Raw genomic sequence first — 54,483 nt, 5'->3', positions numbered from 1 at the left:
GGACGCTACGGGTTCACCGTGGACCACGTCCGCACCGGCGCGGCCGGACTCGCCGACGCCGATGCCGCCGCCGCGCCGGACCTGGTGCTGCTCGATCTCGGCCTGCCCGACATGGACGGCCTGGACGTCTGCCGCAGCCTGCGCGCCCGCTCCGCCGTCCCCATCATCATGATCACCGCGCGGGGCGAGGAGGCCGACCGCATCGTGGGCCTCGAACTCGGCGCCGACGACTACCTCGCCAAGCCCTTCGGCGTACGGGAGTTGATCGCCCGCATCCGCGCCGTCACCCGCCGCGCGGGAGCCCCGGCCTATGCGCCGACCGGGACCGTGGACCTGCCGGAAGCACACCAACCGGCCTCCGGGGCCCAGGAGTTGGGGCCGCTGGCCGTCAACCGCCGCACCCGTGAGATCCACCTCGCGGGTCAGCACATCGCCCTGACGCCCAGAGAGTTCGACCTGCTCGCCTTCCTCGCCGACGATCCCGGGACGGTCCACTCCCGGCAGCAGATCATGGACGCCGTGTGGGACCCGCACTTCTTCGGCCCCACCAAGACCCTCGACGCCCACGTCGCCGCCCTGCGCCGCAAGCTCGGCGACCCGGGCTGGATCACCACCGCCCGCGGGGTCGGCTTCCGGCTGACCGTCCCCGGTGACCACAGCGCCTCCGAGGGGCCCGGATGACCCGGCGGCTGCTGCTGAGCTACCTCGTCCTGGCCCTGCTCGTGCTGGCCGGCCTGGAGATCCCGCTCGGTTACGTCTACGCCCGCGGCGAGACCACCCGCGCCTCGCAGAACGTCGAGCGCGACGCCGCCATGCTCGCCGAGGTCACCGAGGAGGACATCGAGAAGGGCCGGCTCGACGAACTGCCCGGCGTGGTCCGCGAGCACGCCGCCCGCACCGGCGGCCGTGTCGTCGTCACCGACAGGCAGGGCATCGTCCTCGCCGACTCCGACCCGGCCGGCCGCACCGGCATCAGCCTCGCCGGCCGGCCGGACATCGCCCGCGCCCTGACCAACCGGTCCACCGTCACCACCACGACCGACAGCGCCGGCGCTGACGTCCTGTCGGCCACCATGCCGGGCTCCTCGGGCACCACCGTCCGCGGCACCCTGCGCCTGACCTACCCGATGGACCAGGTCACCGCCCGCGTCCACCGCATCTGGGGCGCCCTCGCGCTCGCCGGCGCCTGCGTGCTGGCGGCCGTCGCGCTGGTCGCGTTCAGCATGGCCCGCTGGATCACCCGCCCCCTGCGCACCCTGGAGGCGGCGACCACCCAGCTCGCGGACGGCCACCTCGCCCACCCGCCCGACGCCACCACCGGCCCGCCCGAACTGCGCAGCCTGGCCGCCTCCTTCACCCGCACCGCCACCCGGCTGCAACAACTCCTCAAGGGCCAGCAGGCGTTCGCCTCCGAAGCCTCCCACCAGCTGAAGACCCCGCTGACCGCGCTGCGGCTGCGCCTGGAGAACTTCGAGCCCTACCTGGACCCGCGCGCCCACGGCAGCCTGGAAGAAGCCGTCGGGGAGGTGCAACGCCTCGGCCGCATGGTGCAGGGGCTGCTCGCCCTGGCCCGTCTGGAGAACACCGCCACCACCCCCGAACCCGTCGACCTGGACGCCGCGCTCGCCGACCGGGTCGCGATGTGGGAGCCGCTGGCCGCCGAGCAGTACGTCGCCATCGACGTCACCGGTCCGCCCGCCGGACGGGTGTGGGCGATCCCCGGGGCGCTGGAACAGATCATCGACAACCTGGTCGCCAACGCCCTGCGCGTCTCGCCGCCCAGCACCACCATCACCCTCCACCGTGGCCCGGGCGGCGAGCTCCACGTCGTCGACCAGGGGCCCGGTATGAGCGAGACCGACCGGGAGCGGGCCTTCGACCGCTTCTGGCGCGCCTCCGACTCCCACCACGACGGCACCGGACTGGGCCTGCCCATCGTCCGCCACCTCGTCGACGCCTCCGGCGGCGCCATCACCCTCCACCCCGCCCCCGGCACCGGCCTCGACGCCCGCATCCGGCTACAGACGGCGGGCAGGCGCTGACTTCACGAAAGGCGCGGGGGGTGTCAGTCCGTGATGACGGCGTCGCCGTGGATCCACTCGGGGCTGTGGGCCGCCTTGTACATGAAGTCGGCGACGTCCGCGCGGCTGATCGACGGGTTGCCCTTCATCGGGAGACGGTCGCCGACGAGGTAGGCGCCCTTGGCGGGGCCCTTCGTGAGCACGGTCGGGTAGACCAGCGTCCAGTCCAGGCCGCTGGAGCGGATCGCCCGCTCGGAGAGTTCCTTGTTCGCGTAGATGTTCCGCAGGAAGGTCCAGGGCCGAGACGACGACGTCCTGCCCGACCATGGCCGACGTGACCTAAGCGGACATGTGTCCGCCTCGGTGAAGACCGTACCGGGCAGCTATCCGGTTAGCGAGGGCTGACCAGCGTGGCCCCGTGGGGGAGGAGGCCGGCGGTCGGCCGGGATCACCTGTCCCGGGTGATCCCGGCCGACGCGGATCGGGCTTTGCTGATGGTCAAGACCGTCACAGCACCGTCGGAAGGAGCCACGAGATGGCTGAGTACATGGCAGGAGCAGGCGGCGTCGGCGCCCTCGCGCAGGCGGACGCCCCGGTGTTCGAAACAATCGTCCAGATGACGCTCGACACGTTCGAGCGCTCTGGCCTGGACCCGGAGTCGTACTTGTTGGTGCGCATCGCCGCACTGGTCGCCATGGACGCCGCCCCCGCTTCCTACCTGCTCAACATCAGCACCGCAGACGATCTCGGCGTACCGCTGGAGAAGATCCAGGGCACGCTGGTGGCGGTGGCCCCGGTGGTCGGAAGCGCCCGCGTCGTGTCCGCTGCGCGCAGCATCGGCGAGGCTTTCGGACTGCAACTGAGCCACGAGGAGTAGCCCTCGGGGAAACCCGGTCGCGGCACCCCACCGGGCGGCGCGACCGGGCCCACGGCCACACCGGGACCCCGACGGGGGACACCGGGGGGACAGCGACGGGAGAAAACAATGGGTGGCAATCTGAACCTCGCCTACGACTACCCGGTCCTCGGGGCCTTCTGGACCGTCATGTGGATCTTCCTGTGGATCCTCTGGTTCACCCTGCTCTTCCGGGTCGTCGCGGACATCTTCCGCGACGACAGCCTGAGCGGATGGGGCAAGACCGGTTGGCTCGTCTTCGCGATCGTGCTCCCCTTCCTCGGAGTCTTCGTCTACGTCATCGCCCGGGGCAAGGACATGGGCAAGCGCGAACAGCGGCACGCCCAGGCACGGAAGCAGGCCACGGACGCCTACATTCGCGAGACCGCTGGACGCCCCAGTGAGGTGGACGAACTCGCCAAGCTCTCCGAAGTCCGCGCCAGGGGCGACATCTCGGACGAGGAATTCCGCCAGGCCAAGGAGAAGATCCTCCACTGACGGCGTCGCCCTTACCCTGCACGCACCCGAAGTTGGGGCGGCCTTGGCGGTAGCCACTGCGGTAGTAGCCATGAGTCACCCGGTCTCTCAGTGCAAGCACCGCAAACCCCAGGAACTGGTCGACCACCGCCGCGAACAGCGCTTCCTTGTTCGGGTACAGGCGGTGGAGATACGGCTGAGAGATGCCGACCCAGTCTGCGATCTCGTGCGTCGTCGTACCGTAGAAACCCTTTTGCGCGAAGCAGTCGACCGCGCCGGCCATGATGGTCCGACGTCGTTCGTCGCTCTTCGTGCTGGTGCCGGGGGCGGGCATGGGCGTGCGCTGTTCTGCAGGACTCGCGTTCGACCGGCCGGACTCACGCCTGGATCCGTTTCAGCAGCCAGGAGGTGACAGCGCGGGCGGCGCCGGAGACGTTGATCCTGCGTATCCCATCAGCTGCTTGGTGATGGGCATCGTCCTGCCCTCGGGCTCTGCCGGCACGTGGCTGCCGGACCCACCGCAGGGGAGGGGCACCGTCCGCGACTTGTGTGACCGGCGCGGGCGATGCCCCTCCCCTTGCCGCCCGGTCAGCTGCGGCGGTGTCCGAAGGGCTGGGCGGTGCTGGCCGCCTGGGCGTTCTCGGCGGTGGCGTCCGGGTTGCCGTGCTGTGCCACGTCGGCGGTCCGCGCCGCGCCGGTGCTGGTCTGCTGCTTGGGGCGGCGCAGCAGGACGACCGCGCAAGCCGCGGCTATCAGGGCCAGGATGGCTGCCACGATGAGGCACAGGCGCATGCCGTCGAGGAGGGAGTCGCCCAAGGCGCCGTAGACCTGGTTGGCCGTGGAGCCGAAGTTCATTCCGGCGACCGCGCCCAGGCCGCCCTCCTTCGCCATGGCGACGATGGTGTGGGCCTGGGTTCCGGTCACGCCGGCGTCGGCGAGATGGCCGGGCAGGCTGTCCACGGCGCGGGTGGACAGCAGGGCGCCGAGGACGGCCGGGCCGAGCGCGCCGCCGACCTGGCGGAAGGCGTTGTTGGCGGCCGAGGCCATACCCGCCAGATGGTGCGGCACGGCGGCGACGGCGGTGGCCGTCATCGGCGTGGTGACCAGGCCGAGGCCGACGCCCAGCACGATCAGCCGCCAGGCGATCGAACCGTAGGAGGTGTCGGTGTCGAGGTTGGTCATGGCCAGCAGCGACCCGGCGATCAGGAGCAGACCGACGCTGATCATCCAGCGGGTCGGGACACGGTGCATGAGCCGTCCGGCCGGGGCTCCGGCCACGATCGCGGCGACCGGGACCAGCAGCAGCCGCGCGCCCGCCTCCAGGGTGCCGAGCTGCTGCACCATGCCGAAGTACAGGCTGAGGACGAAGAAGAAGCCGATCAGCCCGAGGAAGGTGATCAGGGCGACCAGGGCGGTGGCGGTGAAGGCCGCGCTGCGGAAGACCGCCAGGTCCAGCATCGGGCTGTCGCTGCGCTTCTCCGACACGACGAACGCGATCAGCGCGAGGACGCCCAGCACCAGGGCGGCGATCACCTTGGTGGCGGTGAAGGAGTCGGCGCCGCCCTCGATCACGCCGTAGACCAGGGCGGTGACGGCGACGGCGGCGGTGATCTGGCCGGGCCAGTCGAGCTTGCGACCGTGCGGGGCGCGCGAGTCGGTCAGCAGCGGGGCGGCGACGGCCATCGCGACCAGCGAGAGGGGGACGGACAGCAGGTAGATCCAGCGCCAGGAGAAGTGGTCGAGGATCACGCCGGCGATGACCGGGCCGACGGCCAGGGCCGCGAGCATGGCCATGGCCCACATGCCGATGAACTTGCCGCGCTCGCGGAAGTCGGGCACCGCGTGGCTGATCAGCGCCAGCGTGGTGGGCAGCAGCGCGGCCGAGCCCAGACCGGCCAGGGCCTGCCCGGCCCACAGGGTCTGGATGTTGTGTGCACACAGGGCGACTGCCGCCCCGGCGGCACAGCAGAACAGGCCCGCCTGGAAGACCTTCTTGCGGCCGTGGACGTCACCGAAGACGCCCGCGGTCATGATGAACGCGGCCATGGGCAGGACGAACGCGTCCTGGACCCAGGAGAGTTGGGCGGTCGAGGTGCTCAGTGCCCGCTGGATCGCGGGCAGACTGACGGCGACCGTGGTGATCGGCAGATAGGCGACGAACACGCCGAGGCAGGCCATGACGATGGTGGCCGCCCGCCGGTCGGTCGACCTGATCGCCGTTGTGGTGGCGTTCACGGAAATTCCGCTTTCTCCCGTGCGGCGTGGTGTGCCGCGGTCGGTTGGGTGGGGCAGACGTTGGTGCACGGGGGCTGCCGTGCCGGAGGCGGGCAGCCCTGACCCGCGGATGTTGCCGGTGGCGTCCCGCAGGCGCCGGTGGGTGGGGTTCTCCGCGGCTTACGCGGCCGGTCCGGACCCTGCCCGGTACGCGGCCAGGTGGGCGTGGAGCTCGGCGCGCGAACGGACGCGTTTGAAGGGGGCCTTGGCGACGGTGGCCCGGATGCGCTTGACCGGGTCGCCGGGATTACCCCAGACGACGTCGACCTGCGTGCCGATCTCGGCTTCGGCGACGTTCAGCACGGCCAGGGAGAGCATCTTGCGGAAGTAGTAGCTGTAGCCGCGCGAGGTGGCCGTGCCGACGAGGACACTGTCGCACTCCACTCGATCCATCCACAGGTGGCCGCGCAGGTCGCGGGGCATGTCCATGAAGGTGGGGTGCGGGCCGTCGCCGTACAGCACGCCGGGACCGCGGAAGCGGGTCTGCGGCAGGAACGACCAGTCACCGATGTAGCAGGTCTGCTTCCACGACAGGCTCTCGTCGAGCCAATCGGTGTGCTCCGGCTGCCCGAAGAGTTTGGCGAGGATGTCGAACGGGGGTGTCGAGCGGAAGGCGTCGACGGTGAAGTGCACGGGGACGGATGCCTCTCTGATGATCAGGCGCTGCTCGTGTGTCGTGGTGCGGTCGGCTCGTCGGCACAGCGCCGCTTCATGGCCCGGAGCACCCGGGGGATGCGAGGAGGACACTCCGGCCGGGCCGGTCAGGGAGCGGCAGCGACACCCCGCCGGACAGCCGACCGGCAGACGCCCGTAAGCACAGCCGCCGGCACCGGAGCCACGTCACCGACAACGCGCTGGATGCGGGAGGCACCGGTGCGCGACGCCGCCTGGTGGGGTCGTCCCACACCCGCCGTGGTCAGGTGCATCAGCAGGACGAACGTGCCGAGGCAGACCACCGCCGGTGCCAACCGCGTGCTCATGGGAGTCACGTCCTTTCCTTACGGACACGCCCCAGCATCCGCCTCGCCGCCTCCGACCATGAACTTTGCAGCCCGAGATGAACAAAAGCCTCCACCATGGTCCCGCTCGATGGCAGACTCCCCCTGTGAACGACGATGTGGACAGGAAAATCCTCCACGCACTCCAATGCGCACCCCGCGCCCCGTTCCGGCGCATCGGCGAGGTGACGGGCGTGTCGGAGCAGACCGCCGCCCGCCGCTACCACGCCCTGCGCCGCAGCGGGGTGATGCGGGTGATCGGCCAGGTCAACCCTGCGGTGTACGGGCAGGCCCATTGGGTGGCCCGCATCCGTTCCCGCCCCGACCGGGTCGGCCCCCTGGCGGACTCCCTGGCCAAGCGGCCGGACATCGCCTACGCCAACCTCGCCTCCGGCGGCTCGGAGATCATCTGCATGATCCGCTCCCCCGTCGAGGCCCACCGCGACGACGTCCTGCTGCGCCAGCTGCCCCGCGCGGCCTCCGTCCTTGACGTCAGCATCGACCTGCTTCTGCACCCCTTCGGCGAGACCGGCACCAGTGAATGGACCGGTTACGGCGCCGGCCTCACCCCCGACCAGGTACGGCAGCTCACCGGTGACCGGCCCCCCACCCCCGCGGGGCCGCCGCGGCCCCCTACGGTCGAGGACACCCCGCTGCTGGACGCCCTCGCCGAGGACGGCCGCGCCACCCACACCCGCCTCGCCGAGCTCACCGGCTGGTCCAACGCGCGCGTCGCCCGTCGCCTGGAAGCCCTGGAGACGTCCGGCACGCTCTTCTACGACGTGGAACTATTGCCCGAGCGCCTGGGCCACACCCTCAACGCCACCCTCTGGCTGCGCGTCGCCCCCGCCCGCCTCAAACAGGCCGGCGAGGAACTCGCCCGGCACGCCGAGGTCGCCTTCGCCGGCGCCATCAGCGGCCGGCACAACCTGATGGTCAGCGTCATCTGCCGCGACGCCGAGGACTTCTACCGCTACCTCACCACCCGCGTCGCTGCCATAGACGGCATCGACGCCTACGAGGTCAGCATCCGCGTCCGCCGCCTGAAACAGGCCGCCTCACTCATCTACCACGGCCGCCTCGTACATCCGGCGCCCGTGTAGGAGCCGACTGTTCCCGCTCACCGGGCACGGCCACGCCGGACCAACGGCCGCTCACCGGCGTTCGGCGGAACTGCGGGCAGTATCGAGGTCGAAGGGCCGGCAAGGGTGAGGCAGGACCAGGGAGGGCCAGTGCGTGAAGCTTCCCCTTGATCGTGGACACCTGGAGACTGGGATCTTGAGGTTCCAGAGGAAGTAGCACCAGGTGGGAAGCAAGTACACAAAGCGGTACACCGAGGAGTTCAAGCGGGACGCGATGGCCGACCACCACCGCGCCGAACTCGTCGTCGATGCACTCGACATGGCCCACGGCCGGGGCTGACTAGAGCCCGGCTGCGTGATCCACAGCGATCGCGGCAACGAATATACGTCGACCCAGTTCCGGGAACGGATAGGGAAGTTGGGACTGCGGCAGAGCTGCGGACGCACCGGATCATGCTTCGACAACGCCGCCGCGGAAAGCTTCTGGGCCCTGTTCAAAGCAGAGATCGGCACCCGCACCTGACCCGACCGGGCCACCGCCCGCGCGGAGGTGCGCTCTCCGAACACCTCGGGCACTCGGACCCGGGCTTCACGCTGCGGACGTACACGCACCTGCTGCCGTCCAGCGAGACCCGCACCCGCAAGGCGATCGACGACGCCCTCACGGAAGCGGAAGACGACGCTGACCCGCCCGACACCCAGGGCACATCAGTGCCCCCAGGGAAACCAATGTGCCCTGGCCGCCTGACGGCCTCTCTCCGGCACTGAAAAGGGCGAGGCCCGAAGACCCCGCCCGCCACCAGTGAAACCCCAGGTCAGGGCCACACCAAGCAATAGGGCTGATGCCCCGCCTCATGCAGCCGGTGGCTGAAGTCCTGCCATTCGTGCAGCAGTTGGTAGACGTTGAACGCGTCGCGGGGGCCGCCGCGGTCCGGGACCGTCGACCAGATGAACGCTGCCGCGCCCACCGCTTCCTCGCCGATGTCGCGCAGGGGGTCCACGACCGTCATGGGGAGCTTCACGACGGCGTAGTCGGGGTGGAGGACGACCAGTTCCAGCGGGGGCACCTTGTGGAGGGGGACGCCTTCGATGCCGGTGAGGACCATCGCGGCCATCGTCTCCGGCTTGATCTTGGTGAACATGCCGTTCATGCCGAGCTCGTCGCCGCCGAGCTCCTCGGGGCGCATCGAGATCGGGACGCGGGCCGCCGTCGCGCCGTCCGGCGCGCCGAAGTACTTGTACGTCACCCCCACCCGACCACCATTCCTGCTCTCCGCCTGGAGACGATCGACCCGCTGGTCGACTCGACGGTCGAATCGGCCGTCGAATCGGCCGTCGACCCGCTCGGGCTCATTCGGTACACCCTGGTTCATACCTTGGTTCATGCCTTGGTTCAGGCCCTGGTTCTGGCGTGCTTCGTCGGCTTCCTCCGCGTCGCGCCGGTGCCTTCCCCGATGGGCACGTCGAGGACCCAGGTCGTCAGTCCCCTCGCCCAGCCCGCCACCGCGATGCATATCTCCACCCGACTGCTTTTCTAGGACGCGTGGCCCCCGCCGCGCAACCCGATCATCGTGTCAGTGACCTCCCCCACGGCCGCACGCCGAAACGTGCGTTGAAACACCTGTCCGCAGGATCTTCGCAGCCCCTCGACACCTGGTCGTTGTGAGCTACGTCTATCAGGCTCAGTCCGTTTCAGTTTCGCAGATGACGAAGCGGTCGGGCGGGCGGGCGGCGGCCCCGGCCGAGGGCGAGCACCGCTGGCCTACCCTGGGAGGTCACTGGCAACCGGAGTCCAGCAAGTCGGAGAAGGTCGGAGAAGTCGCAGGTCATGAGCGAACTGCCCTATTCATACGATGCGCCCGTCTCGCAGGCGCTTTTCGACCGTGCGTCGGCCGTCACGCCGGGCGGCGTGAACTCCCCGGTGCGTGCCTTCCGCGCCGTGGGCGGAACGCCCCGGTTCATGGTGTCCGGCACCGGCCCGTATCTGACGGACGCCGACGGGCGCGAGTACGTCGACCTCGTCTGCTCCTGGGGGCCCATGATCCTCGGGCACTCGCACCCCGAGGTCATCGCGGCCGTGCAGGACGCCGTCTCCCGCGGCACCTCCTTCGGCACGCCCGGTGAGGGCGAGGTGGCGCTCGCCGAGGAGATGGTGGCCCGCATCGAGCCCCTGGAGCAGGTGCGGCTGGTCTCCAGCGGCACCGAGGCCACCATGTCGGCCATCCGACTCGCCCGCGGCTTCACCCGCCGCACCAAGGTGATCAAGTTCGCCGGGTGTTACCACGGTCACGTCGACTCGCTGCTCGCCGCGGCCGGCAGCGGCGTGGCCACCTTCGCGCTGCCCGACACCCCGGGGGTCACCGGCGCCCAGGCCGGCGACACCATCGTCCTGCCGTACAACGACCTGGAGGCCGTGCAGGAGGCCTTCCACCGGCATCCCGGCGAGATCGCGTGCGTGATCACCGAGGCCTCGCCCGGGAACATGGGGGTCGTGCCGCCGCTGCCCGGCTTCAACCAGGGACTCAAGGACGCCTGCGCCAACAACGGCGCGCTGTTCATCTCCGACGAGGTCATGACCGGCTTCCGGACCAGCCGGGCGGGCTGGTTCGGGATCGACGGGGTGCGGCCCGACCTGATGACCTTCGGGAAGGTCATGGGTGGCGGCTTCCCCGCAGCCGCGTTCGGCGGTCGCGCCGACGTCATGGCGCACCTCGCTCCCGCCGGGCCCGTCTACCAGGCCGGCACGCTCTCCGGGAACCCGGTCGCCACCGCCGCGGGGCTCGCCCAACTGCGGCTCCTCGACGACGACGCCTACACCAGGATCAACGCCGTGTCCGGGCAGATCCAGGCGCTCGTCTCCGAGGCGCTCACCAAGGAGGGCGTCGCGCACACGCTGCAGAGCGCCTCCAGCATGTTCTCCGTCTTCTTCACGGACCGGCCCGTCCGTGACTACGAGGACGCCAAGGCGCAGGAGTCGTTCCGCTTCACCGCGTTCTTCCACTCGCTGCTGGCGAACGGCGTCTACCTGCCGCCGTCGTCCTTCGAGTCCTGGTTCGTGTCCACGGCCCACGACGACGCGGCCGTCCAGAGAATCGCCGACGCCCTCCCGGCGGCGGCCCGAGCGGCTGCGGAGGCCACCGCGTGAGCACCCACGGCAACAGCGGCAAGGACCTCACCGTCGTCCATCTCATGCGGCACGGCGAGGTCGCCAACCCCGACGGTGTGCTCTACGGCCGTCTCGACGGCTACCACCTCTCCGAGTTGGGCCGGCAGATGGCCGACCGGGTCGCCGAGCACCTCGCCCCGCGTGATGTGACGTACGTCGTCGCCTCGCCGCTGGAGCGGGCGCAGGAGACGGCCACGCCGATCGCGAAGGCGCACGGTCTGGATCTGGCCACCGACGCGCGGCTCATCGAGGCCGACAACGTCTTCCAGGGCAAGACGTTCGGGGTGGGGGACGGGGCGCTGCGCCGGCCCGAGAACTGGAAGCACCTCGTCAACCCGTTCAAGCCGTCCTGGGGCGAGCCGTACGTCGACCAGGTGGTGCGGATGATGGGCGCTCTGGACGCGGCGAAGGACGCGGCCCGCGGGTACGAAGCCGTGCTCGTCAGCCACCAGTTGCCGATCTGGATCGTGCGGTCCTACGTCGAGCGGCGGCGGCTGTGGCACGACCCGCGCAAGCGGCAGTGCACGCTCGCCTCGCTGACGAGCTTCACGTACCAGGGCGACAGGATCGTGTCCGTCGGCTACAGCGAGCCCGCCATCGACCTCGTGCCGGCCCATCTCCGGGCCGGCGCCAAGCCGGTGAAGGGGAAGGACAAGGCCTTCGGCGCGTAGCCGCCGCCCGCGCGCACCCGTCGAATCCGCTTCTCCTGCCCACGTCGAAGCCGTTACCCCCTGCCCACGCCGAAACCGCTGGCTGAATCAGTTCCCCTGTTACCGAATCCGGAACTATGGGGGGAACCCCCTCGTTCGTCATGTCCTCTGATTAAGTGACCACTGACGAGGACCTGACGAACGAGGACGCCATGCGCACGATCACCCGAAGGGGAGCACTCGGACTCGGTGCCGGGGCCGCCGCCGTCGCCGGACTGTCCGGCTGCGGCAGCCTCACCGGTTCCGGCGACCCGAAGCCCGCGGGGTCGGGCAAGGACGGTTCCAACGGCAGCCCTTCCGGCAGTCCGAAGCCCTCGGCCCGCCCCATCGGCGACGGCTCGACCTCCTTCACCGGCAAGCAGCCCCACCAGCCGGCCAAGCCGGTCCCGCTGGAGCCCGGCCAGGAGCCGCCGCAGTTCGTCGTCTTCTCCTGGGACGGCGCCGGCGAGGTCGGCAACGGACTCTTCCCGCGCTTCCTCGACCTCGCCAAGGAGCACGGCGCGAGCATGACCTTCTTCCTCTCCGGGCTGTATCTGCTGCCCGAGTCGAAGAAGCGCCTCTACGACCCGCCGAACAACCCGCGCGGCGCCTCCGACATCGGCTACCTCACCGACGACCACGTCAAGGCGACGCTCACCAACGTGCGCCGGGCCTGGCTCGAAGGCCACGAGATAGGCACCCACTTCAACGGGCACTTCTGCTCCGGCCACGGCACCGTCGGCAACTGGACGGCCAAGCAGTGGCGCAGCGAGATAGACCAGGCCAAGTCGTTCGTGAAGAACTGGCGGACCAACACCGGCTGGACGGACCTGCCCGCGCTGCCCTTCGACTACGACAAGGAACTCGTCGGCGGCCGCACCCCCTGCCTCCTCGGCCAGGACAACCTGCTGCCGACCGCCAAGGAACTCGGCTGGCGCTACGACGCCTCCTCGCCGGGCGGCCGTCAGGTGTGGCCGAAGAAGCGGGGCGGCCTGTGGGACCTGCCGCTGCAGCAGGTGCCCTTCCCGGGCCACAGCTTCGAGGTCCTGTCGATGGACTACAACATGCTCGCCAACCAGTCGAAAAACTCGACCAAGGCGCCCAGCTACAACTACCCGGGCTGGCGCAAGCAGTCCGCGCAGGCCTACATCCAGGGCTTCCAGCGGGCGTACGAGTCCAACCGCGCTCCGTTCTTCATCGGCAACCACTTCGAGAAGTGGAACGGCGGCATCTACATGGACTCCGTCGAGGAGGCCTTCAAGCACATCGCGCGGGAGAAGGAGAAGGGCGCGGACGTACGGCTGGTCTCCTTCCGGCAGTTCGTGGACTGGATCGACGTCCAGAAGCCCGAGGTCCTCGAGAAGCTGCGCACCCTCGACGTCGGCCAGCAGCCGGCCGGCGGCTGGAAGACGTTCCTCGCGGCGGCCCCGAAGACTCCCACCACCCCGAAGAGCCCGAAGACGTCGGCCGGGGCGTCCGCGACGGGGTCCGCATCCGCCGCCTGATATGCGGTTTTCTCCCCGCAAGGGGGGCGCGCAAGATCCCCGGAACGGGCATGCGAAACTTTTCACATGAGTGCCGCCAGCCGCGCCCCCCTGTCTGTCGTCGTCGCCGTAGCCGCGGCGTCACTGCTGTCCGCGTGCACCTCAGGAGGCGCAGCCGGCGGAGGCGGTGACACCAACTTCGTGATGGGCAAGGACGGCATCTCCACCGTGGAGAAGGGGAAACGGGTCGCCGCGCCCGACCTGTCCGGCAAGACCATCGACGGCAAGCAGCTGGACGTGGCCGCTTACAAGGGCAAGGTCGTCGTCCTCAACGTGTGGGGCTCCTGGTGCTCCCCGTGCCGTGCCGAGGCGCCCGGCTTCCAGAAGGTCTACCAGGACCTCCAGGCCGACGGCGTGCAGTTCGTCGGCCTCAACACCCGGGACACCAAGGCCCGCAACGCCGTCGCCTTCGACGAGCAGTACGGCATCGCCTACCCCAGCCTGTACGACCCGACGGGCAAGCTGATGCTCCGCTTCAAGAAGGGCACCCTCAACCCGCAGGCCATCCCCTCCACGCTGGTCATCGACCGGGAGGGGAAGATCGCCGCCCGCTCGCTGGCCGCGCTCAGCGAGGACAAGCTGCGCAAGATGATCTCCCCGGTCGTCGCGGAGAAGTGACGTGAGCGCAGTCAGCACGCTCGCCGCGACGGGCTACAACGACACGGTGCTCAACGGCGCCCTGCTCGTCGCCCTGCCCATCGCCCTGCTGGGCGGTCTCGTCTCCTTCTTCTCGCCCTGTGTCCTGCCGCTCGTCCCCGGCTATCTGTCGTACGTCACCGGCGTCGCCGGCACCGACCTGGCCGAGGCCCGCCGCGGCCGGATGGTCGCCGGCGCCTCCCTCTTCGTCCTCGGCTTCACCGCCGTGTTCGTCTCCAGCGGCGCCCTGTTCGGCTACTTCGGCCAGAACCTCCAGGACAGCCAGGGCGTCCTGTCCAAGGTGCTGGGCGTGCTCATGATCATCATGGGCGTCTTCTTCATGGGGCTGATGCCCTGGATGACCCAGCGGGAGTTCCGCTTCCACAAGCGGCCCGTCGCCGGACTGGCCGGCGCCCCGCTGCTCGGCGCGCTGTTCGGCATCGGCTGGACCCCGTGCATCGGCCCCACCCTCGCCTCCGTGATCGCCCTCTCCTCCCAGCAGGGAAGCGCGGGCCGCGGTGCCATACTGACCGTCGCCTACTGCCTCGGCCTCGGTGTGCCGTTCGTGCTCGCCGCGGTCGCCTTCCGCAAGGCGCTCGGCGCCTTCGGCTGGGTCAAGCGTCACTACGTCTGGGTGATGCGGATCGGCGGCACGATGATGATCGTGACCGGTCTGCTGCTGCTGACCGGTGCGTGGGACCGCCTCGTGCAGGACATCCAGTCCTGGTCCGCCGGCTTCACTGTGGGGATCTGATTCATGAGCAAGACCACGACACCCGGCAAAAGCCCGACAACCGGCGCGAGCCCGACCGGCACGACCTCGACGACCGGTGAGACCTCGACGACCGGCACGGCCTCGGCGACCGGTGAGGCGACCCCCGTCGCCCCCGACGACCAGGACCTCGGCGCCGCCGGCTCCCAGCTGTCCACCGCGCCCGTGGACTCCCTGGCCAGTGGCCCCGGCCTGGGGCTCGTCGGCTGGGCCCGCTGGTTCTGGCGTCAGCTCACCTCCATGCGGGTCGCGCTGCTGCTCCTGCTGCTGCTGGCGCTCGGCGCGATCCCCGGCTCGCTGATCCCGCAGTCCGGCACCGACGAGACGAAGGTCGCCGACTTCCGCCAGGCGCACCGGACGCTCGCGCCGGTCTACGACAGGCTCGGCCTCTTCCACGTCTACAGCTCGGTGTGGTTCTCCGCGGTCTACATCCTGCTGTTCGTCTCCCTCATCGGCTGCATCGTGCCCCGCACCTGGCAGTTCGTGGGCCAGCTGCGCGGCCGTCCGCCGGGCGCACCCAAGCGGCTGACCCGGCTGCCCGCCTACACCACCTGGCGTACCGAGGCCGAGCCGGAGCAGGTCCGCGAGGCCGCGCTCGCCCTGCTGAAGAAGCGCCGCTTCCGCGCCCACCTCGCCGGAGACGCCGTCGCCGCCGAGAAGGGCTATCTCCGGGAGGTCGGCAACCTCGCCTTCCACGTCGCGCTGATCGTGATGCTGGTCGCCTTCGCCTGGGGCCAGCTGTACAAGTCCGAGGGCAACAAGCTGGTCGTCGAGGGCGACGGCGGTTTCTCCAACACCCTCACCCAGTACGACGACTTCAAGTCCGGCACCCTCTTCAACACCGACGACCTCACGCCGTTCAGCTTCAGCCTGGACAAGTTCACCGGCACGTACGAGACGAGCGGCCCCAACAAGGGGACCCCGCGCACCTACCAGGCCGCCCTCACCTACAGCGTGGGCGCGTACGGGAAGGGCAAGAAGGACCTCGTCAAGGTCAACCACCCGCTGGAGATCGGCGACTCCAAGGTCTACCTCACCGCCCACGGCTACGCCCCCGTCGTCACCGTCCGGGACGGCAAGGGCGACGTCGTCTACAGCGACGCCGTACCGCTGCTGCCGCTGGACTCCAACGTCACCTCCTCCGGGGTGGTCAAGGTCTACGACGGCTACAAGAACGCCAAGGGCGTCTCCGAGCAGCTCGCCTTCCAGGCGTTCTTCCTGCCGTCGTACGTCAAGGGCATGGAGACGGCCTCCAGCTTCCCCGCGCTGCTCAACCCCGTGCTGAACCTCGTCCCGTACCACGGGGACCTCGGCGTCAACTCGGGCATCCCGCAGAGCGTGTACCAGCTCGAGAAGACCCATATGAAGGACTTCAAGGACGCCAAGGGCGCACAGGTGCGGGAGAACCTGCAGCCCGGCGAGACCCTGACCCTCCCGGGCGGCGCCGGCTCGATCACCTACGAGGGCACCAAGCAGTGGGCGAACTTCCAGATCACCCAGCAGCCGGGGAGCGGCTGGGCGCTGGGCGGCGCGCTCGCCGCGATCTTCGGCCTGGCCGCCTCCCTGTTCATCCAGCGCCGCCGGGTGTGGGTGCGTGCGGTGAAGGACGCCGACGGTGTCACGGTCGTCGAGATGGCCGGCCTCGGCCGCAGCGAGTCCGCCAAGGTGCCCGAGGAACTCGGCGACCTCGCCGGAACCCTGTACGACCAGGCTCCCGGAGCCCCGGAACCTGACCCCACCGATTCCCCCGAACCCGAAGTCGTACCTGCCGAAGGGCCTGCGAAGTGACTCTCGCCGCCGCAACCGATCTGGCCGCCGCCTCCAACGAGAATCTCGCGAACATCAGCAACACGCTGATCTACTCCTCGATGGCCGTCTACACGCTGGCCTTCTTCGCATACATCGCCGAATGGCTCCTCGGCGGCCGCAGCAAGGTCGGCCGCACCGCCGCCGCGCTGACCGCCGAGGCGCAGGCCGCGGCGAAGGGCCCGGCCGTCACCGTCAAGAAGAACGGCGGCACGGCCGTCCTGGAGCGTCCGCAGGTCGTGGTGCGCTCCGCGGCCGGCGCGCGCGACGTGCCCGACGGGCCGGGCGCGCACGGCGGTGACGAGCAGGGCGACATGTACGGCCGGATCGCCGTCTCCCTCACGGTGCTCGCCTTCCTGGTCGAGCTGGCCGGCGTCGTGGCCCGCGCGGCCTCGGTGGAACGCGCGCCGTGGGGCAACATGTACGAGTTCAACATCACCTTCTCCACCGTGGCCGTCGGCGTGTACCTCGGGCTGCTGGCGCTGAAGAAGAACGTGCGCTGGCTCGGCCTGTTCCTGATCACCACGGTCCTGCTGGACCTGGGCCTCGCGGTCACCGTCCTCTACACGGCGAGCGACCAGCTCGTCCCGGCCCTGCACTCGTACTGGCTGTACATCCACGTCTCCACCGCCATCTTCTGCGGCGCGGTGTTCTACGTCGGCGCGGTCGCCACGATCCTGTACCTGTTCAAGGACTCCTACGAGAACAAGCTCGCGACCGGCGGCAAGCCCGGCAAGTTCGCGAACTCGGTCCTGGACCGCCTCCCGGCGTCGGCCTCGCTCGACAAGTTCGCCTACCGCGTGAACGCCGCCGTCTTCCCCCTCTGGACGTTCACGATCATCGCGGGCGCGATCTGGGCCGGCGACGCCTGGGGCCGCTACTGGGGCTGGGACCCCAAGGAGACCTGGTCGTTCATCACCTGGGTCGCCTACGCCTGCTACCTGCACGCCCGCGCCACCGCCGGCTGGAAGGGCCGCAAGGCCGCCTACCTGGCGATGATCGCCTTCGGCTGCTGGCTGTTCAACTACTACGGCGTCAACATCTTCGTCTCCGGCAAGCACTCGTACGCGGGCGTCTGAGCCGTAGGCCGCTCACGGCAGAGGCCGGTTTCTGTGACCTGGGTCACGGGAACCGGCCTTCGTCGTACGGACAGGTAAGGGGACGTGGATACGACTCCGAGCACGATCAGAACGCTGAGGAAACGCATCCGCGCGGGGGACCACGACGCCTTCGGTGAGCTCTTCGACGCCTACGCACGCTCCGTCTACAACCACGCCTTCCGGCTCACGGGGGAGTGGACGGTCGCCGAGGACGTCGTCTCGCTGACCTTCCTGGACGCCTGGCGGCTGCGCGAGAAGCTCGACGAGGACGGCGGTTCGCTGCGCCCGTGGCTGCTGGGCATCGCCACCAACGTCACGCGCAACACCCGCCGCGCGGCCCGAAGACACGCGGCGGCCGTCGCCCGGCTCCCGCGCGGCGAGGCGCTGGACGACTTCGCCGACGAGGTCGCCGGGCGCCTGGACGACGCGGACCGGCTCGCCCTGGTGCGCGCCGCCTTCGCGAAGCTGCGGCGGGCCGAGCGGGAGGTGCTGGCACTGTGCGTGTGGGGCGGGCTGGACTACGCGGCGGCGGCCGAGGCGCTGGGGGTGCCGGTCGGGACGGTGCGGTCGCGGTTGTCGAGGGCGCGGACGAAACTCGCTAAATATACGGAACTCCCGCAAACCTACGGACAGATGAGAGGTGACCGCATCACCGCGGTCGGCCCCCTGAGGGAGGGAAACCGATGAACCAGCTTCCAGAACTGCCTGAGAAAGACCTCCCGCCGGGCCGTCACCAACTCCTCAAGGAGCATCTGATGACCGAGATCCGGCAAGAAGAACAGGCCCCCGTCCGCAAGCCCGTCCGCAAGCGGAACCCGTGGCTGCGCCCCGCGCTCACGGCGGCGGCCGTGGCGACCGTCGCCGCCGTCACCTTCACGCTGCTGCCGTCGTCCGGCGATTCCGGCTCCGGACCGCGCGTCACCACGGCAGCCGCCGTGCTGGAGGACGCGGCGCTGGTCGCCGGCCACCAGAACGGGTACGGCAAGATCCGTGACGACCAGTTCACGTACGTCGAGACCAAGGTGACCTCCACCAGGATCGGGAAGGACGGGAAGCCAGTCGTCAAACCCCTGCATCGCAGGGAGGTCTGGGTGTCTGTGGACGGCCGCAGCGAAGGCGTGATCCGGGACGCGACCTTCTCGGGTGATGTGAGCTACCCCCGCTACGAGCCGGAGAACTACACCCGGCAGGGGTACGCCGGATACGCCTACCTCGAGTCCCTGCCCACCGACCCGGACGCGATGCACGACTGGCTGGCCGCTCACTCTGTGCTCGGGATCGAATTGATCGACGGCGCGCGGCCCATCGTTTTCAACAGGGACCAGATGCTGTTCTTGACGGTGGGCGACATGATGACGGACGGCATCGTGCCACCCGCCCAGGCCGCCGCGCTCTACCGGGTCGCCGCCCGCATCCCCGGGGTGACCGTGCGGGAGGACGCCGTGGACGTCCTCGGACGGCACGGGGTGGCGGTCGTTTACGAAGACGCGAAGCTGCCGTTGCGGGTGGAATGGATCTTCGACAAGAAGACGCACCAGATGCTCGGACAGCGGACGACCTTCACCCGGGACTACGGGAAGTTCAAGAAGGGGACCGTGTTCAGCGACTCCGCGACGGTGCGCCGAGCGGTCGTCGACAAGGTGGGGCAGCGGCCGTAACCGTGCGAAACCGGTTCCCGGGGGTCAGGCTGGTGTCATGAGCGGTTCCGTCGAACAGGGCACCAGCCAGACCCACGGGAACACGCACATCCTGCACTTCCTGGTGCGGCTCCCGGGGGTCATGGGGGCGGTCTGGCCGGCGTTGTCCACGCCGGAGGGGCTCGGCGGCTGGTGGACGGCCGTCGACGTCCTCGAACCCCGGCTCGGCGGCACGGTCGCCCTGCGCGGTCTGGGCGCGGGGCAGGTCACCGCGTGGGACGTGGACCGGGTCGCCGAGTACACGGTGGCGGCCGGCGGCCGGATCCGCTTCCATCTGGAGCGGGACGGGGACGAGGGCACGGTCCTGCGCTTCACCCACGAGTTCCAGGCTGAAGGTGAGGGTAAAGACGGGGGCGAGGGGGAGAGCGAGTGGGAGTGGCGGGCTCGATTCGAACGCCTGATCGAGCAGCTCGGCGGGGGTCAGGGCACGTAGCGGCTCAGGACGGCGGCAGGCATTCCCCCGCCGGCGGCTTCCCCTCCGGCCAGGCGATGCGCACGAAGCGCGAGCCGCCGTCGGCGTGGAGTTCCACGATCGGCACGGCCTTGTCGTACGGGTTGCCGTGCACGTCCAGACAGATCCAGCCGCTCGCCCCGTTCACCCGCAGCGAGCCCTTGACCTGCGGCCACTGCAGTCCGACGTCGGCGAGGGGCGGCACGGCGGCGCCGTCGGGGGTGGCCTCGCGGATGCCGTGGACGGCCAGCGTGATCGCGTCGTAGGCGATGATCAGCTGGCCGTCGTCCAGGGCGGCCGGGCCGATCGGGCCGATGGGCTCGCGGACGGCGCGGGCGAGGAGGTCGGTGAGGACCTTCGCGTCCCCCGCCGAGCCGCCCCGCCCCGGCGGGGACTGCGTCCAGGCGTCCGGGTGGGCCAGAGCGGTGTAGCGGACGGACAGGTTGTGGGTGAGCGCCGTGCGGTCCAGCTTCTTGTCGCCGGACAGATACGAGCCCTCGTCGCCGGTCAGCACCGTGAACCTGCGGTTCTGGCAGCCTCGGGTGCCGAGCGCGTTGATGAACTGGCGCAACTGCGTGTGGCGGCCGGCGAACAGGATCGTGTCGGTCTCCGGCGAGGTGTCGCACACCAGGTGGGTGATCTGCCGGAAGGTGTTCGCCGTCGTCCCCTCCTGGGTGCGGTCGGCTGGCGGGGTGAACGGCTGCGGCTCGTAGGGCGAGCCCTTGAGCAGCGCGGTGAACGACGTCTGGAGCGTCCGGGTGTACGGGTCGCCCGGCTTGTCGTACACCAGCAGCGCCCGGCCCGCGTTGACCTTGGCGAACGAGGCCAGGGCGCGCGCCTCGTCGGTGTTGGTGGGGGCGACCCGGGCCAGCCCCGGCAGCGGGTCCTTGCCGCGCCGGCCGTTGGCGAGGTCGTCGGCGGTGATGGACGCGCCGACCACCGGGATGCCCCGCTTGGTCAGTTCCTCCACGGCCTTCTTGTTGTTGTCGGTGCTCTGGCCGACCCCGGCGACCGCGCGCAGCCGGTCGGCGCTCTTCGTCATCCGCTCCAGCTGGTCGACCATCGTCTCCCAGTGGTCGCTGGTGGCCCCCGGGTTGGCGAGCACCAGCCGGATCGACGGGGCCTGCCCGTTGGAGGTGTGGTTGGCCTGCCACTGTGCCAAGTACGCGCCCTGTACCTCGTGTTGGATGTCGCTGAGCGTGGAGGGAGTGGACGCGGTGTACGGGAGCATCAGCGCGATGGTGACATAACTGCCCGCCTTGAGCCGGTCGTTCTCCCGGTCGATGGCCTGCACCGTGTCCCGCAGCTGGGCATGCCCGAAGTCGTACGGTCCCGTGGCCACGCCCACGCACTCGTCGCTGTCGGCCGGACGGGCCACGCCGGGCCCGCAGGCACGGTTCTCCTTGGTGACCGCCCGCACGGCGAAGACCACCCCGACCACCAGGGCCGCCGTGACCAGCAGCGCCAGATAGCGGTAGAGACGGATCTCCCAGACCTCCCGCAGCCACCGCACCAGCGGACTTCTGTCGCCGTTCCTGCCTCCGTCGGCCATCACGCCACCCCGTCCCCGTCGTCGCCGTCGTCGTCCCCGTCGTCCGGCCCGTTGCCGTCCCCGCTCCCGCTCCCGTCGTCGTCTGCGTCGCCGTCCTCGGCCGGTGTGCGCAGGGGGCGGCCGGCGAGGGCGTCCCGGGGCCAGGCCTGGGAGGCCGCGAAGAGCAGCGCGCCCCCGGCGGGCCGTAGGTCGGACAGTTGCAGCAGCTCGAACTCCAGCCGCCCGCACACCTTCGGATCCGGCAGCACCAGCGGGTCGGTGACCTGCCACATCGCGTGCAGCAGCCGCCGTATCCGCAGGTGGAGGGAGGCGTTGACGCCCTCCGGGGGCTGCTGGGCGGCGTCCGTGCGCCCCAGCGCGATCGCGGACCTGCGGTCCTCGTGGCCGTCGTCGCGGCCCTCGGCGTCGTGCGCGTGGAAGTAGGGCGCGGACGCCAGGAAGCGGAGGGTGTCCAGCCAGGTGCGGGTGCGCAGGGTGGTGAAGGTGTCACGCAGGTGTGCCACCGCGCCGGCCGTGTCGCCGAGGGAGAGCTCGTGGTAGAGGCGGAAGGCGTCGACGCCGGGATGCGGGGTCCGGAAACCGAGGCCGGTCGCGAAGTGGGCGATCAGCGTCTCGTGCACCTCGCGCCACTTGGCGTGGTCGGAGTGCCGGTGGTGCAGGCGCAGCAGCAGCAACGTCCGCACGAAGGGGTCGCCGACGAAGTGTCCCGGCGAGGCCGCGAGCCCCTCCTCGGTGAGCCGCGCCCGCAGCGACCGTACGCCCGACGAGCCGAAGTCGTCCGGGAGCTGGGCGTGCGCGAGGGCTACGGCGGAGTCGTGGCCGTGGGCGGCGGCGAGGACCGTCAGCTCGTCGAGCCGGTCCTCGGGGACCAGCCGGCCGAGCAGTTCGGCGTAGGCGGGACGGCCGTCGTCGGGCTGCCCCTCCTCCAGCTTGACCTTCGCGATGAGCAGCCGCCCCAACGAGGCCGCCTTGTCCGGATGTTGGCGGGCGGCGGTCGCCAGCAGGACGATGCCGAGCGGGTTGCCGCCAGTCAACCGGTGGATGGCGTGGGGGAGTTGGGGCGGAATCTCGACGTCGTCGCAGACCGCGCCGACCATGTGCAGGGTGTCGTCGGGGGAGAGCGGCGGCAGCGGCACCAGCAGCGCCCGCGAGGAGGGCGAGCTGCCCGGCTCCCAGTCCGTGACCCGGGCGACGTCCAAAAGCTCGCGGCGGATGGCGTCCCCCAGCGCGGGATGGTTGGCGCCGCGCACGGTCGCCGCCCACACCACCTGATCGGCGACGCCGTCGGCCCGGTCCCGCAGGACGGCGTCCAGCAGCCCCGGACCGGGCCCGCTACGCGCGTTGTCCAACAGCACGAGCGGCCGCCCGAGCCGCCTGAGGTGCGAGCCGATCCCGGAGTACGACTCGGCCAGGTCGGCGAGCAGCGCCCGCACCAGCCACCGCTCGGCGTGCTCGCGCGAGGTGCCCCCGGCGCGGAAGTTCCCGGCGAGCAGCAGCAGCCCGCGCTTGGCGTTGCCGCCCGCGTTCGGATACGAGCGGTACCAGGTGGCCGGCCGCTGCTCCTTGCGCTGCGTGACCCCCTCGGAGAGCGCCTCCAGGGTGGCTTCGATGGTGGCCGCGACGTACGGGTCCTCGCTGCTCGCCGCCGCGATCACCTTCGAGGCGACCTTGGCGGCCCAGCGCCCGGCCAGACTGAACCGCGTCGCCCGCTCGTTCAGCAGCAGGATCCGCACCAGCTCACGCCGGATGCGGTCGGAGTCGGTCCGCCCGCTCCAGTCACTGGCCCGGACGGCCACCAGCCCCGCCGTGAGCCGCGGAAAGGTGAGCTGCCCCGCCGCTTTCACCGGTTCGGTCAACTGCTCGGCGACCACCAGCAACGCCTGCCACACCGGCGACCAGGACTCGGGGCTCTCCTCGTGCGGAGGCCGCGCGAACTGCTCGTCCTCACAGTCGATCAACGCGACCGGAGTACGCCGACGGGCCTCACCCCGGCGGTTGTGCTCGGTGTACGCGTCCCACAACTCCCCGAGCACCGCGCTCTTGCCGACCCCGCGCCCGCCGGCCAGCACCAGCAGCGGCGGCCCGCCGGGATGCTCCAGCCGCTCCGCGTGCAGCTCGTACGGACGCATCCCCACGAGTCGCGGTACAAGACCGGCGGGCTCGACGTCGAACAGCGCCCCACGCCCGTACAACCGTCCGTGCACCGCGCACCTCCCCCAGGGCCGGTTCCCAACGCAAGGGTAAGGAGAGGGAGTTGCTATGTGCCAGATCGCATGGTGTCCGTTGGGTTACGAAAGTTCCGGTACGCGACTTACGAAGGCGGCCCAGGATGTGTGGGTAAGGAGGAGAACGGGGCCGTCGGGACACTTGCTGTCACGGACGGGGACGACGGAGGTGAATTCGGGGGCGACTTCGAGGCACTGCCCGGCGTCGCTGCCGCTGTAGCTGCTCTTGACCCAGGTCGCCGCGTTCAGCTGCTGCTGGTTCATGGTCGCCGTAATCCTCCATCAAGTCGCCGATCAAAGCGGCTGAATCGCGAGCCGACAGGATGTCCGCCCTGAGCACATCATAGATTCGGCTCATCTCGGCGTAGTCATTCGGATCGTTGTTGAAATAACCGCGACTCAGCGACTCCGAGTAGATCCAGCGTTCGCCGGTCGGCAACGTGATCAGTGACATCGATTGGTTGGGGCGATCGAGATCGAAGCGACCGCTCGGGACCACCTGGATGCGGATGTTGGGGCGTTGTCCCAGGGCCAACAGGTGCGCGCACTGATCCCGCATCACGGCAGGACTGCCGACGGCGTAGCGCAGGCAGCTCTCGTCCAGCACGGCGATGTACGTGGGTCCATCGTCGGCGAGGTAGCGCGGCTGACGGCTGAGCCGGGCCATGACCCGGTTTTCGAGCACTTCACCGCTGGCTCGTTGGGCGAGCAGCGCCCGGACGTAGTCCGGGGTCTGCAGCAGACCAGGCACGAGCATGGCCTGGTAGTCGTACAGCGCTACAGCCTTCGCCTCCATGTCCACCATGCGCTGGAACCAGTCCGGATGCTCCACCTGCGCATACCAGTCGATGCGCCTCCACAGCCGTTCCAGCGCCCCACCCGTGTCCAGCACTTCGTCGCACTGCTTCGCGAACAGCTCCTGTGGGACCCGAGTCGCCGTCTCCACGCGGGCCACGAATGACCGGTCGCAGGGGATCGCCCGCGCCAGCGCGTCCTGCGTCAGCAGTGCGCCCTCGCGGAAGTGGCGTAACAGCTCCCCGAACAGCATGGCGTTGGTGGTCAAAGGCGCGTCCCCTCCGTGACATGCGCGTGTGGCACGCGTCGGGCATTGATACGGACCGTGCCCGCACGCGACGCTCTACACACCCAGAGTCACGAAGTCGGTACGGAGAGGGCACGGACGGGGCATGACCGAGCACACCGAGAGCCAGTTCGAAACAGGAACGGTCGTCTATGACACCAGGTCGGACAGGGCAGGGGAGTACCAGGGCAAGACAGGCCCTTACGCGCTGCTGCGCCCCGTCGGCGGAGGACGGGAGTGGGAAACCCGGCCGGAGTTGATCCGACCCGCCACCCCCGCCGAACGGCTCACCGCAGGCGTCCGCGCCGCCAACTGCCGCTCGTTCCAGGCGCCGCACGACCCGCCCGCCCCCGCCCCCGTCCGCGACTGCGCCGCCTGCGAAGACCTGGCCGGCCTTCGCGACCAGGCCCGTACCCGCCGCGACGGCACCGCCGAGACCGACGCGAACGTACTCCTGCGACGCCACCAACGCCGCTACCACACAGCCTTCCTGGGCCTCCAGGAGTACGCACTCGTCCCGGACGCCTCGGCCGACGTGGAGTACGAGACCTCGTGCGCCGACTGCCACTCCGGTTCCGGTGCCCACCGGAACCCCTCGGACGTGGAGGAGTGGCAGTGCGGCCACGCCCAGGAGACCGGCCACACCCGCTACCGCCGCGCCATCACGGACTACGCGGTGTTCGAGCCGGGGGTGCCGGTGCCTTGAGCGCCCCGGCGCACTGTGAACGGTGTCGAGCCGACATCTCTCTACCGGGGCTGACCGTTCGCGTTGTCCTCGAACAGCTCCCGAGTACGGCGTAGCAGTGCTTCTCGTACGTCGTCCGGTGACAGGACCCGCAGGGGGGTGGCCAGGCTGAGGAGGTACTGCGCGAGGCCGTCCGCGCAGGGGCCGCCGATGTCGACGATCGTGGCGTCGGGGCCCTCCGGGCGGTGGGTGCCGACGGTCGGCGGGATCAGCCGAAGTGCCTGCTCCACGGGCAGCGGGAGGCGGATCGTCACGTAGAGCGGGTACGCCCCGGTCGCGATGGAGCGGGAGACGAGCAGTGCCGGGTCGGGCGGGTCGAGGAGTTCCACCGGTCGTCCGGTCGGCTGTATCCGGCCGACCCGGTCGGCCCGGAAGGTCCGCCACTCGTCCCGCGTCACGTCCCGCGCGACGAAGTACCAACGGCGTCCCGTGTGCACCAGGCGGTACGGGTCGACGTCCCGGACGGTGGCCGTCCCTTCCCGGTCGCGGTACGACAGCCGGCTGCGCTCGCCCCGGCGGCACGCGGCGGCCAGTTCCAGCAGCATGCCGGGCTCGATCTGCGGCTCACCCGGCCTCGGGGTGTGCACGACGGCCGCGTCCATCTCGCCCAGCCGGTCCGCGATCCGGCGGGGCAGTACCTGCCGCAGTTTCAGCAGCGCGGACAGCGCGGCCTGGTCGCCGCCGAGGACGCCGCTGAGCGCGGCCTCGCGCAGGCCGACGGCCACGGCGAGTGCCTCCTCGTCATCGAGGATCAACGGCGGCACCCGGGCCCCGGCACTGAGGCGATAACCGCCCCATGGTCCGGGGTCGGACTCGACTCCGTAGCCGAGCTCCCGGAGTCTGGCGATGTCCCGCCGTACCGTGCGCTCGTTCACCGCCATGCGCTCGGCCAGTTCGCCGCAGGTCCACGACGGCCGGGCGGACAGCAGGGAGACCAGTCGCAGCAGGCGGGCGGATGTGCTGATCACGTCCTGAAGTGTCCCGCACGACCAGGACCGAACCTGTCCTGGTCCCGCCATAGCGTCTCCCCCATGAGCGCTGAGACCGCATCCGCATCCGCACCCACGACCGCACCCGCAGCCGCGTCAGCCCCGGCCATCCGCTACGCGGCCGTCACCTTCGACTGCCCGGACCCCGCCGAACTGGCCCGTTTCTACGGCGACGCTCTCGGCCTGCCCGTGGCCTTCGCCACCGACGACTTCGTCATGCTCGGCAAGGAGGGATCCGCCGGACTCGGATTCAACCGGCTGACCGACTACCGGCGTCCCACCTGGCCGGACCCCTCCCAGGAGAAGCAGGCCCATCTCGACTTCGGCGTCGACGACCTGGACGAGGCCCAGGCCCGGCTGCTCGCCCTGGGAGCGGTCGAACCCGCCGTCCAGCCGGAACCCGACCGCTGGCGGGTCCTGCTGGACCCCGCAGGCCATCCGTTCTGCATCTCCACCTTGGTCTGAGCATGATCGGTCGATTGATGACCATGACAGCGCACCAGGGCAGGGGCGACGAACTCGCCGCCGTACTCCTGAGGGTCGCGGCGGGGCTGCACGGCTTCCCCGGTTGTGAGGTCTATCTGATCAGTCAGGACGCAGCCGATCCGGACAAGGTGCATGTCACCGAGGTCTGGCAGGACGAGGCCAGTGCTCAAGCGGCCCTCACCGCTCCGCCGTCCACGAACGGCCCCGCCCCTGCGGACGTCCTCGCCCTGCTGTCGTCCCCACCGCACCGGACGGACCTCACCGTGCTCGGCGGAGTGGGCCTCTCCGGGGACGACGGCCGGCTCGGACAATGAGCCCGCCGGTCCTTCGCCGTGGGTTGAGCCCACCAGCGCGTACGTGGTCCCTGCCCCTTCCCTGACGCGGCTACGACGAGGGACGGCCAGTCGGCCACCGAAGAACGCCTCCAGCAGCCCTTACCGCCTCGGCGCACCCCACCATCTCCCGTGGTGGTGATGGACGCGGTTCCAGTCTTCGCCAGCGGCATCGTCGGATATCGCTGCGAGCATCGAACGCGCTTCGTCGCGCACGTGCCCGACCTGGGTTGTGGTCAGGCGCCGGCAGTTCCACAGCAGCCCCGCCATCTCGGCCGCCAATGGATTGTCGGGAGGCGGCGGCTCGGGGAGGTCGACGCCGGTGATGGCCGCCAGGTCGCCGGCCGGGATGCCGAGAGCGGTCGCGAAGCCCACCACCAGTTTCGGTGTCAGAGGAACGCGGCCTCTGCCGATGCCGCTGATCGTGGAGGCGGCCAGGTACACACGCCCTTCGGTCAGCAGGGCCAGGATCTTGGCCGCGGCGGTCGGGGACTGCAGGTTCCGGTTGCTGCACAGCAGGTTGGCGATCATCGCGCCGAAGCCCGCCTCGTGCTGGTCATGGATGAACGGCGGAGCGGACGGACGTTCTTCGCGGTCCAGCGGCATTTGCTCGATGAGCTGGTGAACGTGGACTCTCTGATCCGAAGGCAGCGCCAACGTGGCCTGGACGATGTGCGCGATTGCGGACCCAGCGGCCGGGTCCCGGGGTGTGAGGGCTTCCGGAACCGGGATGTCGGCGATCACATAGAGGTCGGCGGCGTGGAAACCGAGGGCGAGGGCGAGGCCGTCGAGCTGCGAAGCCGGCGGCGGCGCACCCGATACCACCGAGCGGAGCTCGGTCTCCGGGATGCCGGACGCCGAGGACAGCCACGCGACATCCATTCGGCGGTAATTCATCAGTCGGGTCAGGATCACACCGAAGCCTGGATGATTCGCCACGGCGTCACCTTACGTTTTGCATCGAAAAGGGATCGACGGCGGGGAGAGCGCGGCTCCTTGTTACGTGCGCGGTGTGTCGAACCGTTTGAAGCGCACTCAGCAAGAACCCCCGCTCCCGCAAAGGCACACCGACGGCGACCGGGCGACTGTTTCGCGCGGCCACGTCACCGGCCCGGTCCCGCCGACGAGTCCTGGTCGGTGAACTCGGGCCGCGCCCCCGCGTTGGCCGTGGCGAGCGCGGCGCTGCGGCTCCCTGCGCCCGCCGGATCCGGGTAGAGCAACGGGTCGTAGTGGTAGGTCATCGCACTCTCCTCGCGCCCGCATCGCTCGGGGTCAGCGCGTGCGCTTCGCCAGGCGCGGGGCGACTGCCTTGTTGTACCAGTCGTCCATGCCGCTGGGATCGCTGCTGCTGGCCGGGTTGTCGGCCGCGTACGTGTAGCCGCCCATCTGGTTGGGGTCGCCGGCCTGGAACACCGGGTCCGGGCTCAGGAAGCGTCCGGTGACGGCGTCGTAGTTGCGTGCGCCGAGCAGATTGAGGCCGGTGGTCTCGTCCAAGGGTTGGTTCAGGAATCCGCGGTTAACGCTGGCGGAGGGGTGCAGATCGGCCGTCGGCTCTTCCAGGGCACGTACGGTGAGTACGCCAACGGCTCGGTGAGCGATGTGCGCATGTACCCCACCGCCCTGCCCGCGGCGAACGCCGCGGCGACGGGTTCGCTGCCGGGGATCACACAGCTCGACTGACCGTAGAGGGGCGACCGACGGCCGCGCGGCCCACCCCCTGCCCGTTGCGCCCCGAGGCCACGGGTGTGCTGCCCGCGTACTCGGGGCGCACGGAGTTCGGTTACCGCGTCGTCGGCGACGTGCACCGGCAGGGGCTGCTGGCGTACCGGGCGCTGGTGAAGGGGTATGGGCCGGTGGTGGCGGCCCGGATCACGCGGACCGTGCACGAGGGGACGTCCCGGCCGCGCTCGCCCGCGTCTCAGCCGCCCACGCCAGCTGGACGAGGGGCGCGTCGGCCTGCGGGCCACCGGGGAGGCCCTGGAGGCGCTGGCCATGCAGCCTCCGGGAGCACCGAGGCCGCCGCGCTCCGGTCTGCGGATCGGAGACGTGGCCGGGGCTGATCGGTGTCCGGACCTCGGCGTTGCGGGTGTGGGGGCGGCCGGTCTGATCGTCCCGCCGCGCGAGTGCGGGACGCGGTACCGGGTCCACGGGCCGTCCAGGGCGGGCGCGCGGGCACTGTCTGTTCACGCAGATCCGGCTGATGCTCGCGGAGTTGGATGACGGCCCGCCCCCGCGCCATGCCGGCGGGAGCGGGCCGTGTGCCCGACCACCCGGAGATCGTCAGCGCAGCCGGGACGACGAAAGGATCGACAGCAGGTGGGCCGGGACCATCAGCCAGGTGATGACGGCGATGGCGGCGAGCGCCCAGCGGGTCGGGTCGACGGAGTCGGCGGCTGCGTCGGCGAACGCCACGACGACGAGGACCAGGGACGCCTCGATGCCGTTGGTCACCCGGTGGATCTTGAACGCGGCGGCGAGCCGGCGCACCGAGGCGACGCCCTGCGAGCGCGGCGCTGCCGCCTCGTCGTCGGCGACGGTGAGTCCGCGCCGGGCCCGGGCCACGTCCACCAGGTCGGTCGACGCCTTCAGCAGCACGACGCCGAGCGCCGTCGCGAGGCCGAGGGACACCCAGCCGTTGAAGCCCGCCCAGCCGCCGAGGCCCGACTCCGCCGCACGGAAGCCGAAGCCGATCATCAGCGCCGCGTCGGCGAGATACGCGCCGAGCCGGTCGACGTAGATGCCGGTCGCGCTGTTCTGGCCCTTCCAGCGGGCGACCTCGCCGTCCACGCAGTCGAACAGCAGGAACAACTGCATGAGGAGGGCCGCGAGGACGGCCCCGGCCAGGCCCGGGATCAGCAGCGCGGCCCCGGACAGCACCCCGCACAACACCATCGTCCAGGTCAGCTGGTCCGGGGTGACCCGGGTGCGCACCAGCTGGCGGGTGAAGCGCAGGGAGACCCGCCGCATGTACAGCCGGCCCGCCCAGTGTTCGCCGTTGCGGCTCGCCAGTTTGGCCTGCGGCTGGCAGACCTCCCGCAGCTCCTCCAGCACCGGAGCAGCAACCATGAACGTTCCTCCCACGAGCCCACGATGATCGGGCCAGGCTACAGAGCGCTCAAGTGGCTGACGCGGCGGGGCGGTTGTGGAGGTCGACCAGTGCGCGCAGGTGCGGCGACAGCCAGTCCTCGGACGGCGAGAGGTCCGGGGAGAGCGCGTTGATCACCTCGGCGGGGGTCGGCCGGTCGTCGGGGTTCTTCTGGAGGCAGCGGGTGATGACGGCCGCCAGGCGTCCCGGCAGCGACTCGAGTGCGGCGGTGAGGGTCTGGCCCTGCTTCAGGGGCATGACTCCGGCGGCATGACATAGCACCATTCCGAAGGCGTAGAGGTCCGCGGCGGGCGTGATCGCCGTTCCGTTGAGCTGCTCCGGCGCGAGATAGACGGGCGTGCCGACGACCTGGTGGGCGAGGGTGATGTGGGAGTCCTCCAGGACGCGGGCGAGACCGAAGTCGATGACGCGGGGGCCGGTGCCCGACACGACGATGTTGCCGGGCTTGAGATCACGGTGGACGATCCCGCAGGAGTGGATGCCCTCCAGTGCCTCGGCGACCCCGACGGCGAGGGTGCGCACGGTCGGCATCGGCAGTGGGCCGACGTTGGTCAGGACGTAATGCAGCGAGGGGCCGGGGACGTACTCGGTGGCCAGCCAGGGCGGGCTGCCTTCCGGGTCGGCGTCGACGACGGACGCGGTGTGGAAGCCGCCGACCTTGCGCACGGCCGAGATCTCCTTCTCGAACCGCTTGCGGAACGTCGGGTCGTCGACGTAGTCGTCCTGGATCACCTTGACCGCCACCAACCGCTCGCCCGGAGAGCGCCCGAGAAAGACCGTGCCCATGCCGCCGTGGCCGAGGCGGGCGGTGAGCCGGTAGCGGCCGAGGGCTCGGGGGTCGCCAGGGCGCAGGGGCTTGTGGGTGGACTGGAGTTCCGGGAAAAACCGCTCGGGCGGAGTGCTCCGGACCGACTCCGCGTTCCCGGCCAGGATCTCGGCCACCTCGACGTCCGACTGTGCCTTCAGCTTCGCGGCCTCCCGCTCGCCCGCGGCCTTCAGGATGGCGGCCTGACGGATGCCCTCGGCGGTGATGATCGCGGCACGCTTGTCGCGGTCGGCGCGCATCTGCTTCTCCAGCGAGTCCTGGATGGAGGTGGGCGGTTCGATCGCCTTGAGCTCGACCTTGTTGACGAGGATGCCCCACCTGCCGGTGGCTTCTTCGAGGACGCCGCGCAGGGCCGAGTTGATCTCCTCACGGGAGGTCAGGGTCCGCTCCAGGTCCATGCCGCCCATGATGTTGCGGAGCGTGGTGATGGTGAGCTGCTCCATGGCATGGATGTAGCTGGCGACCTCGTAGGTCGCGGCCTGCGCGTCGGTCACGCGGTAGTAGACGACGTAGTCGATGTTGACCACCAGGTTGTCCTGGGTGATCACCGGCTGCGGCGGGAACGGCACGACCTGTTCGCGCATGTCGATGCGGTTGCGGATGCTGTCGATGAAAGGGATCACGAAGTTGACGCCGGGTGACAGCGTCCGCGCGTAGCGGCCGTACCGCTCGACGACGGCGGTGCTGGCCTGCGGGATGACCTGGAGGCTCGCGATCGCCCAGGTGAGGCCGAGCGCTCCGAGCGCTCCGAGGACGATCGTCACGATCAAGACCGGTTGCAAGGCGACTCCCCCCTGTCCCCTCGGGTTATCCCCGACGTCGGGTCACCCTACGCAGCGTCGCCGACGCTGGCAGAGTGTTCGCATGGATCAGTCACAGGAACGCGCCTGGCTCGCCACCGCCGTCGAGGAGGCCCGCGCCGGGCTGGCCGAGGGCGGCGTCCCGATCGGGGCCGCGCTCTACGGCCCGGACGGCGTCCTGCTGGGCCGCGGGCACAACCGCCGCGTCCAGGACGGCGACCCCTCGATGCACGCGGAGACGGCCGCGTTCCGTGCGGCGGGGCGGCAGCGCACGTACCGCGGTACGACGATGGTGACGACCCTGTCCCCCTGCTGGTACTGCTCCGGACTGGTCCGCCAGTTCGGCATCTCGCGGGTCGTGATCGGCGAGGCGGTCACCTTCCACGGCGGCCACGACTGGCTGGCGGAACACGGCGTCGAGATCGTGCTCCTGGACGACCCCGGGTGCGTCGCGATGATGCGCGACTTCATCGAGACCAACCCGGCCCTGTGGAACGAGGACATCGGTGAGTGAGCCCCCGGCCCCCCAGACCCCGGCCCTCCAGACCCCCCGCCCGTCCCGCATCCCGACCGTCGACCTGCGCCCCTGGCTGGACGGCGATCTGGAGGCTCGGGCCGAGATCGCCCGCACCGTCGACGAGGCCCTGCAGACCGCCGGTTTCCTGCTGGTCACCGGGCACGGCGTCGACCCCGTCCTGCGGCAGCGCATCCGGGAGGTCGCCCGGGCGTTCTTCACCCTCCCCGTCGAGGCCAAGCAGCCGTACGCCGCGAAGGTCGGCGGACGGGGCTGGCTCGGGCCCGGCGCGGAGGCCAACGGCTACGCGGAGGGGACCGAGACGCCCCCCGACCTGAAGGAGTCCCTGACCTTCGCCACCCACGAGCCCTTCGACGACCCGGTGATCAACGCCCAGTGGTACGCGCCGAACGTCTGGCCGGCGCAGACGCCACTGCTCAGGGTGTTGTGCGAGGAGTACCTGGAGCGGATGGCCGAGTTGGAGAAGGAGCTGCTGTCCCTGCTCGGCCAGGCCCTCGGCCTCGAACCGGACTTCTTCTCCCGCCACATGGACCATCCCACCTACGGCTTCAACATCAACTGGTATCCGGGCACGGAGGTCGTCGGCGAGCCGCAGCCCGGTCAGTTCCGCATCGGCCCGCACACCGACTTCGGCACCGTCACCATCCTCGACCGGCAGGCCGGAAGGGGCGGACTCCAGGTCTGGACGGACGACGGCGGCTGGGAGGACGCGCCCTTCGACCCGGACGCCTTCACCGTCAACGTCGGTGATCTGCTGGCCCGTTGGACCGGCGACCGCTGGCGCTCCGGCCGCCACCGGGTCCTGCCGCCCCCGGCCGACGAGCCCGCCGAGGAGCTGATGTCCCTCGTCTACTTCGGCGAGTGCACACCGGGGACGCTGGTGGAGTCCGTGCCCGCGCCGGTCGGCCGGGTGGCGTACGAGCCGATCGACTCCCATGCGTACCTGCGCGAGAAGCTGGACTCGATCACCGTGAACTGAGCGCCGAGTGGTTCAGACCTTCAGCAGCAGCTTGCCGGTGCTCTTTCGGGCCCCCATCAGCCGGTGTGCCTGGGCCGCTTCTTCCAGGGCGAACTGGGCGGTGACCGGCAGGGACACCGTCCCGTCGGCTGCCTTGGCGAAGGCCCGCTCGACCAGCGTCCGCAGCTCGGCGGGGGCGGTCTGGGCCAGCGTGAGGATCGAGAAGCCGCCGACCGACAGGCCGGTGGGGTACAGCTCCGGCTGGCCCACCTGCCACGGCTCGGCGGAGCTCGCGTTGCCGAAGGAGACCAGGCGGCCGAAGACGGCGAGGGAGGCCAGGGAGGCCTTCAGCGTCTCGCCGCCCACCGGGTCCAGGGCGAGATCGACCCCGCGCTCGCCGGTCGCCGCCCGTACCGCCTTGTCGAAGTCGCCGACGAACACCTCGTCGTAGCCGTGGCCGCGGGCGTACTCGGCCTTGGCCGCCGACGACACCACGCCGTACACCGCGCCCGCGCCCGCCGCCTTCGCCAACTGGCCGGCGACGGTGCCGATTCCGCCGGCCGCGCCCTGCACCAGGACGCTCTCGCCCGGCTGCAGCCGGCCCACGGTGTGCACCAGGGCGTACGCCGTCGGCAGCACCGCCAGGAGGCTCGCGGCCGTGCGCAGGTCGACGCCCTGCGGCAGCGGGAAGACGGTCGCCGCCTCGGCCACGGCCACCTCCGCGTATGCGCCGCTCTGCGTCAGGGCCGTCACCTCCTGGCCCACGGACAGCCCGGTCACGCCGTCGCCGACCGCCCGCACCCGGCCGGAGAGCTCCAGTCCGGGCCGGAACGGCAGCGCCGGGACCCGGTAGCCCTCCGCGCGTGCCTTGAGGTCCGCGAAGTTGACCCCGGCGTAGGCCACGTCGACGCTCACCTGGCCGGGGCCGGGCTCGGGCACGTCCGCCTCCACCGCCTCCAGGACCTCGGGGCCGCCGTACTGCTGGAACTCGATCGCGCGCATGCCGGACTCCTCGCCCGTCTGTTCAATGAAAAGCGAACACTCGCGAGTGTATGGTTTCTGTCGAACACTCGGCAAGCAGCGCGAAGGAGTCGGGCGTGGCAGAGCGCAGCGTCAGTCATCGGGCCGCACCCGAGCATGCCCACCCCGACGACGTCCCGGTCCTGACCGCGCTCGCCGCGCTGGCCGACCCCGTACGACTCACCCTCGTCAGGGAGTTGGCGGGCTCGCCCGAGTGGACGCGGGCCTGCGGCAGCTTCGACGTGCCCGTCGGGAAGGCGGCCCTCAGCCACCACTTCGCCGTACTGCGCGGGGCAGGCCTCGTCGAGCAGCGCGACGAGGGGCCCAGGCGGGTCAACCGGCTGCGGCGGGAGGAGTTCGACGCCCGCTTCCCCGGACTGCTCGCCCTCGTCCTCCGTCGCGACTGACACCACCGCCCGGCCTGCCCGGCCTGCCCGGCCTGCCCGGCCTCTCCGAGCCGGCCGACCCGGCCGCCCGTGCGGGCACGGCGGTCTGCCTGCGGGCATCGGCTGCCTCGATGGGCCCATCGACGGGACGCCCCACTGGCTCGTGGACCGGCCCGCCCGCCCGCTCCTACCTTCGGCGCATGACCTCACAGAACACGGCCCCGGGGAACGCGGGCTCGGGGAACACGGCCTTGCAGAACACAGGCTCGGAGAGCAAGGGCACGGCCCAGCTCACGGCCGCGATGGTGCTCTCCGGCACCCTCGGCGTCTTCGTCGTCGAGTCGGGCGCCTCACCGTTCAACGTCGTCTTCTTCCGCGTCCTGTTCGGCGCGCTGGCGCTGGGGACGTACGTCGTGTCCCGCGGCTGGCTGCGCGACCACGGCTTCACGCCCCGCACCCTCTCACTCGCCGTGCTCGGCGGTGTGTTCATCGTCTTCAACTGGGTCTTCCTCTTCCAGTCGTACGAGAACACGTCGATCTCCGTCGCCACGGTCGTCTACCACACCCAGCCGTTCTACGTCGTGCTGCTGGGAGCCCTGCTCTTCCGCGAGCGGCTCACCGCCGCCAAGGTCGGCTGGATCGTCGTCGCCTTCGCCGGGCTGATCCTCGTCTCGGGCGTCAGGCCGTCCGACTTCACGAGCGGCGGAACGTATCTGACAGGCGTCGGCCAGGCCCTCCTCGCCGCACTCCTGTACGGCCTGTCCACCCTGGTCACCAAGCGGATCACCGGCGTACGCCCGCACCTGATCGCCCTGGTCCAGGTCCTCGTCGGCATCCCCCTCCTCCTCCCCTTCGCCGACTTCGGCGCGATGGGCGGGACCGGCGCGGACTGGGGCTGGCTGGTCGGGCTCGGCGTCGTCCACACCGGGCTGATGTACGTCCTGATGTACGCCGCCTACGCCCAGCTGCCGACCGCGAAGATCGCCGTCCTCGCCTTCACCTATCCGGCGGTCGCGATGGGCATGGACTGGCTGGTGTACGGCCACCACATCGGCCTCGTCCAGGCGCTCGGCGTCCCGCTGATCGTGACGGCGAGCCTCAGGGTCACCCTTGCTCGGCCACGAGCCGCCGCGCCTGTTCGAGGAACAGTCGGGCATGCGCCGGAAGCCGCTTCCCGGCCCGCCACGCCAACTGCGTGCGAAGCGTGAACGGCGGCTCCCAGGCCAGCCGCAGCAGCGTCCCCTCCGCGAGTTCGGCGGCGACCGTCACCTCGGGCAGCAACGAGATCCCGAGGCCGGCGGCCGCCGCGCGTTTCGTGGCCTCGATCGTGCCGAACTCCATGAACTGCACGTCGGGGTCGGCGGACTTGAGCTCGCGCTCGAACAAGTCGCGGTAGGCGCACCCCGGTTCGGTGGCGAGGAGCGGTTGCCGTACGAGGTCGGCGGTCGTCGGCTCCTTCCCCGCGAGGGCGTGTCGCGGCGAGGCGACGAGGGCGAGCGGCTCCACCGCCAGCACCTCCGTCTCCAGCCCCGCGTGCTCGGTCTCGGCCTCCATCAGGAATCCGAGGTCGTACGTCCCCTGCCGCAGCGCCTGCCGGGTCTCGTCCCCGAGGGTGGGGCGCAGCGAGAGGCGGACCTTCGGGTAGCGGTGGTGGAAGAGTTCGAGGAGCGGGGGCAGCCGGTAGGAGGTCAGCGACTCCATCGTGCCGACGGCGAGCACGCCGGAGGGCTCCTGCGGGCCGGTGACCGCGACGCGCGCCTCCTCGGCCAGCTCCCGCAGCTGCCGGGCGTAGGGCAGCAGCCGCTCACCCGCCTCGGTGAGCCGGATACGGCTGCCGAGCCGGTCGAAGAGCTCGACGCCGAGGGAGTCCTCCAGGGTGCGGATCTGGCTGGTCACGCTGGACTGGGCGTAGTTCAGCTCGGCCGCGGCCCGGGTGAAGCTCAGGACGGCGGAGACCTTCTCGAAGGTGGCCAGCAGCCGCAGTTCCATCAGTTGTCCTTGGGGTCCTCGCCGGACTCGCGGCGCTTCAGCTCCTCCTCGCGGCGGCGCAGGTCGGCCTCCCAGTCCTTGAGGAGTTTCTCGTCCTTGTTGTTCTCGTCCTTCAGGGACTTGAGGAACTCGGGGTTGTCGTCCGGCGCGACGAACTTCGCGGGGTGGTTGCGGTGCCACTCCGACGGCGTGGACCCGCCCGCCGGGGCGTGCCGCACCTTCCCGGCCACCAGCCAGGCGATCGGACCGACGAGCACCTCGCCGAAGAGCAGGATGACGATGACCCACACCACCTTCGGCAGCCCCCGCACCTCCTCCTCGGGAGTGTTCAGGCAGTCGATGAAGGCATAGATCCACAGCGCCAGGACCAGCAGGAACGGCAGATACCTGAGCATGGTGGTGGGATCTCCCGGAAGACGGCGGCGGGGCGCTGGGCAGCCCCGGTGACGGGGTCAGGGTAACCGTTGACCGATACTGGGACACATGGCTTACGACGATCTTCGTTCCCTGCTCAGGGCACTGGAACGCGAAGGCGACCTCAAGCGCGTCAAGGCCGAGGTCGATCCGTATCTGGAGGTCGGGGAGATCGTCGACCGGGTCCAGAAGTCCGGTGGCCCGGCGCTGCTCTTCGAGAACGTGAAGGGGTCGTCGATGCCCCTCGCGATGAACGTCTTCGGGACCGACCGGCGGCTGCTCAAGGCCCTCGGCCTGAAGTCGTACGAGGACATCTCCGGCAAGATCGGCGCTCTGCTGCGCCCCGAACTGCCGCAGGGGTTCGTCGGTGTGCGCGAGGCGTTCGGCAAGCTCGGCGCGATGACGCACGTGCCGCCGAAGAAGGTGAAGGCCGACGACGCGCCGGTCCAGGAGGTCGTCCTGTACGGCGACGACGTCGACCTCGACGCCCTGCCCGCCCTCTTCACCTGGCCGCAGGACGGCGGCTCCTTCTTCAACCTGGGCCTGACGCACACCAAGGACCCGGAGAGCGGGATCCGCAACCTCGGCCTGTACCGCCTCCAGCGCCACGACAAGCGCACGATCGGCATGCACTGGCAGATCCACAAGGACAGCCGCAACCACTACCAGGTCGCCGCGCGCAAGGGTGAGAAGCTCCCCGTCGCGATCGCCTTCGGCTGCCCGCCCGCCGTCACCTACGCCTCCACCGCCCCGCTCCCCGGTGACATCGACGAGTACCTCTTCGCCGGGTTCATCGCGGGCAGGCGGATCGAGATGGTCGACTGCAAGACCGTCCCGCTCCAGGTTCCGGCGCAGGCGGAGGTAGTGATCGAGGGGTGGCTGGAGCCGGGCGAGATGCTCCCGGAGGGCCCCTTCGGCGACCACACCGGCTTCTACACCCCGCAGGAGCCGTTCCCGGCCCTGAAGATCGACTGCGTGACGATGCGGAAGCGGCCGCTGCTCCAGTCGATCGTCGTCGGCCGTCCCCCGACGGAGGACGGCCCGCTGGGCCGGGCCACGGAACGTTTCTTCCTGCCGCTGCTGAAGATCATCGTCCCGGACATCGTGGACTACCACCTGCCCGAGTCCGGCGGCTTCCACAACTGCGCGATCGTCTCGATCGACAAGAAGTACCCCAAGCACGCGCAGAAGGTCATGCACGCGGTCTGGGGCGCTCACATGATGTCGCTGACCAAGCTGATCGTGGTCGTCGACTCCGACTGCGATGTCCACGACCTGCACGAGGTGGCCTGGCGGGCGCTCGGCAACACGGACTACGCCCGCGACCTGTCGATCGTCGAGGGCCCCGTCGACCACCTCGACCACGCCTCCTACCAGCAGTTCTGGGGTGGCAAGGCGGGCATCGACGCCACGAAGAAGTGGCCCGAGGAGGGCTACACCCGCGACGGCGGCTGGCCCGAGATGGTCCTGTCCGACCCGGAGACGTCCGAACGCGTGACGCGACGCTGGAAGGAATACGGACTGTGAGCGCCTCCGCCGCCGCGATTCCCCAGCCCGGCAGAGCCCGTGCGTTCCTGCGCCTGGTGATGATCGAGCACTCGATCTTCGCGCTGCCCTTCGCCTACATCGCCGCGCTGACCGCGATGTTCCAGCAGGACGGCAACATCCACTGGGGCAGGCTGCTGCTGGTCACCATCTGCATGGTGGGCCTGCGCACCTTCGCGATGGCGGTCAACCGGATCATCGACCGCGAGATCGACGCCCGCAACCCGCGCACGGCCCACCGTGAGCTGGTGACCGGTGCGATGTCGGTCAGGCACGCCTGGACGGGCGCGTTGATCGCCGTCGCGGTGTTCCTCGGCTCGGCGGCCATGCTCAACCCCCTCTGCCTGGCCCTCGCCCCCGTCGCGGTCATCCCGATGGTGGTGTACCCGTACGGCAAACGGTTCACGAACTTCCCGCAGGCCATCCTGGGCCTCGCCCAGGCCATGGGTCCGATCGGCGGCTGGCTGGCGATCACCGGCGAGTGGTCGTGGGACGCGGTGATCCTCGGCCTGGCGGTCGGCGTCTGGATCGGCGGCTTCGACCTGATCTACGCCTGCCAGGACGTCGAGACCGACCGTGAGATCGGCGTCATGTCGGTTCCGGCCCGCTTCGGCATCCCGGCGGCGATCCGGGGGGCGCGCGCCTGCCACGCGATCACGACGGCTCTGTTCGTCTGGTACGCCCTCGTCACTGACGCCGGCGCGTTCTTCTGGCTCGGACTGCTGATCGTGGCGGGCGCGTTCGTCTACGAGCACACCATCGTGCGGCCCCATGACCTGTCCCGTCTGAACAGGGCGTTCTTCAGCGTCAACGGTTTCATCGGCATTGCCCTGTTCGTGTGTGCGTTGCTGGATCTCCTGGTTCGGGGTCTGAGCGTCTGAGTACGTTGCGGCCTACCATCGAGCGCAGGAACCCAAGGAGGCCAGCGTGAGCGTCTCGGACCTTGACCGCCTGCACTCACAGCTCAGCGAGCTGGAGGACATGTTCCCCGGCTATCTGACGGAGATTGTCGAGGGCAGCATCGTGATGAGTCCGGTCAAGCCACACGACGCGGAGACCCTCCGACTGGTCTGGAACGCCCTCCGCGAGCAGGTGGCCGAGGAGTGGGGCTTCACAAGCGACGTCGCCTTCCCGTTCGACGAGGACAACGAGTTCTGCCCCGACCTGGCGATCATCCCGGCATCGGAGGTGGCGAAGAACGAGGGCGCGTACTCGCCAGATCTCGTCGAGCTGGCGGTCGAAGTCGTCTCCAAGGGCAGCATCCGCCGCGACTACGAGGTCAAGTCGCGCTGGTACGCCTCCCGAGGCATCGCCAACTATCTGATTTTCGACCCTCTCCAAGGGCATGTCGTCACGCTGTGGAACCCCGGTGCCGACGGTTATGCGGGCAGAGACACCATCCCGTACGGTCCCGAACTGATCGTCGCCTCGACTCTCGGCAAAATCACCCTCGCCACCTCCGGCCTCCCCGTCGACCCCCACGCGCCCTACCGGTCCTGAAGACCTTTCCGCCCACCGGTACGCTCAAGGTGTGAACGCAGGAGAAACGCAGCGCGTGCCTTGGATCGTGGGGGTGTCCGGGGCGTCCGGTACGCCCTATGCCGCCGCCGTCCTGCGTGCGCTGCTCGCCGCGGGGGAGAGCGTGGACCTGGTGGTCAGCCGGGCCTCGCGGCTCACGCTGCTCGACGAGACCGGGATCTCCTTCCGGGACGCGCACTGGCGGGACGACCTGCGGGAATGGCTGACGCGGGGCGCCGACGGCAAGCCGGGCACGTTCGAGGTCGACGTCGAGGTCGACGTCGAGGCCGGCGTCGAGGCCGTGCGGTACTGGAGCGCGGGGGACCTTGCGGCGGGGCCGTCGTCGGGGTCGTATCCCGCGAAGGGGATGCTGATCGTGCCCGCCTCCACCGCCTGCGTCGCCGGTGTCGCCCTCGGCCTGTCGAAGGACCTCCTCCAGCGTGCGGCGAGCGTCACGCTCAAGGAGCGCCGGGCGCTCGTCGTCGCCGTACGGGAGACCCCGTTGAACGGGCAGACGCTGCGGCATCTGGTCGCTCTCGACGACGCCGGCGCGAGCGTCGTACCGGCCTCGCCCGCCTTCTACGCGGGGGCCACCCACATCCAGGACCTGGTCGACTTCGTCGCCGGGCGGGTCCTCGACGCGGCGGGGGTCGCGCACGGACTGTACCGCCGGTGGGACGGCGAGCTGGGCGCGGTCCGGGACACCTGAGCACACCGTACGCCGTGGCACCTCTCATCTCTTCAGGAACTTTGATCGGAAGGCTTCGATTCGCATGGACGCGGTGGACAGGCAGCTCATCCAGGCCCTGAGGGAGAACGGCCGGGCCTCCTACGCGGAGTTGGGGCGCCTCGTCGGACTGTCGGGACCCAGTGTCACCGACCGCATCAACCGGCTGGAGGCGGCCGGCGTCATCACCGGCTACCGCGCCACGGTGAACGCCGCGCAGCTCGGTCTCGGCGTCACCGCCCTCATCGGCATCTCCCTCTCCGACGCCGCCGACCACGAGGACGTGGCGAACCGGATGAAGGACCTCAGCGAGATCGAGGACTGCTGGTTCATCGCCGGCGACGACTCGTTCATGCTCAAGGTACGGGCGAACGACGTGGACGGCCTGGAGAAGATCATCCGACGGCTGTCGGGAACGAAGGGCGTCTCCCGGACCCGTACGACCATCGTGCTCTCCACGAAGTGGGAGAACCGGGTGGGAGAGCTTCCCGAAGAGGTCTAGAGAGCTGTGGGCGTACGGTTGGTCGAGTTGTCGGAGAAAGGTGTGGTCATGGACGTCGGGCTCAAGCGCGAGCTGGAGGAGAAGGTCAGGGCCGGTGAGCGGCTGACCCGTGAGGACGGCATCGCGCTGTACGAGTCGGACGACCTGGCCTGGCTGGGCGGTCTCGCGCACGAGGTACGGACGCGGAAGAACGGCGACGTCGTCCACTTCAACGTCAACCGGCACCTCAACATGACCAACGTGTGCACGGCGTCCTGCGCCTACTGCTCGTTCCAGCGCAAGCCGGGCGAGAAGGACGCGTACACGATGCGCATCGAGGAGGCGGTGAAGCTCGCCAAGGCGATGGAGGGCGAGAACCTCACCGAGCTGCACATCGTCAACGGCCTGCACCCGAACCTGCCGTGGCGCTACTACCCGCGTTCGCTGCGGGAGTTGAAGGCCGCCCTCCCGAACGTCTCGCTGAAGGCCTTCACGGCCACGGAGATCCACCACTTCGAGACGATCTCCGGTCTGTCGGCGTCGGAGATCCTCGACGAGCTCATCGACGCGGGCCTGGAGTCCCTCACCGGCGGCGGCGCGGAGATCTTCGACTGGGAGGTCAGGCAGCACATCGTCGACCACCGCACGCACTGGGAGGACTGGTCGCGGATCCACCGCCTGGCGCACGAGAAGGGTCTGAAGACCCCGTGCACCATGCTGTACGGCCACATCGAGGAACCGCGCCATCGGGTCGACCACGTCCTGCGCCTGCGTGAGCTGCAGGACGAGACGAACGGCTTCCAGGTCTTCATCCCGCTCCGCTACCAGCACGACTTCGTGGACATGAAGGACGGCAAGGTCCGCAACCGGCTCCAGGCCCGTACCCAGATGGCGACCGGCGCGGAGGCGCTGAAGACCTTCGCGGTCTCCCGTCTGCTCTTCGACAACGTCCCGCACGTCAAGGTCTTCTGGGTCATGCACGGTGTGCAGACCGCGCAGCTCGCGCTCCAGCACGGCGCGGACGACATGGACGGCTCGGTCGTCGAGTACAAGATCACGCACGACGCCGACAACTACGGCACCCCGAACAAGCTGACCCGCGAGGACCTCCTCGACCTCATCCGCGACGCGGGCTTCCGTCCGGTGGAGCGGAACACGCGCTACGAGATCATCCGCGAGTACGACGGCCCGGACCCGTCCCGCCGGGACGCCCCGCAGCCGATGCGGGTGTGACTATTCAGCCGGGGTGAGCGCGGGGTCCGAGTCCACGGCGGGTACTCGAACCCCATGGTGACCACGCGAGCGCCTGAGGACGCCTACACGGCAGGGCCCTTTGTTCCGGAGCACGGCGGTCTCACCGCGCTGCGCAAGGCGGCGGCCGGTTGCCGCGGCTGCCCGCTGCACCGGGACGCCACCCAGACGGTGTTCGGCGCGGGGGCGGCCGACGCCCGGGTGATGCTCGTCGGCGAGCAGCCCGGCGACCAGGAGGACCGCCAGGGCAGGCCTTTCGTCGGCCCCGCGGGCAAACTCCTCGACCGTGCCCTCGCAGAGGCCGGCATCGATCCCGGCGAGGCCTACGTGACCAACGCGGTCAAGCACTTCAAGTTCACGCAGGCGGAGCCCCGAAAACGCCGTATCCACAAGGCGCCGAACCTTCGTGAGATGACGGCGTGCGCCCCCTGGCTCGCGGCCGAGCTCGCCCTCGTCGAGCCCGAGCTGATCGTGGTGCTGGGCGCGACGGCCGGGAAGGCGCTGCTGGGGTCGTCGTTCCGGGTGGGGGAGGTGCGCGGGACGGTCCTGGAGGAGGAGATCCACGGCCGCCGCGAGCGGCTGGTGCCCACGGTCCACCCCTCCTCGGTGCTGCGCGCCGACGACCGCGAGGGCGCCTACCAGGGGCTGGTCCAGGATCTGAGAACGGCGGCACGCGTCTTGTCGTAAGGATTACGATCCCGGTGTGTCGCTTACCTTCACCCTCGACCCCGCCATCACCCCTGCCCTGCGCGACGGCGTCCTCGACCTGTGGACGGACGTCTCCAACGCGGGCGGAGCCGTCGGCTTCGTGCCGCCGGTCGAGCGTGAGACGGTTCGGCCGGAGCTGGTCCGCCACCTCGTGTCCATGGTCGAGGGGCGGATGCGGCTGCTCGTCGGGCGTGACGAGGCCGGTGAGGTGGCGGCGACCGCGTTCTTCTCCTTCAACGCGCACCGGCTGAAGACCCACTGGGTCTGGCTGTACACGGTGATGGTCCACCCCCGGCACCAGGGCAAGGGCTACGGACGTGACCTCCTGGCGGCCGTCGAGGACGCCGCCCGCGGCTTCGAGGGCATCGAGGCGATCCAGCTCACCTGCCGCGGCGGGCTCGGCCTGGAGCGCTTCTACGGGTCCTGCGGCTACAAGGAGGTCGGCCGGGTGCCCGGTGCCATCAGGGTCGCGCCGGGGGACGACCGGGACGACGTCACCATGCTGCTGCCGCTGACCTGAGGCCGCTCCTGTGATCCTCTGACCCCGCGGGGGCGGCTGCGAGATCGGCGGTCCGGCGTGCTTCACTGGACGCTGGCCCCTTTTGGAAACGGAAGAGTGGATTGACATGCTCCGCTACACACTGATGCGCCTCGGTGTCTTCGCCGGCTGCTTCGTGGTCGTCTGGGGTCTCGTCTACTCGGGCGTCATCCCGCGCGGCCTCGGCGACTCCAACATCATGTGGATCCTCCTGCTCTCGCTGGTGATCTCCGCGCCGATCAGCTTCGTGGTGCTGCGCAAGGAGCGCGACCGCGCCTCGGTGACGGTCGTGGAGCGCGTCGACCGCATGAAGGCCAACCTGGAGGCCAACCGCTCCCAGGAGGACGCCACGGTCGACGAGGCCACCCGCCCCCAGGGCCAGGGCCAGACGCAGGGCCAGACGCAGGGCCAGACACAGGGCCAGACGCAGACCTCCTGAGGCCGGAGCTCCAGCTCCCGGCTGCTCGTCCGGGGTCGGGTCCGGCCGGGCCCAACTACTCTGTGCTCATGGGTGCCGTGAAGACCAAGCGGATGCCGCGTGCGGTCCGTGAGCAGCAGATGCTGGACGCCGCCGTGGAGACCTTCGGCCGCCGGGGGTACATGGCCGCGTCGATGGACGAGATCGCCGAACTCGCGGGCGTGTCCAAGCCGTTGGTGTACCTGTACCTGAACTCCAAGGAAGACCTCTTCAGCGCGTGCATCCGGCGTGAGGCCAAGGCGCTCGTCGAGGCGGTCCGCACCGGTGTCCGCACCGACGTGCCCGCCGACCGCCAACTCTGGGACGGGCTGCGGGCGTTCTTCGCGCACACCGCGCAGCACCCGCACGCCTGGTCCGTCCTGCATCTCCAGGCCCGCACGCACGGCGAGCGGTTCGCGGGCGAGGTCGCGGCGATGCGCGAGGAGATCGTCGCGTTCGTGACGCAGCTGATCCTGGTCGCCGCCCGGGAGGCCCTCCCCCACCCTCGGCTCCGCTCGGGCGGGGGGACCCCCACCGACCCCGACCTGCCGGAATGCGAGGTCGCCGGCCTGGCCGAGGCCCTGGTCGGCGCCGCAGAGTCCCTGGCCGCCTGGGCCAACACCACCGACGGCACCACGGCCCGCCAGACAGCCGCGACGCTGATGAACTTCGCGTGGGCGGGCCTGGGCAACCTGATGGAAGGCCGCGCGTGGACTCCGCCGGAGGCCGCGCTCGGCGCATGACGTCTGTCATGCTCACCGCTGGATGCGAGGCACTGGGCCGCCCCTGCCCGCCACCCCTACCGTCTTCCTCATGACGAAGCCCGGCACGGGACGAGTGGGTCGACCCTGCCGCTCACATGGACCCGTCCCGCCTCTTCCGTCCCGTCTCCTCTGCCGTCTCCCGTCCCGCGCAGTTCGAACCGCGCGCCGTCCGCCACGAAGGTCACCGTGCTCGGGAGCAGTACCGGGGCCCGGAACTGTGCCCGTACGCGCACCGCCTGAGGGGTGCCGTGGGCGGCGAGGCAGCGGGCGACGGTCCACATGCCGTGGGCTATGGCGCGGCGGAAGCCGAAGAGGCGGGCGGTGAGGGCGTGCAGATGGATGGGGTTGCGGTCGCCGGAGGCGGCGCCGTAGCGCCGGCCGACGTCGGCGGCGAGCCGCCACTCGTCGAGCACGGGGAGCGGGCCGGGTTCCTCTTTCGGAGCGGGCGTGGCCTCGGATTCCCTCGGAGCGTGCCTGGCCTCGGTGCGGTGCCGGGCCAGGTACGTGCTCGTGGACTCCCACACGACCCTGCCGCCGTCGCGCAGCTCGGTGACGACGACCGCCTCCGTACCCCGCCGGTGCGGAGCCAACCGGTCGACGTACACGGTGAGTTCGTACGTTCCCGTGGCCGCCAGGGCCGTGTGGCGGGTGATCTCGATCGAGGTGTGGACGAGGCCGAGCAGCGGGAGGGGGAAGTCCCGGCGGCTCATCAGGCGCATGGCCAGGGGGAAGCCCAGGACATGGGGATAGGTCAGCGGCAGCGAGTCCTCACCGGTCGGGAAGGCGCACACCCGTTCGTACGCGGCGAGGCGGGACAGGTCGACGCGCAGGCCGGGCAGGACCAGGCGGTCGCCGAGGCCCGGGAATTCCACACCCGGCAGGGGCCGCTTGAAGGGCGAGCGCAGGGCGCCGAGGGCGAACAGCGGGCCGAGGGCGGGCAGGCGGGAGAGGGTCGTGGTCACCGCGGCCACTACGCCCCCAGAAGGCTCTGGCCGCACACCCGCACGACCTGCCCGTTCACCGCGCCGGAGGCGGGATGCGCGAGCCACGCCGTCGTCTCGGCGACGTCGACGGGTAGCCCGCCCTGCGCGAGGGAGTTCATCCGGCGGCCCGCCTCGCGGATGAACAGCGGCACCGCGGCCGTCATCTTCGTCTCGATGAACCCCGGCGCCACCGCGTTCACCGTGACCCCGTGTTCGGCGAGCGCGCGCGGTGCGAGGGAGCGGACCAGACCGGCGACGCCCGCCTTGCTCGCGCCGTAGTTCGTCTGCCCCGCGTTGCCCGCGAGCCCGGCGATGGAGGCGGTCGCCACGATCCGCCCGCCCGGCCGCAGGGCGCCCTTGGCGAGCAGCGCGTCCGTCGTGCGCAGCACGCTCGCCAGATTGACGTCCAGGACGGAACTCCACCGCTCCGCAGGCATGTTGACCAGCCGCCGGTCCCGGGTGATCCCCGCGTTGTGGATCAACACGTCCAGCCCGTCGGGGAGTTCGGCGGCGATCCGCTCGCCCGCGTCGGCGGCCGTGATGTCGAGCGCGAGAGCGGTGCCGCCCAGCCGCTCGGCGACCCGACGGGCGTCCTCCTCGGCCTGCGGCACATCCAGGACGACGACATGGGCGCCGTCCCGGGCCAGCGTCTCGGCGACCGCCTCGCCGATGCCTCGGGCCGCGCCGGTGACCAGCGCGGTACGGCCGGCGAGAGGCCGCGACCAGTCGTCGGGGCCCTCGGACCCGTCGGACTCCCCGGACCCGCCGGCCGCCACCGCGATCACCTGGCCGCTGACGTACGCCGACCTGGGGGAGAGGAGGAAGCGCAGGGTCGACTCGGCGGCGGCCGCGTCGCCGCCCAGCCGGACGAGGTTCACGGTGCGCCCGCGGCCGATCTCCTTGCCGAGCGACCGCACGAACCCCTCCAGGGCCTGCTGCACGGCCGCCTGGTGGTGGTCCTCGGGATCGAGGGGCGCGCCCAGCACAACGACCCGTCCGCTCGCCGCGACCGACCGCACCACCGGGTGCAGGGCCGCGTGCACCTCGGCGAGCGACTCGACGTCCCGCACGCCGGTCGCGTCGAGGACGACAGCGGCGGGGTCGGCGGCGAAACCGGTGGCGGCCGGGTCGATGGCGCCGGGGTCGGCGGCGGCGGGCGGCAGACCGGTGCGGGAGAGGACGGCCGCAAGATCGCCGACGGTGGACCTGCCGGCCGTAAGGTGAGCCAAGCTGCCTGTGAGAGAGGGACGTTCGGGCGAGAAGCGGCTGAGCGCCGCCGGCTGCGGGAGCCCGAGTCGCCGGGTGAGGAAACGGCCGGGTGCGGTGGCGGTGAAGCTCAGATAGCGGTCGGCCATGTGCGTCTCGTCTCCCACGGGCTCGGCACGACGGAAATATGCTTGCTCCGGAGTAAGGTTACCGGGGGTAAGTCTAGGTCACGGGTGAGGAGCAGGTCGAGAATGAGCCCCCTGGAGCTGGTGCGCGAAGACACCCCGAAGCCCCCGGTCGAGCCCCCGCGCGCCCGTCGCGTCGCGATCGTCGGCGGCGCCCGCATCCCCTTCGCCCGCTCCGACGGCCCCTACGCCACCGCCTCCAACCAGGAGATGCTGACGGCGGCCGTGAACGGGCTGGCGAACCGGTACGCGCTCGACGTCCCGGGCGTGGTGGGCGAGTTGGTCGCCGGCGCCGTCCTCAAGCACAGCCGTGACTTCAACCTGGCCCGCGAGACCGTCCTCGGCTCGAAGCTCGACGCCCGCACCCCCGCCTACGACATCCAGCAGGCCTGCGGCACCGGGCTCCAGGCCGTGATCGCCGCCGCCAACAAGATCGCCCTCGGCCAGACCGAGTCCGCGATCGCCGGCGGCGCCGACACCGCCAGCGACGCCCCCCTCGGCGTCAACGACCGCCTGCGCCGCATCCTGCTTCAGGCCCGCCGGGCGAAGTCGACGGGCGCCCGCCTCAAGGCGCTCGCGCAGATCCGCCCCTCCCACCTGATCCCCGACATCCCGCGTAACGCCGAGCCGCGCACCGGCCTGTCCATGGGCGAGCACGCGGCGGTCACCGCCCGCGCCTGGGGCATCGAGCGCGAGGCCCAGGACGAACTGGCGGCCACCAGTCACCAGCGGCTCGCCGCCGCGTACGAGCGGGGCTTCTTCGGCGATCTCGTCGTCCCGTTCCGCGACCTGGCCCGCGACCAGAACCTGCGCCCGGACTCGACGGCCGAGCAACTCGCCCGTCTGAAGCCGGTGTTCGGCACGGACGGTCCCGACCCGACCATGACGGCGGGCAACTCGACGCCGCTGACGGACGGCGCGGCCGTGGTCCTCCTCGCCTCCGAGGAGTGGGCCGAGGCGCGGGGCCTGGAGCCGCTCGCCTATCTGACCGCCTACGAGACGGCGGCCGTCGACTTCGTGCACGGCGACATCGCCGACGGCCAGGACGGGACGGGCGGGAAAGGCTCCGGTGGGAACGGCTCCGGTGGCGACGGGTTGCTGATGGCCCCCGCCTACGCAGTCCCCCGTATGCTGGCGCGCACCGGTCTGGGCATCGAGGACTTCGACCTCTTCGAGGTCCATGAGGCCTTCGCCTCCCAGGTGTTGGCGACCCTCGCGGCCTGGGAGAAGCAGGGCCTCGCGCCCGTCGACCGCGACCGGCTGAACGTCGTCGGCTCCTCCCTCGCGACCGGCCACCCCTTCGCGGCGACCGGGGCCCGTATCGTCGCCACGCTGGCCAAGCTGCTCGCCGAACGGGACGGCCCGGCACGGGGACTGATCTCGATCTGCGCGGCGGGCGGCCAGGGGGTGACCGCGATTCTGGAACGAACATGAAGATTCCTCATATAACCGCCGAGATTGCACATCCCCAGCCCCGGAACATCCCGGAACACGCACAAGCCCCACACGTGCACGTCGTACGATCCGCTACCTAACCGGTGGTAACCCCTGCCTTAAAGGGCCTTAGGACGTCTTAGGGCCTCTTAAAGTCCGTTAGGGGGCATCGCGGTTGAACGCCTCGGTGCGCGAAGCACGTACGTCATGCAGCAAGCAGTTTTTCTCGCTGCACGCTCAGGGAGCCGCCCGTGTCCACCCCGTACTCAGCCGCCGGCTCGGCATACGTCTCCGCCGACTTCGACGCTCCCCCCGCCCTCGTGGAACCCGAGACGCGACGGCTGGACGGCGCGGTACGGGAGGCCTCCGTTCCGGCGCTGGCGCGCCCGGTGACCTACGGCTCGCTCGCCGACCTGCCCTACGACAACGCGGCCGCCGCCCCCCAGGCGGTGGTCGTCAGCCGCAAGGACAAGGACGGCGACTGGACGGACATCACGGCCGAGCGCTTCGCCGCCCAGGTCCACGCGGTGGCCAGGGGGCTGATAGCGGAGGGGCTGGTGCCCGGCGACCGGCTCGCCATCATGGCCCGCACGACGTACGAGTGGACGCTGCTCGACTTCGCGGCCTGGGCGGCGGGCCTGGTCACCGTCCCCATCTACCCGACGTCGTCCGTCTTCCAGACCCGCTGGATCCTGCACGACTCCGGCGCGGTCGCCCTCGTCACCGAGACCGCCGGCCAGGCGGCCGCCCTCGGCCCCGAACTCGACCGGCTGCCCGACCTCCACCACCTCTGGGTCATGGAGAAGGGGCACGTGGACCGGCTGATCGAGGCGGGCGAGCATGTCCCGGACGCCGAGGTGGAGATCCGCCGGGGGATGCTCGTCCCCGACACCCTGTGCACCCTCATCTACACCTCCGGCACCACCGGCCGCCCCAAAGGCTGCGCGCTCACCCACGGCAACTTCTTCGCCGAGGTCGACAACGCGATCGAACTGCTCTACCCGGTCTTCAAGTCGAAGGGCGAGGACCTCTCCGTCCTCCTCTTCCTCCCCATGTCGCATGTCTTCGGCCGGATGGTCGCCATCGCCTGCATCCGCGCCCGCGTCCGCCTCGGCCACGCGCCCAGCCTCAAGTCCGACGACCTCCTGCCGGACCTGGCGGCCTTCAGACCCACCTGTCTCCTCGCCATCCCGTACATGCTGGAGAAGGTCTTCAACACCGCCCGTGCGAAGGCGGAGGCCGGCGGCCGGGTCACCTCCTTCGACCGGGCGGTCGGCGTCGCTCGCCGCTACGGCGAGGCGGTCGAGGCGCAGAAGACCGGCACCGGCCACGGCCCGGCGGCCACCCTGCGCGCCGCCCGCACCTTCTACGACCCGCTCGTCTACCGCCGCATCCGCAACGCCATGGGCGGCCGGGTCCGCCACGCCATCTGCGGCGGCTCCCCGCTCGGCCGCCGCCTGTCCTCGTTCTACCTCGGCGCGGGCATCGAGATCTACGAGGGCTACGGCCTGACGGAGACGACCGCCGCGACCACGGTGACCCCGCCGCTGAAGCCCCGCCTGGGAACCGTGGGCTGGCCGCTGCCCGGCACGAAGATCCGCATAGCGGCGGACGGCGAGATCCTCGTCGCGGGCGAGCATGTCCTGCGCGGCTACTGGGACCCGTCGGCCGGGGGAGTGGTCCCCGCCGCACCCGACGGCTGGCTCGCCACCGGAGACATCGGCGAGCTCGACGACGAGGGCTATCTGACGATCACCGGCCGCAAGAAGGAGATGATCATCACGGCGGGCGGCAAGAGCGTCGCCCCCGCGCCCCTGGAGAACTGGCTGCGCTCGCACCCCCTGATCTCCCAGGCCATGGTCCTCGGCGACGGCCGCCCCTACGTCTCCGCCCTCCTCACCCTCGACCCCGACGGTCTCACCCACTGGCGTCAGATGAACGGCAAGCACCCCGTCCCGGCAGAGCTGCTGATCGACGACGAGGAGCTGAACGCCGTCCTCCAGCGCGCGGTCGACGAGGCCAACAAGCTGGTGTCCCGCCCGGAGTCGATCCGCCGCTTCGTCATCCTCCCCACGGACTTCTCCGAGTTCGCCGGCCACCTCACCCCCTCGATGAAGCTCCGCCGCGAGACGATCATGCGGGACTTCGCGGACCAGGTGGAGGGCCTGTACGCGCAGCACTAAAGGATTCGCGGACGGCCCCCGGACCAGGGAGCATGCCGCTCGTGAACGGCATGAGCGGCGTGAGCGGCGTGAGCGGCACGGACGGCATGAGCGGCATCGAGTTCTTCCACTACCCCTGGGCCGACCACCCGACCGCCCTCGTCTGGGGCATCCGCGTCGACGGCACGGACCTGCGCGCGCTGACGGCGCGGGCGACGCGTGAGCTGTGGCGACCGGAACTGGAGGACCAGTTCGAGGAGGAGGAACAGGAGCGGGAGTCGGCCGAGCTGATCTGGCGTCAGCACGACGGTCTGGGCGTCCTCGACTTCACCGGGAACCACTTCCTGGACGCGGCCGACCGGACTCCCCTCCTCGGCTGTTCCTGCGGCCTCTGGCAGTGCTGGGCGCTGATGGCCCGTGTCGGGACGACCTCCACGACGGTCACCTGGTCCGCCTTCCAGCAGCCCGAACGCGAGGAGTGGGGCGAGCTGCCGATCGGCCCGTTCGCGTTCGAGCGGAGGGCGTACGAGACGGCGCTGAGGAACCCTCCGGTACTGCGGGAGGACCCGTTGGGCCCGCCTTCATTCTCGGGTTCTACGCGGTAGCGGTGAGCGCTTAAAGATCACGAATTGTTACTTCCGGTTAGCCGTTGACGGCCTCATGACAGGTACTTTAATGTTCATGCTCAAACCCCGATAAGGAGGCGGCCTGACCGCTCGCCTCCTTTTTTGTGCAAGGAGTTCCTCAATGAGCGACCTTGTTACTTTCGACATTCCCGAGCGCGTGACCGGCTTAGCCGAGGACATAGAACTCGGGCGGCGAATGGTTAAATCCTGGCAACGGGACGGCATCTACCAGGTGGCCATGAAACCCGCCCAGGAAACCGTCGTAGCCAACGCCTACGCGGCAAGCAGGAAGTACTTCACTCTTCCACTCGCCGAAAAATCCGAATTCGTCAGCGATCTCTCCTACAGCGGCTATGTCGCCTCCGGCGAGGAGGTGACCGACGGCGTCCAGGACGGTTCCGAGATCTTCACGGTCACCAAGGACGTCCCCCTCGACGACCCCCGGGTCGCCGAGAACTGGCCCTGCCACGGACCGGTGCCCTGGCCGAGCCAGCACTACCGGCAGGCCGTCAACGCCTACATGGACCAGTCCGGCAGCCTCGGCCACCGGATCCTCCAGCTCACGGCCCTTGGTCTGGGCCAGGACATCGACGCGCTGACCCGCCTCACCGACGACGGCTGGCACCACATGCGGGTGCTCCGCTTCCCGTCCGCGTCCGCCACGAGCGACCGGGGCATCGGCGCGCACACCGACTACGGACTCCTCGTCATCGCCACGCAGGACGAGGTCGGCCAGGCCCTGTACATCCGGCCGCCGATCGAGGGCGAGGCCCGCAACCGCAACTGGCTGCCCGAGGAGAGCGCGGCAGGCGTCTTCGAAGACGACGACCACTGGACCTACGTGAAACCGGTGCCGAGCACATTCACCGTGTTCCCCGGCGACCTGCTCCAGTTCATCACCGGAGGGGAACTCCTCTCCACCCCGCACAAGGTGAAACTCGCCGACAAGGAACGGTACGCGTTCGCGTACTTCCACGAGCCGAGTTTCCAGGCGGTGGCGCGTCCGCTGGGTTCAGCGGAATCGGGGGACGAGGAGTCCCTCCACTACGGAAGCCACTTCACCAACATGTTCCTGCGGTGTTATCCGGACCGGGTCACGACCCGGCGAATTCACGCGGAGGACAGGCTGTCGGTGCTCGCGAAACTCCGTGAGAAGGCGACCGCGTAGGAAAGGAATTCCCCCCACGGGGAAGCTGAGGAGAAGGTGAGGTGAGGGCCGGTGGGTGTCTTGGAGTCGCGGATGTGCACGGTGTGCGGGCACGCGGCGACTTCGAGGCACTCGCCGCCCCCGCCGCTGCTGTACGTCGACTTGCGCCAGGTGTAGGCGGCTTCCACACAATCGCCGCCTTCGCCGTCGCTGTAGCTGGACTTGAACCAGGCGAGGTCCTTGCTGTTCATAGCTCCTCCAGCTTCTTCTCGATCAACGTGCGGGTCTCCCTGGGCGGGAGGGCCATCGCCCGCATGATCCCATAGCGGTCGGCGATCATCCTGACCTCTTCCGGGTCGGTGATCAGTCGGGGGTATCCCTGCGCTTCTGTGTAGGCCACCTGTGAGTGCTTCTTGGGGGTCAGGAGGTTGAACGCGCTGCCTAGGCTGGGGTGTTCCTCAACCCTGGTCGGCATCACCTGGATTTCCACGTTCTGCATATGGCTGACCGTCAGCAGGCGCTGCAACTGCACCGCGTGAACTTCCCGTCCGCCGATCGGCCGGTCAAGAACGACCTCCTCGATCACGTAGCTGACAACAGGCGCGGGCCGACGGCTGAAAAGCTGCTGCCGCGAGAGCCTGTCAGCCACCCGCTTCTCGATCGTCTCCTCGTCGAGGAAGGGACGCCGTTTGGCGAACACCGCGTGGGCATGTGCCTCGGTCTGGAGCAGTCCATGCACCGCGTTGATGGAGTACTGGTGGAGCTCCACCGCCTCCGCCTCCATGGCCGCATAGCCTCGATACCACTCGGGATGCCGCGTGCGAACCTTGCTCATCGCCTCCCGGACCTCCGGGATCGCGTCCTTGAGCAAGCCGTCCGCGTCCAGAAGCCCATCCGCCTGTTCCAGGACTTCGGGTCGGATGGTCCGCACGCCCCGCTCCATGGACGAGATGGCATCGGGGCCGTAGCCCACCATCTGCCCGAACTCCTTCTGTGTCAGCCCCTTGCGCTCCCGGAGCCGTTTCATCATCTTGCCCAGGGCTGTCAGCAGCCCCGTCGTCCCGTCGGCCTCCGCCGGTGTCTCCGGCCTGCGCTCATCCGTCACTCACGCCACCGCCCTCACATCTACCTGGTCAGGACCGACGACCCGTACGCCCGCCCCACCGCAGCCGTACGGCTACACAGAGTCGCCAAGTCGCCCCTGGCCAGGGTAGATACAACCGGCCACGCTGAGTCAGGTGAACTCTGAAATCTCCACCCAGATCTCCACCCGGAACGCTCCTCGCGGTGAACTGGCCCTGCGCTTCAGCTCCACCCCGCGCGGTGCCCGCCTGGCCCGCCGGCTCACCGCGCAGCAGGTCGTCGCGGAGCTGGCCGCCAACGCCGTCACGCACGGACGTGTGCCCGGCCGGGACTTCGAGCTGAGGCTGCTGCTGCTCGCGGACGACACGCTGCGTGTCGAGGTGAGCGACACCCGCGGGGACCGGCAACTGTGGATCGTCACCGACCCGGAGGAGGAGGGCGGCCGGGGTCTGATCCTCGTCTGGGTGCTGGCGCGGACGTGGGGCGTGGCGGAGCGGCCCGTCGGCAAGACGGTGTGGGCCGAGTGCGCCATGGAAGCGCCTTGATGTATTCCCGGCTGAGCTGGGAGGAATTCGGAGAGTATTCCTGGGCCGAATGACTTACCCGGAGCCGAAAG

59 protein-coding genes and 5 pseudogenes (1 of these 64 only partly in view) are annotated in these 54,483 nt (G+C 70.2%); 40 read left to right on the top strand and 24 right to left on the bottom strand.

Annotation, left to right across the window (positions count from 1 at the left end):
• Together ACIBTS_RS35525 and ACIBTS_RS35520 are read left to right on the top strand one after the other, a co-directional pair.
• Positions 1–681 carry the 3' portion of a response regulator transcription factor gene (locus ACIBTS_RS35525; RefSeq protein WP_399324879.1) on the top strand. It extends 60 nt beyond the left edge of the window, so the window shows 681 of its 741 coding nt (coding positions 61–741); the start codon falls outside the window, past its left edge; it ends in the stop codon at positions 679–681.
• Positions 678–2,042 carry a sensor histidine kinase gene (locus ACIBTS_RS35520; RefSeq protein WP_399324814.1) on the top strand — a complete coding sequence of 455 codons (1,365 nt, stop codon included), beginning with the start codon at positions 678–680 and terminating at the stop codon, positions 2,040–2,042. The genes ACIBTS_RS35525 and ACIBTS_RS35520 overlap by 4 nt, the downstream gene beginning before the upstream one ends.
• Positions 2,043–2,065: 23 nt before the next feature.
• Here ACIBTS_RS35520 and ACIBTS_RS35515 read toward each other — a convergent pair whose 3' ends face one another.
• Entirely contained in the window at positions 2,066–2,308 is a 243-nt protein-coding gene (locus tag ACIBTS_RS35515) for an NAD(P)-dependent oxidoreductase (protein ID WP_399324878.1), read from the bottom strand.
• Positions 2,309–2,556: 248 nt separating this feature from the next.
• Here ACIBTS_RS35515 and ACIBTS_RS35510 point away from each other — a divergent pair, with 248 nt between their 5' ends.
• Entirely contained in the window at positions 2,557–2,898 is a 342-nt protein-coding gene (locus tag ACIBTS_RS35510) for a carboxymuconolactone decarboxylase family protein (RefSeq protein ID WP_399324813.1), read from the top strand.
• Between the two features lie 108 nt (positions 2,899–3,006).
• Complete coding sequence (locus ACIBTS_RS35505) at positions 3,007–3,414, top strand: SHOCT domain-containing protein (protein WP_399324812.1); 408 nt, start codon at positions 3,007–3,009, stop codon at positions 3,412–3,414.
• Positions 3,415–3,550: 136 nt separating this feature from the next.
• Here the strand turns inward: ACIBTS_RS35505 and ACIBTS_RS35500 are convergent.
• The 4 genes and pseudogenes from ACIBTS_RS35500 to ACIBTS_RS35485 form a co-directional block, all read right to left on the bottom strand.
• Positions 3,551–3,676 (bottom strand): annotated as a pseudogene (locus ACIBTS_RS35500) (helix-turn-helix domain-containing protein); the annotation flags it as partial.
• A 305-nt stretch (positions 3,677–3,981) separates the two neighbouring features.
• Positions 3,982–5,628 carry an MFS transporter gene (locus ACIBTS_RS35495; protein ID WP_399324811.1) on the bottom strand — a complete coding sequence of 549 codons (1,647 nt, stop codon included), beginning with the start codon at positions 5,626–5,628 and terminating at the stop codon, positions 3,982–3,984.
• Between the two features lie 159 nt (positions 5,629–5,787).
• Complete coding sequence (locus ACIBTS_RS35490; protein ID WP_399324810.1) at positions 5,788–6,300, bottom strand: glycine cleavage T C-terminal barrel domain-containing protein; 513 nt, start codon at positions 6,298–6,300, stop codon at positions 5,788–5,790.
• Positions 6,301–6,428: 128 nt separating this feature from the next.
• Positions 6,429–6,647 (bottom strand): hypothetical protein, encoded by a 219-nt coding sequence (locus ACIBTS_RS35485; RefSeq protein ID WP_306500877.1) that lies wholly within the window; start codon positions 6,645–6,647, stop codon positions 6,429–6,431.
• Positions 6,648–6,772: 125 nt separating this feature from the next.
• Here ACIBTS_RS35485 and ACIBTS_RS35480 point away from each other — a divergent pair, with 125 nt between their 5' ends.
• The 3 genes and pseudogenes from ACIBTS_RS35480 to ACIBTS_RS35470 all read left to right on the top strand — a co-directional run.
• A complete protein-coding gene (locus ACIBTS_RS35480) occupies positions 6,773–7,768 on the top strand; it encodes an Lrp/AsnC family transcriptional regulator (protein WP_399324809.1) in 996 nt (331 codons plus the stop codon).
• Positions 7,769–8,102: 334 nt separating this feature from the next.
• Positions 8,103–8,270 (top strand): hypothetical protein, encoded by a 168-nt coding sequence (locus ACIBTS_RS35475; RefSeq protein ID WP_399324883.1) that lies wholly within the window; start codon positions 8,103–8,105, stop codon positions 8,268–8,270.
• 29 nt (positions 8,271–8,299) lie between these two features.
• Positions 8,300–8,515: pseudogene (locus tag ACIBTS_RS35470) on the top strand (hypothetical protein); the annotation flags it as partial.
• A gap of 47 nt (positions 8,516–8,562) precedes the next feature.
• Here ACIBTS_RS35470 and ACIBTS_RS35465 read toward each other — a convergent pair.
• Positions 8,563–9,120, bottom strand: a complete 558-nt coding sequence (locus ACIBTS_RS35465) for a hypothetical protein (RefSeq protein WP_399324808.1) — start codon at positions 9,118–9,120, stop codon at positions 8,563–8,565.
• A 455-nt stretch (positions 9,121–9,575) separates the two neighbouring features.
• Between ACIBTS_RS35465 and hemL the strand changes: the two genes are divergently transcribed.
• From hemL to ACIBTS_RS35415, 10 genes are all read left to right on the top strand, one after another.
• Positions 9,576–10,892, top strand: a complete 1,317-nt coding sequence (hemL, locus tag ACIBTS_RS35460) for a glutamate-1-semialdehyde 2,1-aminomutase (RefSeq protein ID WP_399324807.1) — start codon at positions 9,576–9,578, stop codon at positions 10,890–10,892.
• 44 nt (positions 10,893–10,936) lie between these two features.
• Positions 10,937–11,584 (top strand): histidine phosphatase family protein, encoded by a 648-nt coding sequence (locus ACIBTS_RS35455; protein WP_399324877.1) that lies wholly within the window; start codon positions 10,937–10,939, stop codon positions 11,582–11,584.
• Between the two features lie 191 nt (positions 11,585–11,775).
• Positions 11,776–13,107 carry a hypothetical protein gene (locus ACIBTS_RS35450; protein WP_399324876.1) on the top strand — a complete coding sequence of 444 codons (1,332 nt, stop codon included), beginning with the start codon at positions 11,776–11,778 and terminating at the stop codon, positions 13,105–13,107.
• A gap of 66 nt (positions 13,108–13,173) precedes the next feature.
• Entirely contained in the window at positions 13,174–13,764 is a 591-nt protein-coding gene (locus ACIBTS_RS35445) for a TlpA family protein disulfide reductase (RefSeq protein WP_399324806.1), read from the top strand.
• A 1-nt stretch (position 13,765) separates the two neighbouring features.
• Entirely contained in the window at positions 13,766–14,536 is a 771-nt protein-coding gene (locus ACIBTS_RS35440; RefSeq protein WP_399324805.1) for a cytochrome c biogenesis CcdA family protein, read from the top strand.
• A gap of 3 nt (positions 14,537–14,539) precedes the next feature.
• Positions 14,540–16,342 (top strand): cytochrome c biogenesis protein ResB, encoded by a 1,803-nt coding sequence (locus ACIBTS_RS35435; protein WP_399324804.1) that lies wholly within the window; start codon positions 14,540–14,542, stop codon positions 16,340–16,342.
• Positions 16,339–17,439: a c-type cytochrome biogenesis protein CcsB gene (gene ccsB, locus ACIBTS_RS35430; RefSeq protein ID WP_399324803.1), complete on the top strand. Its 1,101-nt coding sequence runs from the start codon at positions 16,339–16,341 to the stop codon at positions 17,437–17,439. Before ACIBTS_RS35435 ends, ccsB begins: the two co-directional genes overlap by 4 nt.
• Positions 17,440–17,553: 114 nt before the next feature.
• Positions 17,554–18,147, top strand: a complete 594-nt coding sequence (locus ACIBTS_RS35425; protein ID WP_399324875.1) for an RNA polymerase sigma factor — start codon at positions 17,554–17,556, stop codon at positions 18,145–18,147.
• Positions 18,144–19,118 carry a CU044_5270 family protein gene (locus tag ACIBTS_RS35420; RefSeq protein WP_399324802.1) on the top strand — a complete coding sequence of 325 codons (975 nt, stop codon included), beginning with the start codon at positions 18,144–18,146 and terminating at the stop codon, positions 19,116–19,118. Before ACIBTS_RS35425 ends, ACIBTS_RS35420 begins: the two co-directional genes overlap by 4 nt.
• Positions 19,119–19,155: 37 nt before the next feature.
• Positions 19,156–19,590: a hypothetical protein gene (locus ACIBTS_RS35415; protein WP_399324801.1), complete on the top strand. Its 435-nt coding sequence runs from the start codon at positions 19,156–19,158 to the stop codon at positions 19,588–19,590.
• A gap of 4 nt (positions 19,591–19,594) precedes the next feature.
• Here the strand turns inward: ACIBTS_RS35415 and ACIBTS_RS35410 are convergent, their stop codons facing one another.
• The 4 genes and pseudogenes from ACIBTS_RS35410 to ACIBTS_RS35395 form a co-directional block, all read right to left on the bottom strand.
• Positions 19,595–21,160: a hypothetical protein gene (locus ACIBTS_RS35410; RefSeq protein WP_399324800.1), complete on the bottom strand. Its 1,566-nt coding sequence runs from the start codon at positions 21,158–21,160 to the stop codon at positions 19,595–19,597.
• The gene (locus ACIBTS_RS35405; protein ID WP_399324799.1) at positions 21,160–23,364 is read right to left on the bottom strand and encodes a hypothetical protein; all 2,205 of its coding nucleotides are present in this window, start codon (positions 23,362–23,364) and stop codon (positions 21,160–21,162) included. The genes ACIBTS_RS35410 and ACIBTS_RS35405 overlap by 1 nt, the downstream gene beginning before the upstream one ends.
• Positions 23,365–23,448: 84 nt before the next feature.
• Positions 23,449–23,565 (bottom strand): annotated as a pseudogene (locus tag ACIBTS_RS35400) (DUF397 domain-containing protein); the annotation flags it as partial.
• Positions 23,534–24,433 (bottom strand): Scr1 family TA system antitoxin-like transcriptional regulator, encoded by a 900-nt coding sequence (locus ACIBTS_RS35395; protein WP_399324874.1) that lies wholly within the window; start codon positions 24,431–24,433, stop codon positions 23,534–23,536. The pseudogene ACIBTS_RS35400 and the gene ACIBTS_RS35395, both read right to left, overlap by 32 nt.
• A 139-nt stretch (positions 24,434–24,572) precedes the next feature.
• Here ACIBTS_RS35395 and ACIBTS_RS35390 point away from each other — a divergent pair, with 139 nt between their 5' ends.
• Complete coding sequence (locus ACIBTS_RS35390; protein ID WP_399324798.1) at positions 24,573–25,172, top strand: hypothetical protein; 600 nt, start codon at positions 24,573–24,575, stop codon at positions 25,170–25,172.
• 41 nt (positions 25,173–25,213) lie between these two features.
• Here the strand turns inward: ACIBTS_RS35390 and ACIBTS_RS35385 are convergent, their stop codons facing one another.
• Positions 25,214–26,179 carry a helix-turn-helix transcriptional regulator gene (locus ACIBTS_RS35385; protein WP_399324797.1) on the bottom strand — a complete coding sequence of 322 codons (966 nt, stop codon included), beginning with the start codon at positions 26,177–26,179 and terminating at the stop codon, positions 25,214–25,216.
• A gap of 63 nt (positions 26,180–26,242) precedes the next feature.
• Between ACIBTS_RS35385 and ACIBTS_RS35380 the strand changes: the two genes are divergently transcribed.
• Positions 26,243–26,665 carry a VOC family protein gene (locus ACIBTS_RS35380; RefSeq protein ID WP_399324796.1) on the top strand — a complete coding sequence of 141 codons (423 nt, stop codon included), beginning with the start codon at positions 26,243–26,245 and terminating at the stop codon, positions 26,663–26,665.
• Between the two features lie 2 nt (positions 26,666–26,667).
• On the top strand, positions 26,668–27,000 hold the full coding sequence (locus ACIBTS_RS35375; protein WP_399324794.1) for a putative quinol monooxygenase: 333 nt from the start codon (positions 26,668–26,670) through the stop codon (positions 26,998–27,000).
• Positions 27,001–27,120: 120 nt separating this feature from the next.
• Here the strand turns inward: ACIBTS_RS35375 and ACIBTS_RS35370 are convergent, their stop codons facing one another.
• The 3 genes from ACIBTS_RS35370 to ACIBTS_RS35360 all read right to left on the bottom strand — a co-directional run bounded on the left by ACIBTS_RS35370 (position 27,121) and on the right by ACIBTS_RS35360 (position 28,557).
• Positions 27,121–27,957 carry a hypothetical protein gene (locus ACIBTS_RS35370; RefSeq protein ID WP_399324793.1) on the bottom strand — a complete coding sequence of 279 codons (837 nt, stop codon included), beginning with the start codon at positions 27,955–27,957 and terminating at the stop codon, positions 27,121–27,123.
• A gap of 164 nt (positions 27,958–28,121) precedes the next feature.
• Entirely contained in the window at positions 28,122–28,259 is a 138-nt protein-coding gene (locus ACIBTS_RS35365) for a hypothetical protein (RefSeq protein WP_399324792.1), read from the bottom strand.
• Between the two features lie 31 nt (positions 28,260–28,290).
• A complete protein-coding gene (locus tag ACIBTS_RS35360) occupies positions 28,291–28,557 on the bottom strand; it encodes an RHS repeat-associated core domain-containing protein (RefSeq protein ID WP_399324873.1) in 267 nt (88 codons plus the stop codon).
• On the opposite strand from ACIBTS_RS35360, the gene ACIBTS_RS35355 reads away from it, so the two are divergent.
• Positions 28,552–28,698 (top strand): hypothetical protein, encoded by a 147-nt coding sequence (locus tag ACIBTS_RS35355; protein WP_399324791.1) that lies wholly within the window; start codon positions 28,552–28,554, stop codon positions 28,696–28,698. The genes ACIBTS_RS35360 and ACIBTS_RS35355 overlap by 6 nt on opposite strands.
• 600 nt (positions 28,699–29,298) lie before the next feature.
• On the opposite strand, the gene ACIBTS_RS35350 is transcribed toward ACIBTS_RS35355, so the two are convergent.
• The 3 genes and pseudogenes from ACIBTS_RS35350 to ACIBTS_RS35340 all read right to left on the bottom strand — a co-directional run.
• Positions 29,299–30,084, bottom strand: coding sequence for a CDP-alcohol phosphatidyltransferase family protein (locus ACIBTS_RS35350; protein ID WP_399324790.1), 786 nt, complete (start codon positions 30,082–30,084; stop codon positions 29,299–29,301).
• Between the two features lie 49 nt (positions 30,085–30,133).
• Positions 30,134–30,931, bottom strand: a pseudogene (locus ACIBTS_RS35345) (serine/threonine-protein kinase); the annotation flags it as partial.
• A gap of 93 nt (positions 30,932–31,024) precedes the next feature.
• Positions 31,025–31,732: pseudogene (locus tag ACIBTS_RS35340) on the bottom strand (SPFH domain-containing protein); the annotation flags it as partial.
• Between the two features lie 82 nt (positions 31,733–31,814).
• Between ACIBTS_RS35340 and ACIBTS_RS35335 the strand changes: the two are divergent.
• A complete protein-coding gene (locus tag ACIBTS_RS35335; RefSeq protein WP_399324789.1) occupies positions 31,815–32,264 on the top strand; it encodes a nucleoside deaminase in 450 nt (149 codons plus the stop codon).
• Entirely contained in the window at positions 32,257–33,264 is a 1,008-nt protein-coding gene (locus ACIBTS_RS35330) for an isopenicillin N synthase family dioxygenase (RefSeq protein WP_399324788.1), read from the top strand. The genes ACIBTS_RS35335 and ACIBTS_RS35330 overlap by 8 nt, the downstream gene beginning before the upstream one ends.
• Before the next feature lie 12 nt (positions 33,265–33,276).
• Here the strand turns inward: ACIBTS_RS35330 and ACIBTS_RS35325 are convergent, their stop codons facing one another.
• On the bottom strand, positions 33,277–34,245 hold the full coding sequence (locus tag ACIBTS_RS35325; protein ID WP_399324787.1) for a zinc-binding alcohol dehydrogenase family protein: 969 nt from the start codon (positions 34,243–34,245) through the stop codon (positions 33,277–33,279).
• A 50-nt stretch (positions 34,246–34,295) separates the two neighbouring features.
• Between ACIBTS_RS35325 and ACIBTS_RS35320 the strand changes: the two genes are divergently transcribed.
• Both ACIBTS_RS35320 and ACIBTS_RS35315 read left to right on the top strand, forming a co-directional pair.
• Positions 34,296–34,670, top strand: a complete 375-nt coding sequence (locus ACIBTS_RS35320; RefSeq protein WP_399324786.1) for an ArsR/SmtB family transcription factor — start codon at positions 34,296–34,298, stop codon at positions 34,668–34,670.
• Positions 34,671–34,951: 281 nt separating this feature from the next.
• A complete protein-coding gene (locus tag ACIBTS_RS35315) occupies positions 34,952–35,857 on the top strand; it encodes a DMT family transporter (RefSeq protein WP_319672773.1) in 906 nt (301 codons plus the stop codon).
• Here ACIBTS_RS35315 and ACIBTS_RS35310 read toward each other — a convergent pair.
• Positions 35,754–36,638: a LysR family transcriptional regulator gene (locus tag ACIBTS_RS35310; protein ID WP_399324785.1), complete on the bottom strand. Its 885-nt coding sequence runs from the start codon at positions 36,636–36,638 to the stop codon at positions 35,754–35,756. The two genes, ACIBTS_RS35315 and ACIBTS_RS35310, sit on opposite strands and share 104 nt — an antisense overlap.
• Positions 36,638–37,033 (bottom strand): PLD nuclease N-terminal domain-containing protein, encoded by a 396-nt coding sequence (locus tag ACIBTS_RS35305; protein ID WP_399324784.1) that lies wholly within the window; start codon positions 37,031–37,033, stop codon positions 36,638–36,640. The genes ACIBTS_RS35310 and ACIBTS_RS35305 overlap by 1 nt, the downstream gene beginning before the upstream one ends.
• 88 nt (positions 37,034–37,121) lie before the next feature.
• Here ACIBTS_RS35305 and ACIBTS_RS35300 point away from each other — a divergent pair, with 88 nt between their 5' ends.
• From ACIBTS_RS35300 to ACIBTS_RS35255, 10 genes are all read left to right on the top strand, one after another.
• Positions 37,122–38,579, top strand: a complete 1,458-nt coding sequence (locus ACIBTS_RS35300; RefSeq protein WP_399324783.1) for a menaquinone biosynthesis decarboxylase — start codon at positions 37,122–37,124, stop codon at positions 38,577–38,579.
• Positions 38,576–39,478, top strand: a complete 903-nt coding sequence (mqnP, locus tag ACIBTS_RS35295; protein WP_399324782.1) for a menaquinone biosynthesis prenyltransferase MqnP — start codon at positions 38,576–38,578, stop codon at positions 39,476–39,478. The genes ACIBTS_RS35300 and mqnP overlap by 4 nt, the downstream gene beginning before the upstream one ends.
• A 46-nt stretch (positions 39,479–39,524) precedes the next feature.
• Complete coding sequence (locus ACIBTS_RS35290) at positions 39,525–40,097, top strand: Uma2 family endonuclease (protein ID WP_399324781.1); 573 nt, start codon at positions 39,525–39,527, stop codon at positions 40,095–40,097.
• 55 nt (positions 40,098–40,152) lie between these two features.
• Complete coding sequence (locus ACIBTS_RS35285) at positions 40,153–40,824, top strand: UbiX family flavin prenyltransferase (RefSeq protein WP_399324780.1); 672 nt, start codon at positions 40,153–40,155, stop codon at positions 40,822–40,824.
• A 64-nt stretch (positions 40,825–40,888) separates the two neighbouring features.
• Entirely contained in the window at positions 40,889–41,344 is a 456-nt protein-coding gene (locus tag ACIBTS_RS35280) for an Lrp/AsnC family transcriptional regulator (protein ID WP_319672767.1), read from the top strand.
• Positions 41,345–41,392: 48 nt separating this feature from the next.
• Entirely contained in the window at positions 41,393–42,556 is a 1,164-nt protein-coding gene (gene mqnE / locus ACIBTS_RS35275; RefSeq protein WP_399324779.1) for an aminofutalosine synthase MqnE, read from the top strand.
• Between the two features lie 54 nt (positions 42,557–42,610).
• Complete coding sequence (locus tag ACIBTS_RS35270; RefSeq protein ID WP_399324778.1) at positions 42,611–43,261, top strand: UdgX family uracil-DNA binding protein; 651 nt, start codon at positions 42,611–42,613, stop codon at positions 43,259–43,261.
• A gap of 16 nt (positions 43,262–43,277) precedes the next feature.
• Positions 43,278–43,802 (top strand): GNAT family N-acetyltransferase, encoded by a 525-nt coding sequence (locus tag ACIBTS_RS35265; protein WP_399324777.1) that lies wholly within the window; start codon positions 43,278–43,280, stop codon positions 43,800–43,802.
• 106 nt (positions 43,803–43,908) lie between these two features.
• Positions 43,909–44,259, top strand: a complete 351-nt coding sequence (locus tag ACIBTS_RS35260) for a DUF4229 domain-containing protein (protein WP_399324776.1) — start codon at positions 43,909–43,911, stop codon at positions 44,257–44,259.
• A 68-nt stretch (positions 44,260–44,327) separates the two neighbouring features.
• Positions 44,328–45,020 carry a TetR/AcrR family transcriptional regulator gene (locus ACIBTS_RS35255; RefSeq protein ID WP_399324775.1) on the top strand — a complete coding sequence of 231 codons (693 nt, stop codon included), beginning with the start codon at positions 44,328–44,330 and terminating at the stop codon, positions 45,018–45,020.
• 68 nt (positions 45,021–45,088) lie between these two features.
• On the opposite strand, the gene ACIBTS_RS35250 is transcribed toward ACIBTS_RS35255, so the two are convergent.
• Positions 45,089–46,003, bottom strand: coding sequence for a MaoC family dehydratase (locus ACIBTS_RS35250; RefSeq protein ID WP_399324774.1), 915 nt, complete (start codon positions 46,001–46,003; stop codon positions 45,089–45,091).
• An 8-nt stretch (positions 46,004–46,011) separates the two neighbouring features.
• Positions 46,012–47,379 carry a 3-oxoacyl-ACP reductase gene (locus ACIBTS_RS35245; RefSeq protein ID WP_399324773.1) on the bottom strand — a complete coding sequence of 456 codons (1,368 nt, stop codon included), beginning with the start codon at positions 47,377–47,379 and terminating at the stop codon, positions 46,012–46,014.
• 102 nt (positions 47,380–47,481) lie between these two features.
• Here ACIBTS_RS35245 and ACIBTS_RS35240 point away from each other — a divergent pair, with 102 nt between their 5' ends.
• From ACIBTS_RS35240 to ACIBTS_RS35225, 4 genes are all read left to right on the top strand, one after another.
• Positions 47,482–48,849 carry an acetyl-CoA C-acetyltransferase gene (locus ACIBTS_RS35240; RefSeq protein ID WP_399324772.1) on the top strand — a complete coding sequence of 456 codons (1,368 nt, stop codon included), beginning with the start codon at positions 47,482–47,484 and terminating at the stop codon, positions 48,847–48,849.
• Between the two features lie 251 nt (positions 48,850–49,100).
• On the top strand, positions 49,101–51,032 hold the full coding sequence (locus ACIBTS_RS35235) for an AMP-dependent synthetase/ligase (protein WP_399324771.1): 1,932 nt from the start codon (positions 49,101–49,103) through the stop codon (positions 51,030–51,032).
• Positions 51,033–51,082: 50 nt separating this feature from the next.
• The gene (locus ACIBTS_RS35230) at positions 51,083–51,616 is read left to right on the top strand and encodes a hypothetical protein (RefSeq protein ID WP_399324872.1); all 534 of its coding nucleotides are present in this window, start codon (positions 51,083–51,085) and stop codon (positions 51,614–51,616) included.
• Positions 51,617–51,758: 142 nt separating this feature from the next.
• Positions 51,759–52,805 carry a 2-oxoglutarate and iron-dependent oxygenase domain-containing protein gene (locus ACIBTS_RS35225; RefSeq protein ID WP_399324770.1) on the top strand — a complete coding sequence of 349 codons (1,047 nt, stop codon included), beginning with the start codon at positions 51,759–51,761 and terminating at the stop codon, positions 52,803–52,805.
• Here ACIBTS_RS35225 and ACIBTS_RS35220 read toward each other — a convergent pair.
• Entirely contained in the window at positions 52,748–53,035 is a 288-nt protein-coding gene (locus tag ACIBTS_RS35220; RefSeq protein ID WP_399324768.1) for a DUF397 domain-containing protein, read from the bottom strand. The two genes, ACIBTS_RS35225 and ACIBTS_RS35220, sit on opposite strands and share 58 nt — an antisense overlap.
• Positions 53,032–53,889 (bottom strand): helix-turn-helix domain-containing protein, encoded by an 858-nt coding sequence (locus tag ACIBTS_RS35215; RefSeq protein WP_399324767.1) that lies wholly within the window; start codon positions 53,887–53,889, stop codon positions 53,032–53,034. The genes ACIBTS_RS35220 and ACIBTS_RS35215 overlap by 4 nt, the downstream gene beginning before the upstream one ends.
• Before the next feature lie 133 nt (positions 53,890–54,022).
• Between ACIBTS_RS35215 and ACIBTS_RS35210 the strand changes: the two genes are divergently transcribed.
• Positions 54,023–54,412 carry an ATP-binding protein gene (locus ACIBTS_RS35210; protein WP_399324766.1) on the top strand — a complete coding sequence of 130 codons (390 nt, stop codon included), beginning with the start codon at positions 54,023–54,025 and terminating at the stop codon, positions 54,410–54,412.
• Positions 54,413–54,483 lie beyond the last annotated feature (71 nt).

It is taken from the genome of Streptomyces sp. NPDC050121 (assembly GCF_044460385.1).
GTDB classification, from domain to species: domain Bacteria; phylum Actinomycetota; class Actinomycetes; order Streptomycetales; family Streptomycetaceae; genus Streptomyces; species Streptomyces soliscabiei.
The sequence above is the reverse complement of the archived record's forward strand: the minus strand, read 5'-3'. Positions and strand labels throughout refer to the sequence as shown.

Bases quoted from the DNA above. Each gene is read 5' to 3' on its own strand.
- ACIBTS_RS35280 (WP_319672767.1), top strand. From the start codon at position 40,889: ATGGACGCGGTGGACAGGCAGCTCATCCAGGCCCTGAGGGAGAACGGC.
- ACIBTS_RS35325 (WP_399324787.1), bottom strand. From the start codon at position 34,245: ATGCGCGCGATCGAGTTCCAGCAGTACGGCGGCCCCGAGGTCCTGGAG.
- ACIBTS_RS35240 (WP_399324772.1), top strand. From the start codon at position 47,482: ATGAGCCCCCTGGAGCTGGTGCGCGAAGACACCCCGAAGCCCCCGGTC.
- mqnE (WP_399324779.1), top strand. From the start codon at position 41,393: ATGGACGTCGGGCTCAAGCGCGAGCTGGAGGAGAAGGTCAGGGCCGGT.
- ACIBTS_RS35300 (WP_399324783.1), top strand. From the start codon at position 37,122: ATGGCTTACGACGATCTTCGTTCCCTGCTCAGGGCACTGGAACGCGAA.
- ACIBTS_RS35450 (WP_399324876.1), top strand. From the start codon at position 11,776: ATGCGCACGATCACCCGAAGGGGAGCACTCGGACTCGGTGCCGGGGCC.
- ACIBTS_RS35270 (WP_399324778.1), top strand. From the start codon at position 42,611: ATGGTGACCACGCGAGCGCCTGAGGACGCCTACACGGCAGGGCCCTTT.
- ACIBTS_RS35505 (WP_399324812.1), top strand. From the start codon at position 3,007: ATGGGTGGCAATCTGAACCTCGCCTACGACTACCCGGTCCTCGGGGCC.
- ACIBTS_RS35445 (WP_399324806.1), top strand. From the start codon at position 13,174: ATGAGTGCCGCCAGCCGCGCCCCCCTGTCTGTCGTCGTCGCCGTAGCC.
- ACIBTS_RS35375 (WP_399324794.1), top strand. From the start codon at position 26,668: ATGATCGGTCGATTGATGACCATGACAGCGCACCAGGGCAGGGGCGAC.
- ACIBTS_RS35390 (WP_399324798.1), top strand. From the start codon at position 24,573: ATGACCGAGCACACCGAGAGCCAGTTCGAAACAGGAACGGTCGTCTAT.
- ACIBTS_RS35260 (WP_399324776.1), top strand. From the start codon at position 43,909: ATGCTCCGCTACACACTGATGCGCCTCGGTGTCTTCGCCGGCTGCTTC.
- ACIBTS_RS35255 (WP_399324775.1), top strand. From the start codon at position 44,328: ATGGGTGCCGTGAAGACCAAGCGGATGCCGCGTGCGGTCCGTGAGCAG.
- hemL (WP_399324807.1), top strand. From the start codon at position 9,576: ATGAGCGAACTGCCCTATTCATACGATGCGCCCGTCTCGCAGGCGCTT.
- ACIBTS_RS35225 (WP_399324770.1), top strand. From the start codon at position 51,759: ATGAGCGACCTTGTTACTTTCGACATTCCCGAGCGCGTGACCGGCTTA.
- ACIBTS_RS35220 (WP_399324768.1), bottom strand. From the start codon at position 53,035: ATGAACAGCAAGGACCTCGCCTGGTTCAAGTCCAGCTACAGCGACGGC.
- ACIBTS_RS35335 (WP_399324789.1), top strand. From the start codon at position 31,815: ATGGATCAGTCACAGGAACGCGCCTGGCTCGCCACCGCCGTCGAGGAG.
- ACIBTS_RS35410 (WP_399324800.1), bottom strand. From the start codon at position 21,160: ATGGCCGACGGAGGCAGGAACGGCGACAGAAGTCCGCTGGTGCGGTGG.
- ACIBTS_RS35395 (WP_399324874.1), bottom strand. From the start codon at position 24,433: ATGCTGTTCGGGGAGCTGTTACGCCACTTCCGCGAGGGCGCACTGCTG.
- ACIBTS_RS35310 (WP_399324785.1), bottom strand. From the start codon at position 36,638: ATGGAACTGCGGCTGCTGGCCACCTTCGAGAAGGTCTCCGCCGTCCTG.
- ACIBTS_RS35315 (WP_319672773.1), top strand. From the start codon at position 34,952: ATGGTGCTCTCCGGCACCCTCGGCGTCTTCGTCGTCGAGTCGGGCGCC.
- ACIBTS_RS35510 (WP_399324813.1), top strand. From the start codon at position 2,557: ATGGCTGAGTACATGGCAGGAGCAGGCGGCGTCGGCGCCCTCGCGCAG.
- ACIBTS_RS35435 (WP_399324804.1), top strand. From the start codon at position 14,540: ATGAGCAAGACCACGACACCCGGCAAAAGCCCGACAACCGGCGCGAGC.
- ACIBTS_RS35455 (WP_399324877.1), top strand. From the start codon at position 10,937: ATGCGGCACGGCGAGGTCGCCAACCCCGACGGTGTGCTCTACGGCCGT.
- ACIBTS_RS35365 (WP_399324792.1), bottom strand. From the start codon at position 28,259: ATGACCTACCACTACGACCCGTTGCTCTACCCGGATCCGGCGGGCGCA.
- ACIBTS_RS35380 (WP_399324796.1), top strand. From the start codon at position 26,243: ATGAGCGCTGAGACCGCATCCGCATCCGCACCCACGACCGCACCCGCA.
- ACIBTS_RS35465 (WP_399324808.1), bottom strand. From the start codon at position 9,120: ATGAACCAGGGTGTACCGAATGAGCCCGAGCGGGTCGACGGCCGATTC.
- ACIBTS_RS35520 (WP_399324814.1), top strand. From the start codon at position 678: ATGACCCGGCGGCTGCTGCTGAGCTACCTCGTCCTGGCCCTGCTCGTG.
- ACIBTS_RS35485 (WP_306500877.1), bottom strand. From the start codon at position 6,647: ATGAGCACGCGGTTGGCACCGGCGGTGGTCTGCCTCGGCACGTTCGTC.
- ACIBTS_RS35420 (WP_399324802.1), top strand. From the start codon at position 18,144: ATGAACCAGCTTCCAGAACTGCCTGAGAAAGACCTCCCGCCGGGCCGT.
- ACIBTS_RS35230 (WP_399324872.1), top strand. From the start codon at position 51,083: ATGAGCGGCGTGAGCGGCGTGAGCGGCACGGACGGCATGAGCGGCATC.
- ACIBTS_RS35245 (WP_399324773.1), bottom strand. From the start codon at position 47,379: ATGGCCGACCGCTATCTGAGCTTCACCGCCACCGCACCCGGCCGTTTC.
- ACIBTS_RS35305 (WP_399324784.1), bottom strand. From the start codon at position 37,033: ATGCTCAGGTATCTGCCGTTCCTGCTGGTCCTGGCGCTGTGGATCTAT.
- ACIBTS_RS35320 (WP_399324786.1), top strand. From the start codon at position 34,296: ATGGTTTCTGTCGAACACTCGGCAAGCAGCGCGAAGGAGTCGGGCGTG.
- ACIBTS_RS35350 (WP_399324790.1), bottom strand. From the start codon at position 30,084: ATGGTTGCTGCTCCGGTGCTGGAGGAGCTGCGGGAGGTCTGCCAGCCG.
- ACIBTS_RS35415 (WP_399324801.1), top strand. From the start codon at position 19,156: ATGAGCGGTTCCGTCGAACAGGGCACCAGCCAGACCCACGGGAACACG.